The organism is Alphaproteobacteria bacterium SS10 (genome assembly GCA_019192455.1).
In the GTDB taxonomy this organism is placed as follows: domain Bacteria; phylum Pseudomonadota; class Alphaproteobacteria; order TMED2; family TMED2; genus TMED2.
The window spans coordinates 56,481-114,151 of sequence record JAHCML010000005.1 but is presented as its reverse complement, the minus strand read 5'-3'; the positions used below and the strand labels follow the sequence as shown (position 1 = coordinate 114,151).

The 57,671-nt window shown below is 57.7% G+C and carries 53 protein-coding genes and 1 tRNA gene (2 of these 54 cut by a window edge); 26 read left to right on the top strand and 28 right to left on the bottom strand.

All coding sequences use genetic code 11. The features are described from left to right. Nucleotides 1-882, bottom strand: the beginning of a protein-coding gene (locus KI792_09460; protein ID MBV6633244.1) for a mechanosensitive ion channel. Its footprint begins 1,653 nt before the window's first position; the window shows 882 of its 2,535 coding nt (coding positions 1-882); the start codon lies at nt 880-882; the stop codon falls past the left edge of the window. A 273-nt stretch (nt 883-1,155) separates the two neighbouring features. Between KI792_09460 and KI792_09455 the strand changes: the two genes are divergently transcribed. From KI792_09455 to KI792_09425, 7 genes are all read left to right on the top strand, one after another. Continuing rightward, a complete protein-coding gene (locus KI792_09455; GenBank protein ID MBV6633243.1) occupies nt 1,156-2,547 on the top strand; it encodes an EAL domain-containing response regulator in 1,392 nt (463 codons plus the stop codon). A gap of 437 nt (nt 2,548-2,984) precedes the next feature. After that, on the top strand, nt 2,985-3,737 hold the full coding sequence (locus KI792_09450; GenBank protein ID MBV6633242.1) for a calcium-binding protein: 753 nt from the start codon (nt 2,985-2,987) through the stop codon (nt 3,735-3,737). Between the two features lie 352 nt (nt 3,738-4,089). Beyond that, complete coding sequence (locus KI792_09445) at nt 4,090-5,040, top strand: ABC transporter permease (GenBank protein MBV6633241.1); 951 nt, start codon at nt 4,090-4,092, stop codon at nt 5,038-5,040. 15 nt (nt 5,041-5,055) lie between these two features. Further along, nucleotides 5,056-6,057: an ABC transporter permease gene (locus tag KI792_09440; protein ID MBV6633240.1), complete on the top strand. Its 1,002-nt coding sequence runs from the start codon at nt 5,056-5,058 to the stop codon at nt 6,055-6,057. After that, nucleotides 6,058-7,809: an ABC transporter ATP-binding protein gene (locus KI792_09435; protein MBV6633239.1), complete on the top strand. Its 1,752-nt coding sequence runs from the start codon at nt 6,058-6,060 to the stop codon at nt 7,807-7,809. A gap of 104 nt (nt 7,810-7,913) precedes the next feature. Continuing rightward, nucleotides 7,914-9,482, top strand: coding sequence for an ABC transporter substrate-binding protein (locus KI792_09430; GenBank protein MBV6633238.1), 1,569 nt, complete (start codon nt 7,914-7,916; stop codon nt 9,480-9,482). A 576-nt stretch (nt 9,483-10,058) separates the two neighbouring features. Next, nucleotides 10,059-12,608 carry a M23 family metallopeptidase gene (locus tag KI792_09425; protein ID MBV6633237.1) on the top strand — a complete coding sequence of 850 codons (2,550 nt, stop codon included), beginning with the start codon at nt 10,059-10,061 and terminating at the stop codon, nt 12,606-12,608. A gap of 135 nt (nt 12,609-12,743) precedes the next feature. Here the strand turns inward: KI792_09425 and KI792_09420 are convergent, their stop codons facing one another. Beyond that, on the bottom strand, nt 12,744-13,400 hold the full coding sequence (locus KI792_09420) for a hypothetical protein (protein ID MBV6633236.1): 657 nt from the start codon (nt 13,398-13,400) through the stop codon (nt 12,744-12,746). Between the two features lie 2 nt (nt 13,401-13,402). Then, a complete protein-coding gene (locus tag KI792_09415) occupies nt 13,403-14,032 on the bottom strand; it encodes a hypothetical protein (GenBank protein ID MBV6633235.1) in 630 nt (209 codons plus the stop codon). 306 nt (nt 14,033-14,338) lie between these two features. Between KI792_09415 and KI792_09410 the strand changes: the two genes are divergently transcribed. After that, nucleotides 14,339-15,529: a hypothetical protein gene (locus KI792_09410; GenBank protein MBV6633234.1), complete on the top strand. Its 1,191-nt coding sequence runs from the start codon at nt 14,339-14,341 to the stop codon at nt 15,527-15,529. An 8-nt stretch (nt 15,530-15,537) separates the two neighbouring features. Next, entirely contained in the window at nt 15,538-15,810 is a 273-nt protein-coding gene (locus KI792_09405) for a hypothetical protein (protein MBV6633233.1), read from the top strand. On the opposite strand, the gene KI792_09400 is transcribed toward KI792_09405, so the two are convergent. The 3 genes from KI792_09400 to KI792_09390 all read right to left on the bottom strand — a co-directional run bounded on the left by KI792_09400 (nt 15,797) and on the right by KI792_09390 (nt 18,622). Continuing rightward, nucleotides 15,797-17,686 carry a glycosyltransferase gene (locus KI792_09400; protein ID MBV6633232.1) on the bottom strand — a complete coding sequence of 630 codons (1,890 nt, stop codon included), beginning with the start codon at nt 17,684-17,686 and terminating at the stop codon, nt 15,797-15,799. The genes KI792_09405 and KI792_09400 overlap by 14 nt on opposite strands. Nucleotides 17,687-17,728: 42 nt before the next feature. After that, entirely contained in the window at nt 17,729-18,037 is a 309-nt protein-coding gene (locus KI792_09395; GenBank protein MBV6633231.1) for a hypothetical protein, read from the bottom strand. 87 nt (nt 18,038-18,124) lie between these two features. Next, on the bottom strand, nt 18,125-18,622 hold the full coding sequence (locus KI792_09390; protein MBV6633230.1) for a hypothetical protein: 498 nt from the start codon (nt 18,620-18,622) through the stop codon (nt 18,125-18,127). A 184-nt stretch (nt 18,623-18,806) separates the two neighbouring features. Between KI792_09390 and KI792_09385 the strand changes: the two genes are divergently transcribed. Continuing rightward, nucleotides 18,807-19,271 (top strand): hypothetical protein, encoded by a 465-nt coding sequence (locus KI792_09385; protein MBV6633229.1) that lies wholly within the window; start codon nt 18,807-18,809, stop codon nt 19,269-19,271. Between the two features lie 13 nt (nt 19,272-19,284). Here KI792_09385 and KI792_09380 read toward each other — a convergent pair whose 3' ends face one another. The 4 genes from KI792_09380 to KI792_09365 form a co-directional block, all read right to left on the bottom strand. Further along, on the bottom strand, nt 19,285-19,941 hold the full coding sequence (locus tag KI792_09380) for a rhodanese-like domain-containing protein (GenBank protein ID MBV6633228.1): 657 nt from the start codon (nt 19,939-19,941) through the stop codon (nt 19,285-19,287). A gap of 36 nt (nt 19,942-19,977) precedes the next feature. Continuing rightward, nucleotides 19,978-20,460 (bottom strand): phosphoribosyl-AMP cyclohydrolase, encoded by a 483-nt coding sequence (gene hisI, locus KI792_09375; protein ID MBV6633227.1) that lies wholly within the window; start codon nt 20,458-20,460, stop codon nt 19,978-19,980. 99 nt (nt 20,461-20,559) lie between these two features. After that, nucleotides 20,560-20,931 carry a hypothetical protein gene (locus KI792_09370; protein MBV6633226.1) on the bottom strand — a complete coding sequence of 124 codons (372 nt, stop codon included), beginning with the start codon at nt 20,929-20,931 and terminating at the stop codon, nt 20,560-20,562. Between the two features lie 120 nt (nt 20,932-21,051). Beyond that, a complete protein-coding gene (locus KI792_09365; protein ID MBV6633225.1) occupies nt 21,052-21,717 on the bottom strand; it encodes a LysE family translocator in 666 nt (221 codons plus the stop codon). Between the two features lie 231 nt (nt 21,718-21,948). Between KI792_09365 and KI792_09360 the strand changes: the two genes are divergently transcribed. The 3 genes from KI792_09360 to KI792_09350 all read left to right on the top strand — a co-directional run bounded on the left by KI792_09360 (nt 21,949) and on the right by KI792_09350 (nt 25,379). After that, nucleotides 21,949-22,380, top strand: coding sequence for a heme-binding protein (locus tag KI792_09360; protein ID MBV6633224.1), 432 nt, complete (start codon nt 21,949-21,951; stop codon nt 22,378-22,380). 71 nt (nt 22,381-22,451) lie between these two features. Further along, nucleotides 22,452-24,614: a malate synthase G gene (locus KI792_09355; protein MBV6633223.1), complete on the top strand. Its 2,163-nt coding sequence runs from the start codon at nt 22,452-22,454 to the stop codon at nt 24,612-24,614. Between the two features lie 54 nt (nt 24,615-24,668). Then, nucleotides 24,669-25,379 (top strand): hypothetical protein, encoded by a 711-nt coding sequence (locus KI792_09350; protein ID MBV6633222.1) that lies wholly within the window; start codon nt 24,669-24,671, stop codon nt 25,377-25,379. A gap of 20 nt (nt 25,380-25,399) precedes the next feature. Here the strand turns inward: KI792_09350 and KI792_09345 are convergent, their stop codons facing one another. The 5 genes from KI792_09345 to KI792_09325 all read right to left on the bottom strand — a co-directional run bounded on the left by KI792_09345 (nt 25,400) and on the right by KI792_09325 (nt 30,672). Further along, complete coding sequence (locus KI792_09345; protein ID MBV6633221.1) at nt 25,400-26,233, bottom strand: DUF1698 domain-containing protein; 834 nt, start codon at nt 26,231-26,233, stop codon at nt 25,400-25,402. A 16-nt stretch (nt 26,234-26,249) separates the two neighbouring features. Next, entirely contained in the window at nt 26,250-26,975 is a 726-nt protein-coding gene (locus KI792_09340; GenBank protein ID MBV6633220.1) for a hypothetical protein, read from the bottom strand. A 10-nt stretch (nt 26,976-26,985) separates the two neighbouring features. Beyond that, nucleotides 26,986-27,624 carry a hypothetical protein gene (locus tag KI792_09335; protein MBV6633219.1) on the bottom strand — a complete coding sequence of 213 codons (639 nt, stop codon included), beginning with the start codon at nt 27,622-27,624 and terminating at the stop codon, nt 26,986-26,988. Further along, nucleotides 27,621-30,545, bottom strand: a complete 2,925-nt coding sequence (locus tag KI792_09330) for a glycosyltransferase (protein MBV6633218.1) — start codon at nt 30,543-30,545, stop codon at nt 27,621-27,623. Before KI792_09330 ends, KI792_09335 begins: the two co-directional genes overlap by 4 nt. Before the next feature lie 37 nt (nt 30,546-30,582). Beyond that, nucleotides 30,583-30,672 (bottom strand) — tRNA-Ser (locus tag KI792_09325). 378 nt (nt 30,673-31,050) lie between these two features. On the opposite strand from KI792_09325, the gene KI792_09320 reads away from it, so the two are divergent. After that, nucleotides 31,051-31,434, top strand: a complete 384-nt coding sequence (locus KI792_09320) for a hypothetical protein (protein MBV6633217.1) — start codon at nt 31,051-31,053, stop codon at nt 31,432-31,434. On the opposite strand, the gene KI792_09315 is transcribed toward KI792_09320, so the two are convergent. After that, nucleotides 31,337-32,113 carry an alpha/beta hydrolase gene (locus KI792_09315; protein ID MBV6633216.1) on the bottom strand — a complete coding sequence of 259 codons (777 nt, stop codon included), beginning with the start codon at nt 32,111-32,113 and terminating at the stop codon, nt 31,337-31,339. The two genes, KI792_09320 and KI792_09315, sit on opposite strands and share 98 nt — an antisense overlap. A gap of 289 nt (nt 32,114-32,402) precedes the next feature. Here KI792_09315 and KI792_09310 point away from each other — a divergent pair, with 289 nt between their 5' ends. Then, complete coding sequence (locus KI792_09310; protein ID MBV6633215.1) at nt 32,403-33,689, top strand: glycosyltransferase family 4 protein; 1,287 nt, start codon at nt 32,403-32,405, stop codon at nt 33,687-33,689. Nucleotides 33,690-33,801: 112 nt separating this feature from the next. Further along, nucleotides 33,802-34,863, top strand: coding sequence for a glycosyltransferase family 9 protein (locus tag KI792_09305; GenBank protein ID MBV6633214.1), 1,062 nt, complete (start codon nt 33,802-33,804; stop codon nt 34,861-34,863). A gap of 21 nt (nt 34,864-34,884) precedes the next feature. On the opposite strand, the gene KI792_09300 is transcribed toward KI792_09305, so the two are convergent. Continuing rightward, entirely contained in the window at nt 34,885-35,346 is a 462-nt protein-coding gene (locus KI792_09300; GenBank protein MBV6633213.1) for a hypothetical protein, read from the bottom strand. 203 nt (nt 35,347-35,549) lie between these two features. Between KI792_09300 and thrS the strand changes: the two genes are divergently transcribed. The 4 genes from thrS to KI792_09280 all read left to right on the top strand — a co-directional run bounded on the left by thrS (nt 35,550) and on the right by KI792_09280 (nt 40,845). Continuing rightward, a complete protein-coding gene (gene thrS / locus KI792_09295; GenBank protein ID MBV6633212.1) occupies nt 35,550-37,514 on the top strand; it encodes a threonine--tRNA ligase in 1,965 nt (654 codons plus the stop codon). Nucleotides 37,515-37,760: 246 nt separating this feature from the next. Continuing rightward, nucleotides 37,761-38,300 carry a translation initiation factor IF-3 gene (gene infC / locus KI792_09290; protein MBV6633211.1) on the top strand — a complete coding sequence of 180 codons (540 nt, stop codon included), beginning with the start codon at nt 37,761-37,763 and terminating at the stop codon, nt 38,298-38,300. Nucleotides 38,301-38,419: 119 nt separating this feature from the next. After that, on the top strand, nt 38,420-39,883 hold the full coding sequence (locus tag KI792_09285; GenBank protein ID MBV6633210.1) for a class I SAM-dependent RNA methyltransferase: 1,464 nt from the start codon (nt 38,420-38,422) through the stop codon (nt 39,881-39,883). Between the two features lie 143 nt (nt 39,884-40,026). After that, nucleotides 40,027-40,845 (top strand): hypothetical protein, encoded by an 819-nt coding sequence (locus KI792_09280; GenBank protein MBV6633209.1) that lies wholly within the window; start codon nt 40,027-40,029, stop codon nt 40,843-40,845. Nucleotides 40,846-40,878: 33 nt separating this feature from the next. Here KI792_09280 and KI792_09275 read toward each other — a convergent pair whose 3' ends face one another. The 4 genes from KI792_09275 to KI792_09260 all read right to left on the bottom strand — a co-directional run bounded on the left by KI792_09275 (nt 40,879) and on the right by KI792_09260 (nt 45,463). After that, nucleotides 40,879-42,132 (bottom strand): LOG family protein, encoded by a 1,254-nt coding sequence (locus KI792_09275; GenBank protein ID MBV6633208.1) that lies wholly within the window; start codon nt 42,130-42,132, stop codon nt 40,879-40,881. A gap of 3 nt (nt 42,133-42,135) precedes the next feature. Continuing rightward, nucleotides 42,136-43,425 (bottom strand): TIGR00730 family Rossman fold protein, encoded by a 1,290-nt coding sequence (locus tag KI792_09270; protein MBV6633207.1) that lies wholly within the window; start codon nt 43,423-43,425, stop codon nt 42,136-42,138. A gap of 316 nt (nt 43,426-43,741) precedes the next feature. Further along, complete coding sequence (locus KI792_09265) at nt 43,742-44,314, bottom strand: hypothetical protein (GenBank protein ID MBV6633206.1); 573 nt, start codon at nt 44,312-44,314, stop codon at nt 43,742-43,744. A 759-nt stretch (nt 44,315-45,073) separates the two neighbouring features. Next, complete coding sequence (locus KI792_09260) at nt 45,074-45,463, bottom strand: RidA family protein (protein MBV6633205.1); 390 nt, start codon at nt 45,461-45,463, stop codon at nt 45,074-45,076. Nucleotides 45,464-45,564: 101 nt separating this feature from the next. Here KI792_09260 and KI792_09255 point away from each other — a divergent pair, with 101 nt between their 5' ends. Next, nucleotides 45,565-46,182: a hypothetical protein gene (locus KI792_09255; GenBank protein ID MBV6633204.1), complete on the top strand. Its 618-nt coding sequence runs from the start codon at nt 45,565-45,567 to the stop codon at nt 46,180-46,182. Nucleotides 46,183-46,210: 28 nt separating this feature from the next. Here KI792_09255 and KI792_09250 read toward each other — a convergent pair whose 3' ends face one another. Beyond that, nucleotides 46,211-46,648, bottom strand: coding sequence for a tellurite resistance TerB family protein (locus KI792_09250; GenBank protein ID MBV6633203.1), 438 nt, complete (start codon nt 46,646-46,648; stop codon nt 46,211-46,213). Nucleotides 46,649-46,852: 204 nt separating this feature from the next. On the opposite strand from KI792_09250, the gene KI792_09245 reads away from it, so the two are divergent. From KI792_09245 to KI792_09235, 3 genes are all read left to right on the top strand, one after another. Continuing rightward, on the top strand, nt 46,853-47,809 hold the full coding sequence (locus KI792_09245; GenBank protein MBV6633202.1) for an AEC family transporter: 957 nt from the start codon (nt 46,853-46,855) through the stop codon (nt 47,807-47,809). A 174-nt stretch (nt 47,810-47,983) separates the two neighbouring features. Continuing rightward, nucleotides 47,984-48,727 carry a hypothetical protein gene (locus tag KI792_09240; protein MBV6633201.1) on the top strand — a complete coding sequence of 248 codons (744 nt, stop codon included), beginning with the start codon at nt 47,984-47,986 and terminating at the stop codon, nt 48,725-48,727. Between the two features lie 320 nt (nt 48,728-49,047). Continuing rightward, a complete protein-coding gene (locus KI792_09235) occupies nt 49,048-49,647 on the top strand; it encodes a hypothetical protein (protein MBV6633200.1) in 600 nt (199 codons plus the stop codon). 76 nt (nt 49,648-49,723) lie between these two features. Here the strand turns inward: KI792_09235 and KI792_09230 are convergent, their stop codons facing one another. After that, nucleotides 49,724-52,615: an ATP-dependent DNA helicase gene (locus KI792_09230; protein ID MBV6633199.1), complete on the bottom strand. Its 2,892-nt coding sequence runs from the start codon at nt 52,613-52,615 to the stop codon at nt 49,724-49,726. A 122-nt stretch (nt 52,616-52,737) separates the two neighbouring features. Between KI792_09230 and KI792_09225 the strand changes: the two genes are divergently transcribed. Then, complete coding sequence (locus tag KI792_09225; GenBank protein MBV6633198.1) at nt 52,738-54,336, top strand: lysine--tRNA ligase; 1,599 nt, start codon at nt 52,738-52,740, stop codon at nt 54,334-54,336. Nucleotides 54,337-54,390: 54 nt separating this feature from the next. Here the strand turns inward: KI792_09225 and KI792_09220 are convergent, their stop codons facing one another. The 5 genes from KI792_09220 to KI792_09200 form a co-directional block, all read right to left on the bottom strand. Further along, complete coding sequence (locus KI792_09220) at nt 54,391-54,939, bottom strand: hypothetical protein (GenBank protein MBV6633197.1); 549 nt, start codon at nt 54,937-54,939, stop codon at nt 54,391-54,393. Continuing rightward, a complete protein-coding gene (locus tag KI792_09215; GenBank protein MBV6633196.1) occupies nt 54,932-55,369 on the bottom strand; it encodes a Crp/Fnr family transcriptional regulator in 438 nt (145 codons plus the stop codon). Before KI792_09215 ends, KI792_09220 begins: the two co-directional genes overlap by 8 nt. A gap of 142 nt (nt 55,370-55,511) precedes the next feature. Next, nucleotides 55,512-56,360, bottom strand: a complete 849-nt coding sequence (locus KI792_09210) for a branched-chain amino acid aminotransferase (protein ID MBV6633195.1) — start codon at nt 56,358-56,360, stop codon at nt 55,512-55,514. A 91-nt stretch (nt 56,361-56,451) separates the two neighbouring features. Then, nucleotides 56,452-56,733 carry a hypothetical protein gene (locus tag KI792_09205; protein MBV6633194.1) on the bottom strand — a complete coding sequence of 94 codons (282 nt, stop codon included), beginning with the start codon at nt 56,731-56,733 and terminating at the stop codon, nt 56,452-56,454. A gap of 77 nt (nt 56,734-56,810) precedes the next feature. Then, on the bottom strand, nt 56,811-57,437 hold the full coding sequence (locus KI792_09200) for a helix-turn-helix transcriptional regulator (GenBank protein ID MBV6633193.1): 627 nt from the start codon (nt 57,435-57,437) through the stop codon (nt 56,811-56,813). 115 nt (nt 57,438-57,552) lie between these two features. On the opposite strand from KI792_09200, the gene KI792_09195 reads away from it, so the two are divergent. After that, nucleotides 57,553-57,671, top strand: the 5' portion of a protein-coding gene (locus KI792_09195; GenBank protein MBV6633192.1) for a hypothetical protein. It continues 310 nt past the right edge of the window; only the first 119 of its 429 coding nucleotides appear in the window; it begins with the start codon at nt 57,553-57,555; its stop codon lies beyond the right edge, outside the window.

Below are 57,671 nucleotides of genomic sequence, written 5' to 3'. Positions count from 1 at the left end.
GATCCGGCGGCCCCAAATATAGAGATAGCGCGCCGTCTCCTCCGAAATCGGCAGGACCCTTAAGGTCTCCTCCTTCGGTGCCAAGACCGCCTTCAACACGGCGATGGCTGCCCGGCTCATAATCGTTGCGATGACGAGCACGAAGACGATCAGCAAGGTCCGTGGGGCAGGGTCCAAAACCTCCAGCGTGATGCGCGCCGCCGTTGCCGCCGCCGCGATCACCAGTAGGTCCATAATCAGGAAAGAGACCGAGGCAAGGCCACGGCGCAGGGCCTCACGACCCACGCGCGGCATCGCCTTGGCGCGGAGGCGCTTGGTGAACAGATTGGCCAGGTAGCCGGTGGTCAGGCCAATTGCCGCCACGGTGCCGAGCACACTTAAGAAGGTAACCAGCCGATTGAACTTCTCTTGCTCACCAACCGCCAACACATCGACAAACCACGACAGAAGCTTGGGCAGATTGGCGAAGAGGGCCGCGAAATTGGCCAGCTGATCGCCAATGGCGGCGACCGCCTTGGCCGCCGTATCAACAAGTGAGCCACCGAGGGCATCCAACCCTTCACTAATGTCGGAGGAGACAATGGCGGCGTCCTGATTGACCTCCTCGGCCAGTGTTTCCGGGCTCTCCACCGCCTCGGCCGGGGTTGCCCCACCCGCATCTTCACCACGGATGGTTTCAAGCTGCTGGATCAACTCATCACGCTGCGCCGGGTCCTGCAGGACGGTCAGCAGGCTATCGATGGCCGTGTCCGATGGTGCCTCAGCGTCTTGGGCGAGTGCATTTCCGGCCAAACCAGCAACGGCAAAAGCAAGGGTGACGACCAGCAAGAGGCCAGCAATCAACTGGGCAGGACGATGGGCGGCAAGCATGAAACGGACCATGGCATTCAGTGAGGAAATTGGATGGCGGGCACCCCTGACAGGCGCCAATCCGGTGATAACACGGGCGCCAGCGTAGCCGTAGTTGGCACGCTGTCAAACATACCGTTGCCTGCAGTTTTCGATGGCGGGCTTAAGGGGGTTTTAAGCCTCGATAAGCAAGATGGGGAAACAACAACCAAATCCAGTGGACAGGCTTGGCCATTTTCTGCGGGCAGCACCCGACACCAAACACTGAGAATTGGGCCGCAATAGCCGCCGCAATAGGTAATGAGGGTGACGGTGTTACAAGGCGATTTGCGCCATCTTACCGATGCGCCATCACAGCAGCAGTTCGAGGGGGCCGCGTCAGCACAGGCTTGGCGGGCCACCCAACCGCCGCCGCTGCCACACGCCAACAACACTGGTGTTGTCGATGGCGCGCAGAGCCAACGCCTGTGCGTCATTGAGGATGATATCGGCCTCGCCGGTGTACTGGTGAAGGCGGCATCCTCCCTCGGTTTTGAAACATCGACGATTAATGACGAGGCGCAATGGCAGGCCAACCGGCATGAGCCGAGCCCAGCGATCCTGGTCCTCGATCTAAACCTTGGCTTCACTAACGGCCTCGATTGCCTGGAGCAGCTGGTGGCCGATGGCTTCCAGGGGCCGGTCATTCTGATCAGCGGCTGCGATGATCGCGTCTTCCGGTTCAGTGAGCGGATCTGCGTCGATCTCGGTGCCAATATCATCGCCAGCCTGAACAAGCCGTTCTCGACCAAGAGCTTCCTTGAGGCGCTAAAGCCCCTGCGCCAACGGGCACCGGCGGTGTCGCAAGAGCAGTATCGAAACTCCATCGCCGCTCAAGAGTTCGTCCCCTTTGTTCAGCCGATCACCGACCTGCAATCCGGCGGCATCACGGATATTGAGCTGTTGGCAAGGTGGCAGCATCCGGAGCGGGGCCTCGTCTCCCCCGGCCAGTTCATCCCCAGTGTTGAGCGGCTGGGCCTGATGCCCAATCTAAGCCTTAGCCTGTTGCGGCAGGCGATTATCGCGCTTCGTGATCTGCCACCCATCACCCAGACCGGGGGGGCAGAAGCGCCCGCCCCTCAAAACCAACCGGTTGATAGCGCACCGTCCAAGCTGCTGACCCTCTCGCTCAACGTCTCCCCCTCCTGCCTTTTGGTGCCCGGGTTCAGCGACCAGTTGCTAGAGACCATCAGCGATGCCGGCGGCACGCCGGAGCAGATTAAGATTGAGCTGACCGAGGCGGTCGCCTTTGCGGGGATTGAACGGATACGCCATGTGCTAACCCGCCTGCGTATCGCGGGCTTACGCATCTCAATCGATGATTTCGGTACTGGCTATTCCTCGCTCAGCGCCCTGCATGAATTGCCGTTTAGCGACCTTAAGATCGACCGCAGCTTTGTGATGCGCATGCTGAACGACGCGGAGGCCGACACGATTGTCCGCTCTCTAATCAAGCTGGCCCATAATTTGGGCCTGGAGGTGGTTGGTGAGGGGATTGAGAGTGAGGCGATCTTGACCGCCCTAAAACGCCGCCACTGCGACCGGGGGCAGGGGTTCCATATTGCCAAACCCATGCCGATCGCGGCCCTCGCCGACCGGCTGAACGATACGGATAAAGCGGCTGAAACCCCCGGCGGGGATAGCGCCGAAACGGGCTGAAAGCCCCCGCCATTGCATTCTGCAAGCAATCCGCAATTTTGAAACTTTTTGCTTCGCCGACCTGGCCAAACCCGCTACAACTCTTTGCGAGGTTTAGTCACGGGGGGCGTGACGGGGCGCCAACTGCCCCACCTAATGTAATTTGGCGTTTATGAATCTGGGTCGTTGGGCGCGCATGGCGCGTGAGACATCGGGCCTGTTGTGACGCACTAAAGCGAGTGGATTAAACTATGTCAGGGACAATTCCAGGTGGTCTGTTTGACCCCGTTGATGGCGGTTTAAATTTGAGCCCCAGCGAAGCGCAGCTGGTTGACCAAATTCTAGAAGGCTTGGGCATCAGCGAGTAGCAACTAAATTCGGAAAATTTACTTGTTGTAGGCGAGGGCGAGCAGTTTGGGCTTTACACAACTCCCAATACCACTGCGAGCCTTGAGTTCGTGCTATTCGAGGTCGACGGCACTAGAGTTACGCTTAGTAATACAGGCAATACACCTGCGATCTATATTAGCGGTGATGGCGCAAACGAAGCCGTAATCTCCGGGATCGTGGATGCCTACGCAGGCGGCGGTAACGATGTCACTGTTTATGTGAACAACCAAGTAGTGAGCTCCCCCAATGCTGTTGCTCGGGTCGACGGTGATGCCGCCCTCGCTAATCTTTACGGCAACCAGGGTGATGATCAGCTCAGCGGCGGCGTTGGTGTTGAGGCGCTCTATGGCGGTCAGGGCGCCGATACGGTCATTGATGGCGGCTCCAACGCCAGCTTTGGTAATAAGGGTGACGATCTGGTCGTTGGCTCTGACAGCGATGACGTCCTGTACGGTAACCAGGACATCGATGTCCTTAGTGGTGGCGCGGGTGATGACACCCTGTTCGGTGGTCAGGGCCAAGACGCGCTCACCGGCGGTGCCGGTGACGACCTGCTGGTCGGTGGTAAAGGTGAAGACACCTATGTCTATCTCGGCGGTGGTGAAGGCAATGACGTGGTCAATGGCTTTGTTATCGGCGAAGATGTGATCCAAGTGACCTCGTCGGTGGCGGGTGATACGGCGACGCTGCAGGCCAGCGGCATCACCGATACCCCCGATGGCGCGCTCGTCAGTTTCGCCGATGGCACCACGGTGACCCTGGAAGGTGTTAGCGCCCAAGACGTGCTCGACAATTTCGATAGTGTCTTCAGCATCGTCTAGTTATTGTGATTAGCGCGGTGCTAATAACCGCAAATTAAGCCAAGTATTCTAAAGGGGGCGCGGAAAAGCAGCCCCCTTTTCTTTTGCATGATTTTTCGACAATCAAATTTACAGAAACCCAGTAATCAAGAATTTCTGTGTTCCAATTAATTGAACTGGCCACACGCATAGCGCGTGAATAATCGCAAAATATCTAAGCCCCTCAGGGGGTAAGGAAAAAATAGTAAATTGGTTTGCGCCACCCATAGGCAGGTTTTATAATCCGGCCACCGCGCTGAAAATCTTCGGTGACTTGTCCCGTTGGTGCCATTCGGTACCGACTCTCCTTTACTTGTGGAAGGCGCCCTATTTCGTGCTGCTTCGTTTGATTACACGCCGGCTTCTTTTTAGCCTTTATACCTTACTCGCCGTCGCAATATTCGTGTTTATAGTGGCGGAAACACTTCCCGGCAGTGCAGCACAAGCAATGCTTGGCCAGTCCGCCACCCCAGAGACAGTCGCCGCCCTGGAGCGGGAGCTGGGCCTCGATCAACCGGCGATCTACCGGTTCTTCTACTGGCTCACCAATATGCTGCAGGGTGATTTCGGGATCAGCTACTCAACCCGCACACCGGTGGTTGACCAGCTGGCACTCCGCTTACCGCCGACCCTGATGCTCGGTGGCCTCGTCACCATCATCGCCGTGCCTACCGCCCTATTGCTCGGCCTGATCTGCGCGATTAAGCCTGGCACCATCATCGACCGGGGCATCAACACCCTGGCGCTCTGCCTGATCTCAATCCCGGACTTCCTGCTCGCCACCTTGTTGGTGGTTGGCTTTGCCGTGACCTTGCAATGGTTACCGGCCATCTCGAGCGTCACACCGGATATGAGTACGGTAGAGGTGTTGCGAGCCCTGGCGCTGCCGGCCGCAACGCTGGCCCTGATCGTGATTGCACCGATGGTGCGGATGACCCGGAACGCGGTCATTAACGTCCTTAGCCAACCATCGATTGAGATGGCGATGCTGAAAGGTGTACCGCCACGCCGGATCATCATGCACCACGCCCTGCCAAACGCGCTGGGCCCGATCGTCAATGTGATCAGCATCAACCTCGCCTATCTGTTGAGCGGGGTGATCATCGTCGAATTCGTCTTTGCCTATCCGGGCGTGGCGAAGTTCATGGTGGATGGCGTTGCCTCCCGGAACATGCCGGTTGTACAGGCCTGCGCCATCTTCTTCTGTACCGTTTACATCGGTCTCAACTTGTTCGCGGATGTGGTGGCCATGGTGGCCAACCCACGACTGCGGCACCCGAAATAGGCTGGAGCGACCATCATGACTAAAATCGCACGGCCTGAAGATGCCCAACCGCCCGAAGAGGCAAGCCAAACCGGCGCGGTCGAAATCGATCCCGTCATGGCGGTGGAGCCAAAGCGCCCGCTGCTGCAACGCATCCCGAACTTTGGGCTGCTCGGCTGGCTAGGCATCGCCATTCTGACCTTCTGGACCTTTATCGCCATCTTCGGCCCCGCCCTCGCCCCCTACGGTGAGAGTGAGATTGTCGATGGCTCAATGGCCTTCTCAGAATTCGGTGAGATCGGTGCATTCGGTCTCGATTATCTGGGCCGGGATGTCCTGTCCCGCCTAATGTATGGCACCCGGACGACCCTTGGCTTGGCGCTTGCCGCCACCATCATCGCCTTTGTTGTGGGCGGTGGCCTCGGCATCATGGTTGCCATTATTGGCGGCCAGGTTGAGAACATCACTAGTCGCTTCATCGACGCTATCGTGTCCTTCCCGGCGATCATGCTGGCCCTGGTCATTATTTCCGCCATCCCGACCGCGGATTGGCGCCAAGACTTTGGCCTCTTCAGTGTGGACATTACGGGCAGTGTCCTGGTGTTGATTGCCCTGGTGATCACCGTAGGCCTGATTGAGGGCGCGCGGGTTTACCGGATTGCCCGGGCCCTGGCCCAGGACATCATGGCGATGGATTTCGTTGAGATTTCCCTTGCCCGTGGTGAGAGCAAGATGTGGGTCTTGTGGAATGAGATCATGCCTAATTCTCTGGTCCCACTATCGACCGAGTTTGGCCTGCGCTTCACCTATTCCATCCTGCTATTGAGCGGCCTTAGCTTCCTTGGCCTTGGGGTGCAACCACCCTTTGCCGATTGGGGCGTGATGGTGCGTGAGAACACCCTCGGCCTGACCTTTGCGCCGCATACCGTGCTGCTGCCCGCCATCGCCATTTATACGGTGACCCTGGCCGTGAACTTCCTGGTTGATTGGAACGTCGCGCGCAGCAACGAAAACATCTCTGACGAGTTGGTGAAGTAAATGGCTTCTGATACCGCTGACCTTAACACCGACACGTCGGCCAAAACTGGGCCGCTCCTCTCTATCAAGGATTTACGCCTTGGGACCGTGCCGAACCGCGGCCGGAGTAAGGCGATCCTGCACGGCATTACGATTGATGTGCAGCCCGGTGAGGTTGTTGCCCTGATCGGTGAATCTGGCGCTGGTAAGTCGACCATCGGCCTTGCCACCCTCGGCTATGTTCGCCCGGGCTGTGAGATCACCGGCGGCGAAATCATGTTCCGCGGCACCGACATCCTGCAGATGTCGATGAAGGAAAAGCGGCAGATGCGGGGTAAGGATATCGCCTATGTGGCGCAATCCGCCGCCGCCGCCTTCAACCCCGCACACACCATTGGCAGCCAGATCCTGGAGGCCGCCGAGATCCACGGTGTGATGAGCAGGTCGGAAGCGAAAGAACGGATGATCGAGCTGATCACCCAAATGCAGCTGCCGAACCCGGACACCATCGCCAACAAATTCCCACACCAGGTGAGTGGCGGTCAGCTACAGCGCCTGATGGCCGTGATGGCCATGACCTGTGGCCCAAGCCTAATCATCTTCGATGAGCCGACCACGGCGATTGATGTGACCACCCAGGTTGAGGTGCTTGGCTCCTTCAAGGACGCCATCGCCAATCAGGGTGCCTCGGCCATCTATGTTAGCCATGACCTATCCGTGGTGGCACAGATTGCGGACCGGATTGTCGTCCTTCGACATGGCAAGATTGTTGAGGAAGGCATCACCGAGCAGATCATCAACTCACCACAGCATGAATACACCAAGATGCTGATGGCGGCCGCCCGGCCCATGCCCGATGCTGATGGCAACATGCCCGACGGCACGGCTGCCGGTGCCAGCAACGAACAGCATGTCCCGGAAAAGGATGCGCCACTGCTGGGCATCAAGGACATGTTCGTCCAGTACCGTGATAAAGAGACGAATAAGCCGTTCGATGTTCTGAAGAACATCAACCTCGACATCGAGAAAGGCGAGATCGTCGGCATTATCGGTGAGAGTGGCTCCGGCAAAAGCACCATGGCCCGCGCCATTGCCGGGCTGACCAAGCGGAAGTCTGGCAGCGTCTCCTTTGAAGGCATTGAGATGTTGCCCGATGTGCGCGACCGCGATCTGATCTATCGCCAGCGCATCCAGATGGTGCACCAGATGCCCGACATCGCGTTTAACCCACGCAAGACCGTGCGCCATGCGCTTGAGCGGCCGCTTGAGTTCTTCCTCAAACTGGGCCCAGCTGAGCGGCGCCAACGGGTCGATGAGTTAATGGAGATGGTTGAGCTTGATCCAAAGCTGGCCAATCGCCTCCCCCGGGAGCTGTCCGGCGGTCAAAAGCAGCGGGTCAATTTGGCTCGTGCGCTGGCGGCTGAACCAACCTTGGTTCTTTGTGATGAGGTAACCTCATCACTGGATACGGTGGTTGGTGCCGCGATCATCAAAATGATCCAGTCCTTGCAGCGGAAACTTGGTATCACCTTTGTGTTCATCAGCCACGACATCTCAACTGTCGCCGCGCTCGCTGACCGAATTGCGGTGATGTACATGGGTGAGATCGTCGAGATTGGCCCCACCGCTGAGGTGCTGCAACCGCCCTCGCATCCCTACACGAATCTCCTCCTCAAATCCGTGCCTGAAATGCGCACCGGATGGCTGGAGGATCTCTTGGCCAGTGGTGAGCTTGAAGCCGCCGCAAGCCAAGTTCAACTGGCTGGTGCCTGACCTAATTGGGTCATGGTGACAGCTACCTAATTGTTGTTTTTTGACCGGTTGGTGCCGTTCCCGGTGCCGGCCAACGCCTTGATCTCATGGGAGAAATGAAAAACATGACAGATCAAAAGAAGAGCCTACCTACCGCACTTGGCATGGATCGCCGCCAATTCACGGCCGCTGCCGCTGCCGGTACGGTTGCCGCAACCAGCGGTGTTTCCGTCCCTGCCCTAGCTGACACGCCACGTCGTGGTGGCCGGTTCCGGATCGGCTGGACCTCCAGCAGCGCCGACGACACCATGAACCCAGAGCTGCACACCAGCGCCAATGACTACATGCGTAGCTATCTGGCCTACAACATGCTGGTCCGTTACGGCCAGGATGGTGCAGCAGAGCCTGACTTGGCGACCTCTTGGGAAGCCAATGACGACGCCTCGGAATGGACCTTCACCCTGCGTGATGGTGTTGAGTTCCACAACGGTAAGACCCTCGATGCAGAGGATGTGATCTACTCGATCAACCTGCACCGCGGTGAAGATACTGCCTCGGCGATGAAGAGCAATCTGGCGCCAATCACCGAGATGAAGGCAGACGGCAAGAACGTCGTTCGCATCACCCTCGATGGCCCAAATGCTGACTTCCCAACCCTGTTGGGTCAGCCACAGGCAGCCATCGTGCCAGCAGGTCACACCGACTTTGCCAACCCAATCGGTACCGGCCCATTCAAGGTCGTCCGCTTTGAGCCAGGCCTTGGTTTCCTCGGCGCCCGTAACGAGAACTACTTCCTCGAGGGCAAGCCTTACTTCGATGAAGTTGAGATCATCGGCATTGAAGACACCCAGGCCCGGGTTAACGCCCTGCTGACCGGTGACGTGCACTACGTTAACCGCGTTGGTGCCCAGTCTTCCCGTTTGATTGAGCGGTCACCAACCACCGAGCTGATGGTTGTCCCATCGAAGCGGGTGCTTGGTTTCCCAATGATGATCGACCGGGAGCCGACCAACAATCTCGACTTCCGCCTCGCCATCCGGAACCTCATCAAGCGTCAATCGATGCTGGATGACATCCATAAGGGCTATGGCGTTCTGGCGAATGACGTGCCAATCGCGCCGTTTGAGCAGTACTACAACAACGACCTGCCACAGCGTGAGTTCGACCTGGATAAAGCCAAGTTCCACCTGAAGAAGGCGGGCATGGAGAACGCCACGGTTGAGCTGAACACCTCACTGGCGGTTGACTCAACCGCGCCTGACATGGCCCTGCACCTGAAGGAAAGCGCGGCTGAAGCTGGTCTGACGATCAACATCAACCGTCGCCCAACTGACGGTTACTGGTCATCCGTCTGGCTGAACACGCCGTTCAACATGGTCACCTGGAACGCCCGTCCGACCCCGGATGCGATCCTGACCATCGCTTACATGTCTGATGCGAAGTGGAACGAGAATGCTCTCGACTTCAAAGATATGGATAAGCTGATCGTTGAAGCACGCGGCACGGTCGACGGTCCTAAGCGGGCTGAGCTGTACCACGAGGTCCAGCGCATCCTTTGGGAGCGTGGTGGTTCCGCACTGCCAGTGTTCACCAGCTGGCTCGACGGTGCTTCCTCCAAGCTGCGCGGCCACACCGGTAACCCAACCGGTGAAGGCGACAGCTATCGGATCGCTGAATACGGCTACTTCGCGTAAGCCAAACGCTGATCAAACAGCTTTAAAGACCCGCCGGTCATCAGCCGGCGGGTTTTTTAAAACCCAATCGGTTGCTTGGCGGTGTCGAAAAACCCATCCCCGGCAATTCATTTAAAATGTTAGAGAAATACCCTCTATCTAGGTTTTCTGCGGCTTTCCACGATCACATGAGGGTGATCTAATGGACAAAGAGCGCAGTTTTTCCTAGCCTCAGAACGCTAAGTTCGGCACACTCTAATATCTTATAGGGGGTGATGATCGGGGCTCGGCCATGACGATGGCCTTGTCTGATGTGTCCAAACAGATGGTGTTCCATCATCTTGTAACACGTCTAATCCGGTCAGCCGCAGCAGAAGCGGGTCTTTGGGGGACGGCACTATGTTGCGATCGCGTAGACGATTTGGTGGTTGGTTCGGCCGTGGTTCTGGTCGGCGTGCGCCCGGTGGTGGCAAACGCTGGCGCCGCGGCATTACCCGTTCGCCTGTAGCATCTATCAGTATTATTGCGATTTGCGCGCTTATCCTGGCGGCGGCGGTTACCTCAAGACCGCAGGCTGGCCACTGGTGCCCATGTGGCGTGGGCGCGGCCTTTGTCGCCGCAACTGGCGCCAGCATCACCGCCTTCACCGTTGGTTTAACCACCGAGCTTTACCTCGTGCTCTGGAGTGGTTTTGGCGCGATCAAAGCCCAGGTCGACGGTAACTCCGGCGGCTTCCCAGAGGTTAAGAGCTATCAAACCCAAGTTTACGCCAACACAGAGCGTGAACAGCTCGCCTATCAACAGACGATGGACTCCCTGCGCCCCGCAACCATTGGTTTCCAAACCAGTGCGGCTTCCGGTGCTGGCGCCGCTGAGCTGAATACTAATCTCGCTCGCGATGCCATCATGCAGGAGAATTACGAGCACCAAACCAATATGACGGTGGGCACGGAGAACCGAAACGCGCCAAACGCCGCCTACATGATCAACCGCCGGCTTGAGAAGTATTGTAGCCGCCGCGATGCCGCCCTCGATCGTTGTGACCTGCCCGAGGATGAGCGCCTAATTGACGCCGATGTTGATGCCTCGGTGATTGAGGCTGAAACGCTTGATGAAGCGATGATCGAGCCCGCGCTCGACCGCTGCCGGAACCTGGCGGGCCATCCAACCGCCGCATTGACTGGCGAAACCATGGCGACCCCTGCTGGTCAGGTGGATATGCTGAACCGGGCGTCTGCGGATGGCCGTGCTCTGCTCTCCTTTGCCATGTGTGATTACCTGGTGGCGCTCCGCACTGAACTGCCTGAAGATTCTCTGAAGGCCTGGGCTGATGAGGTGCTGCAGCGGATTACGGGTGGTGTTGGCCTCGCCCCGCCTGGTGGCTCCTGTGGCTCTTACGGTGCTGGCAGCTTCTTCCCGGTTCGCCCGGCCGATTGCAGCGCGTTTACTGCTGGCACGACCCACGGCACTGGCCGCCCGATGACCCCATCTGAGGCTAGCCTCGCCAACGCAGTCTACTCACACATGATCGGTGCTGGCCTGAACCACGAAGTGGCCACCGCAACCGCAATCACGGTGATGAAAGAGACCGGCAGTGGTCGCGCCTGGGTTGAGACTGCCTATACAAGCAACTGCCCGGTGAACCTTCGCGGCCCAACGGTTTGCTCCACCTCCGAAGCTTATGTCCCACCTGGCTCACGCCCGTCATGGATGCGGAATAGCGGTCGCGAGACCTATGTCCCGACCGGCGTCGGCCTCATCCAATTCTCCGGCTGGGTTGGTGATTCACCTGGTCGTGGCGGCCCGAGTGACTCAGACGGTTGGGGTGAAGGTGCCGCGCTGAATGGTGTTGTAGAGAAATGCGCCCTGGTTCCGCCGGGCATGCACCCAGATGCCTGCACCGGCAGCTATGAAGAAGCGCTACAGAATAACCTCGGCGCGCTAACCCATGTGCTGTTCAATGTGAACACCGGGGCTAAACAGCAGCTACGTCGCGACTTGGCCAACGCCAATTCCATGTCTGAAGCGGCACGGATCGTGACCCAAGACTGGATCCGTCCTGCTGACCAGGCCACCCGCTACAACGAGATTATGGCCCTGGCTGGCATGCCGAATAATGTGGCTGAGGGCACCTGTTCCTTTGGTCCGATGGCATCCACCACTGATGGTGGCACATCAAGCGGCGGTGGCGGCGTTCTAACCCGCACCTCCACCGGCCCGACCGGTGGCGGCTCACTGCCACCATCCGGTGGTATCTCTACGCCGTTGGTGAACCCGCTGCCAGGTGGCACCCGCCAGACCGATTGCTTCGGCTATCGCGGCGGTCGTCAGCCACCACGCCCACACAAAGCTGTCGACTTGGTTAGCCCATCCGGCTCAATCCATGCGGCTGGTGACGGTGTGGTGCACCGAGTGGTGAACAGCTGTACCCAAGGCGACCGCGAGTGTGGCGGCGGCTGGGGTAACTTCATCGAGATCCGTCACCCCGACGGCACCATGACACGCTATGCGCACAATGCCTTCGGCAGCGCCCAGGTTTCCCAGGGCCAGACGGTTCGCCAAGGTGACCGGATCGCGACCATGGGCAGCACCGGTTGGAGCACCGGCGCACACCTTGATTTTGGTGTGATCCTGGCAGATGGCACGACCATTAACCCGCATGCTGTTGTCGCGAACCTGCCATCAAACCGGGTCTGCGGTACCTGGAATGGTCAGCAGACCACTGAGTGGTATGCTATCAATCCAGATGGTTCCCACGTGACCATGAATGGCCAAACCATGCCGCCATTGGTTGCCGATGCGACCTATTCCGGTGGTGGTGGCCTGCCACCAACTGCCGATACCGGCAGCATTGGTGCCTGTGGCCACACGGCAGATCTAGGCCTGAACATCGAAGCTGAGCACATCTCCCACCTTCAACTGATGAAGATGGTGGCGGAGTATCGGCTTCAGGATCCAGGCTGGGTTGAGTTCGTGATGACCAAGGCGAGCCGCCCACAGCTGGTTCGTGAGCTGGCTGCGGTTCAGTCGATCCGCAACTACATGGGCTGGCAGTCAGTTGAGCGTCAGATCCAGACCGCGACCGTGGTTGCAGCCTGGGCCGCCGCTGAAGCAGAGCGGACCTATCAGCAAAGCGACAATGAGTAATCGGCGCTAGCTGACCGCCACTAAAGCAACCGAACACGGGCATTAGCCCAAAACAAAAGGCCCCGCCAAACGGGGCCTTTTCTATATCTTGGCGCTAGCAGCCTATCGACCTATCCAAGCGAGGATGGGCAGCGGTTATTGCTGTGGCAGGCGATAATCCCAGATACCGGCAATACGGGGCTGGTCTTCCTTAGTGACAAAGAAGATCTGGGTATTGGACCGATGTGACTGTTCAGGGTCAACGAACACCACCTCCACCACATAGCCATCGCTCATGCGGATATCGTCAAAGATTTCCTCATACCCCTGGCCCTGCCCGGCAGTTTCTAGCCAAACATCGACGTTGTGGAGGATCAGATGGCGGATTGCATGCTTCTGTTTCTCACGATACCCGTCGAGCGCCTCGGTCAGATACCATTGCTGGAGCGAACGGCGCAGGTCCTGGCGATCACCAACCTCCCCGCCTTCAATGTAGAAGGGGAATGACACCAGGCTCTCAGCGGCACGCATCTCGAGTGAATTCAGGCCATCAGCCCAAATCACCACATTCTCAACCAACCGCTGCTGGAACGCATCGAGCTCAAAGGCATAGCTTTGGAGCTCCTGGAAATCGGCGCGGAACAGGTGCTGCGGCAGGCCCGCTGGGAATACCAATGGCATCTGTCCAGAACCAGCAACCACGCCCTCTGGGTTTTGTGCCGGGACAACGGATGGCACCGCCATCCAGGTACCAATGGCCAACGCAAGGCAGACACTAATTGTTGGTAGAGATCGCAACGCTTTCTTGCCCATGATTAGTCATAGTCCCGCTGGAAAAAATTATGGTCTGGCGGCAGACCAAGATCAGTAAGTTCAAGCGCACCGAGCCAAAGGATCCCAGAACCCGCCATGGTTAGGGTTAGGCTAATCCCGGTGATGCGAGAGCTGCCGACAGGGTTGCCAAACTGAACCGGGAAGCTGCTCCAATCAAACCGTCCATGGCCAGAAGAGAATGCGGTGCCGAGCTCATAGCTGCGCCCGGTGTCGTAATTGATTGCCAGGCTGCTGCTAATTGGGCCAGAGACACGTTCGGCCTTAATCACGGTGGTTAACTGGAATAGGCCCAAGCCTAAGCCAGGCTCTGGCGCGGTATAGGTTACCAAAGGCAGGCTTTGTGGTGCGGTTACATCAACCCGCATCGTCGGCGAGCCGCGGAACACCTCATCATTATCGACCCGCCATGGATCCGTGCCCGGTAGGCCATTGCTTGCCATATCCCAGCGCTGCAAGGTGGCAGGGCGCATTGGGCGGATGTCGGTGGCGACATATTGTGGGTCTGGATCGCGGCTGATCAGGTCTTGGGCGCCGGCCAAACCCGGTGCCATGAGGCCGGCAGCGCCAGCGCCGATCAGGAAGTTCCGGCGTGCAAATAGTCTTGAATTCATAATCAACCGGTTATCGCTGTTTAGAGGGTCGATGTGAACCCTGGCAGGCCCCAACCACGACCGTGGATATCAGCACTGGCTAGTATACGCCAATCTGCTGATAAAGCATGCAAAATTCCCGGGACCGAAACATGGCAATCCTGCGGTTAAGCTGTGGCAAACAAAGCCAGAAATCACGTTTCGACCATTGCCAGAAAGCCATTTCGTCGGCATTCTTGACCAATAGGGAATCTTGGGCAGACGTGATGGGAATGAAACCTGACCAAGTCGTGATGGGATGAACCGTAGCTTACAGCGCTAACCTTTATGGCGATTAACCGGCATAAGCGTGCGACCGATGCACGAATGCGGGCCACCACTAAGGCCCAACGGGAGCTGGCCTTTGCGGCCGCGCCGGTACTTGCCGACTTCACCGCTCAGCTGTTCTCCGGCCTCAATGTTGAAATCAGCCCAGTAAATCTAAAAACCAGACGCGGCCTCTCAACCAAGGCTGAGAAAGACTACGGCAAGGTTATGTCGTCGGTCGGCGATGCCGTCCGTCTGAAGGTTACCTGTGATGATTGGCGGGATATTGAGCAGGCACGGCACCGGCTATGGCGTAAGCGAGAGCTGGTCATTGCCCGCTATGGCAAGCTCGCCGATTCAATGGAGCATCCGTCAGAGCCGCTACTTAAAAAAATCAGCGATGCATTCGCCGAACCAATGGAGCACGGCTACCGCGCGATCAATACCAAGCTTCGGATGCCGAATGGCGTGATCGCCGAGATCCAGGTTGTGCACCGGGCGATGGAGAATGAAAACCAGCGGACCCATGGGGCCTACGACCAGCTAAAAGAGCTGCTGCAAGAGGTGGGCGATGATCCGTTCACCATGCAACAGGCCGAGCGGTACGAGACGCTCGTCGGTCGCTTGACCCGGATGTATGACCCGGTGGCAGCCGCCAATGGTTTGAACAATCTGCTGTCGGGTGACGCCGCCCGAAAGATTGCCGAACGAGAACAGCGAATGCAGCGGATCAAAGTCGCGGCACGTGTTCTGCAAGATCCGGATTCCAGTGGTCAGGATAGAGACATTGCCAAGCGGCTGGCGCGGCCTTCCAATCGCCATGGCAGATCACCGTTAGATCGACAAATCGATAGTCTGCTCGCCCTTCGGGACAAGGTTGACCATGACGGTATTCGGGCAAACCCAGAAGAAGCATTGGCCCTGGCACGGGGTATCAACCGATTTGCCGCCCAATGGGAACGCCTGCCCGACACCATTCAGGAACGCTTGGTCGAAACCGGCCTAGCGCTCAATGGCCGAACAAGCCGCAGCTTTGGGGCGGCACAGGATGGCCTGGGCCAGAAGACGTTGGACCTGGTGATTGGCGGTGATCAGGTCGGGGCGAATGAGCTCACTAAGCCATCATCTAAGCCAATCCAACCTGACCGAGATGCAGTGGCACCAGAGGCGCCAGCGCAGAAACGGGCCGGCGGCTTAGAGCCAGGGTTCTAAAGACGCCAGTGTCTGACCAAGCCCAAAAAGCCCCAACGGATCTCACCATCACCTACCACCTGATGGAGGAGTTGCCGGTTGCTGTCGCTAGACACCCCGATGGTCGTCCCTATCACGCTGTGCGATATGACGAAGACAGCGAGAAGCTGAAGGGCGATGCCATGATCTTCATGGCGTTCCTAGACGGCACCGACATTGATGAGATTGATCGCGCCGCCTTCCTATCAGCCCTACAAGAGCTTGATTGCAGCGGCGGTCCGGACTGGCTCAACCTGTCTTAAGATCAAGCTGATTGGCAACCTGCTCTAGCCGTTCGGCGTAGGCCGCACCGGTAACCTCCAATGAAAAGCGGGCATTGGCATTACCAACATCTGGCACCGCTTCACCGGCACAGATTGCTTCATATACCTGCCGCATCTCAGCGGCGGCTGCACTGATATCTGGCTCAAACCAACGGCTCTCTGGTTCTGCCCAGGGGTATTGGTCTGGCTTGACGCTAATCTCAGCCGCCGCAATCGGATGGGCCAGCGGATGATCCATGAAATCGGCATTACCCGATGCATTGGTCGCGATAACCGGCTTGCCCAACAGCATGGCCTCAACCAGGGTTCGGCCAAACCCCTCACTGCGGTGAAGTGAGATATAGGCGTCCGCACTCGCCATGAGGTCCCAAACCTCTGCCCGATCAAACCGGGCATCGATGATCGTCACCCGATCATCATCGCCAATTGTGTTCTTCAGGGCGGTTAGCATCTCCGGTTCCTGGCGACCGCTGAGGGTCTTTAAGACCAGATGGGGTTGTCGGCCACCATCCACCGGCTCAGAAAAAGCCCGCTGGAAGGCAATAAGGGCGGCCATAGGGTTCTTACGCGCCGGATAGGATTTCGCATCAAAGACGTACAGGAAAACGACGTCGTCGCTTGGCATGCCAAAGGCGCTACGGTTCTCTTGAACCTTAGGTGGGGCGACCACCGGCAGTGGCAGCCGATGCACCGGCACCGATAGATCGGAAAAAGCATCGGCGGCAAACTGGGTGCTGGCCCAAACCTCATCCACCAGACCCTCTGCGAACTGCCAGGCTTTGGGTAGCCGTGAAAGCTCCCATGGCCAGTAGCCAATTCGATACCGAGCCGGGTTCCTAGCCAGTGGTGATGTAAGGCAGACCCGGGCCATTTCCATCGCTGTTAGGCAGTAGATGGCGATCGGCATTGTCGGCTTTGAAACAACCAAATCCTGTAAGCTTAAATCGCCAGTGGGCGTTTCCTGGCTGGGTGCGATGTCGACAATCTCAACCGGGATACCTTTGGCCATCAGGGCCCGTGCCACAGTTCGCGCATCCTCACCAATACCCAGCTCACCATAGGCAAAACCGTAAATGGTGACGCCAAATTCAGGGCCCTTTGATCGGACCGTAGATGAGTTGTCAGATGGCTGATCCGGAACCGCATAGATCCGTTTGGGCCGTTCAACATCTAGGGCCTGGTACCAAGCCCTGGGCGCCAAACTGGCCAGCCCCATCGAGGGTAGCTTTCGCACCAGCATCCAGCGGGCAAGCGCCTCCACATGCTTTGGACGCTTAATATCAATCTTGGCTTGAAGGCGTTCATCACGCTGCCAGGTCCGCAGCATTAACCGAGTTATCGGAACAAGGTGCTTATCAGAACCCTCAAGATCAGGCGCTGGCGCGTTTAAATAGGCCGCCGCCTCAGCACCGATTAGGCCTGGCATCTCAAACTGTTCAACACCATGGAAAACGGTGTTCCAGAACAAGGCGTCACGGCCTTCGGCATTGGTGATGTCAAACGCCTCCCGCCAATCCGGCAAGTATCGCCAGATCATCAGCATGCCCTCAGACAGCGGCGGCTCGTCATCCCCCTGCTCAACATCTACCGGTAAGTCAGCCGGACGGCCGAAGGTGGCAAACCGGCGGATGTCTGGCCGCACCTGGTTAAGCGGCGGATACTCTTTGTCCGATGTATGGAGGAACCAAAGTAGGAAACCAAAGGGATCAGTGCCCAGCTCACGCAGATCGGGACGCGTCAGCCAAATGGTCATAAACGCATCAACGACCTTGATAGAGCCAAGTTGGCGTTCGGCCAACGCGCCGAGCGTATCAATCAAGGCATGCCGGAAAGACAGTGGATCGGGTTCAGCCATGACCGTTGGACCCTACTAAACACCCCGTGGCGGTGTCTTGTTCTAGGTATCTGCTTGATCTAAGGCGGCCTGCTGTCGGCGTTGGGCCCGCATACTCATGAAGAGTGGGACCGGCAGGATCAGCAGAAGCAGCATCACCAAGCCCCAAAAGCCGCCGGTAACCTTGGTAACCGTTGCAATCCATCCCGGCAGCGGCTGGCCATCCTGACAAGTGCCACCACCCTCCGCGCAACCGACGAAGATTGCCACGGTTCCGATGATAGCGATGAACAGGCTGGCAATGGTCAGCCGGGTGATAATGGCGACCACGCGCTTGATGGGCAGTGTTGGTGGGTTTTGAGCGTCTGTCATGATGCATGGATATGGGGCAAAGCGCGGGCCGGGAAACCCGATCAGGCGCACAAATAGCCGCAGTATCAGATCCTGTCACCTGCACGGTTACACATCGTGGCGAAGCATGGTGGTCAGATACCGCAACAGGTCGAGCAAGGTGTCATCAACGATGAGGCGCCCATTCTCAATCTTCAAATTGAAATGCACCTCACGAAACGGCATGCCGGCGGTGCTAAGCTCGACCAAATCACGGATGGCATTGCGCTGAACCGGGGTGGTGAGTGGCTGCAGTTGCCAGTCAAAGAAACTCGCAATTGTGCGCATCCCACGGATTGCGTCGAACAGCTTACGGCTATCCATATCCAGCGAGTTACGGGTGTAGCCGTACTCATCCGCCATATGGCAATAGGCGGTCAAAACCAACTTCCAGGTCAGGCTGCGCCGCTGTTCGAAGCGGACAGGATCTGACTCAACAGAGTTGGGGTCCATGGGATGGCCATGACCATCACGCACAACCAGCCCATGCTCGAACAGCACCTTTGCCAAGGTGAAGAACTCTGTTTCGAGTGGTTGGCGTTCGGTTGGGTCGTCGACGCGTTCCATGGGCCGTCAGAATATTGAAAACCTGAAGAAATCAGCGTAGCACGGTAGCTAAGGCCCGAAGCCGTTAACGGCCTCTTAATGGTCATTTCGCCAACCACCTGTGTCCTCAAAAATGCCTTTTGATCACCCCTCGCCCAGACCGATACGACCATTGGTCGTCATCGCTGTTCTGATTGCCCTTGTTATGGCTGGAACAGGATTGCAAACGGCGGAGGCTCAACGCATCTCACCGAACCGCTCGGCAATTCAAATTGCCCTTATGATTGGTGCCGTGTCCGATGCATTTGAGGGGCGGAGCGATGAGGCAGGCAGGTACAGTAATCTACGCCCTGATTTGATTGTCCGCCTGAATGCAGCGCCGCCTAGCTTGGTTGTTGATGGCGCCCTGACCGCGCCCTGGCAGGATGGGGCGATTGAGGCAGCCCCCTTCACCGGCGACCCAAACTTCGCCCGTTTTCATATGGAGAATGTGCCGGCCATCCTCTGCCTCGACATGGCGGTAATCCTGATCAATCAGCAGGATGTCATCGGGCTCTATATTGATGGTCAGCAGGTGGCGATGGAGCAGCAGAGCCTGGGCGAATATCTGGACCAGATTGCCCCTCAATGCGGGGATCAACCGGTCAGTATCGACGTCATCGTCAGCTAAGCTGGTTAAGCCACTAAGGCAGCATCTGGAAGTCTGGCGCCGTCTCTGGATTGGCCTTGGGCATCAAGCGGGCCACGGAACGGTTATAGGGGTGGATGTAATCAACCACCTCGCCTGCTGCATTATTGAGCGGCTGATCCTCACCAAACCACCGGAAAATACCGCCAGACAGGTTGTGGATGCGAGTACCCGCTGCCGCCAATGGGCGCTCAACCCGCACGGCAAGGCGGGAGGCGCGGCGACCAACGCTGCAATAGAAAAGCACCTGCTTATCCGCAACTTCACGGCCATAGAGGCGCATGAACTCAACTGCTGAAATGTTGGGGTCGACCTGGATTGCGCCCGGTATGTGGCTGGCCTGATGCTCGACTGCCTCCCGGACATCAAAGATCACCAGCTCTGGCCCCGTGCTCTCAAGCCGGGGCACGCTGGCAATGTCGACATGGGTCAGTGATGTGTAGCGGTCGCGGACTTGCTCCTCGATCTCAGCCAGCGCGTCGCGCGGTAAATCAGGGCGAAGCCGATCAAACAGCAGATCGGGCACGATGATCGACACGACCAGCGCAATGATGATTGCCGTCGTAATCCAGGGAAAGCGGGCGAACCGGGATGACGGCCGTGTGGGCGCATCATCGCTTTTGGATGTTGGCTCTGATTGCTGTTCAGTCAAAGGCCACCGGCCAATCTCAAATAAAGACGCTCGAGATTAAACCTGGGTCGGATTTGGCGCGTCGCCATACACTTCTTTGGGATTGAAGACGAGCTCATGCTCTTCGAACTTAAGCTTCGCCGGGGCATCATCGCCCTGGCCCACCTCTAGCGAACGATAGAAGCAAGAGCGATACCCAACATGGCAGCTTGCCTCACCATAAGGGCCATCAATCTCAACCGCGATCCAGACGGCATCCTGGTCATCATCGATGCGGATCTCTTGCACCTTCTGCAGCAGGCCGGATGATGCGCCCTTACGCCAAAGCTGCTTGCGGCTGCGGCTGTAATAATGGGCCTCACCGGTTTGAACCGTCAGCTTCAGCGCCTCTTCATTCATGTAGCCAAGCATCAGCACCTCGCCGCTCTTCGCGGAGGTGGTGACGACGGGGATAAGACCGTCAGCATCGAACTTCGGGGCTAGTTCATAGCCTTCTTCGATCTGCTCAACGGTGACGCGCTGCGCGAACATGCCGGCCATGATGGGCCTCTTCCTAATGTTGGTGAACTCTGGGATTACGGGAGATATGCCCTCTCGCCAGCGGCAAGGCAACCCCAGCTGTCGTCAGGCAGAACAGCCCTACCGTTTGCGCAGTTTGCGCGCCTGGTCAATCAGCCCGATTAGGCCTGGATGCTGGGCATCATCTACACTTTGAATAGCGGCAATGCGTTGACGCCCGCCAAACCCTTCAAGCAGCCGATCTGGGTCGGAAAGCTGATCACCATAGAGGAAATGTAGCTTAATCGAGCGGGGGGTCAGCGCCAGGGTCAGGAATGGCCCGGGGATGTAGTCTGGCCCCTGCAGAATGTAGTGGATCGATTTTGCGGCCGGGATGGTTGCCTCATCGCAATCCGGCGTGTGCTCCATAATCGTTAGCCGCACCCGATTGGCCAGCTCAGCCACGGCGTCAGGCATGGCATTTAACAGGTCATCTGCCTTGTATTGGGTCACGATGTAAGCCTTCCCGATGCGTTGGCTTGTAGGTGGTCCAACGCCTTGTTTTTTATCACTCTACTCATACCAGGGCCCGCAGGCCCGGTCCAACATTCGCCAAAAAACAATAAGGGTAACTTAACCCGCCTGCCGCTCATGCCCGGCGAGCCAAAGCGCCATCCCACCCAGGGTCACGGCCAGGATACGGTTCTGCCAACGCCAGAACCCAGCATTCTCACTTAACCAACCACCAATCCTGGCGAACAGCAGCACCATCGCGGCGAGCCAAACCATGCCAATGGCGACGAAGACGATGGCCAACATGATCAGGGTCAGGGCCGTTGGCGCGCCCGCCGGCACAAATTGCGGCAAGAACGCGATGAAGAAGACGATCAGCTTCGGGTTGAATAGGTTGGTCAGAAGCGCGTTGCGGAACACCCGGGCATAACCGGTCTTGGGCGTTGGCTGGGCCTCGCCCCCCTCACCCGTGACGGATGCCAGGGGATCGACACCCTGCTGCCCATCCCGCCAAACTTGCCACGCTAACCACAGCAGATAGGCAACGCCCAACCAACGAACCGCTTCATAGGCCATTGGCGCGTGAACGAAGAGTTGGGACAGACCAAAAACCGCCGCCAGACTATGGATGACCAGCCCCAAACCAATACCCGCCATGGCGACGAAACCGATACGCCGACCGCGGGTGATGGTGTGACCCACAACAAAGACAGTATCTGGGCCAGGGGTGACCGCGATCAGAACTGAAGCGATGACAAAAGCACCGAAAAGTGCGGGATCCAGCATTCCAAAACCTGAAAACTAACGGGCGTAACCACAGGCCAGCACGCTAACCCATTCCTGCGTTTTGCGCATAAAGCTTTTGATGCCGGGCTGATCGCCGTAAATCACTTGCCGATCATGGGTTTGCCACCTACCTCTGAATTCGTCCTAAACGACCATCCCATGGTCCCAAGCTGCGGGGCGCCACCGACATGCGCGCGCCACCCAGCCCCGAACGATTTTTGAGGAACGCCCATGTCCACCCTGACACTCGACCAGGCCAAAACCATCATTGAAGCCGCCCGCGCAAAGGGGCGTGAGCTGAACCTCAAGCCACTCACCGTGACCGTACTGGACGCCCATGGCGTCACCCTGGCCACGGAACGTGAGGATGGCTCCAGCCTGCTTCGCCCCAAGGTTGCCCATGGTAAGGCCTATGGTGCGATCTCCCTCGGCATTGGTAGCCGCGCAATTTTCACTCGCGCGCAAGAGCAGCCCTATTTCATCCAATCGGTAAACGCCCTCGCCGATGGCGCCTTGGTCCCGGTTCCGGGCGGCGTGCTGGTCAAGGATGGCGCCGGTACCCTGCTGGGTGCTGTCGGTATTACTGGCGACACCTCAGACAATGACGAGATCGCCGCCGTCGCCGGTGTTGAGGCGGCTGGCCTAACCGCCGTTACCGGCTGATCCGACCCCGCCACAAACCGATATCCGAAACATTCTTTGCCGATAGGCGACACCCGATAGGAAACAAACCCATGACCCAACGCAGCACCATTGGCGGCTATCAGATCGCCCAAGAACTGGTCGACTTTATTGATCAAGAGGCCCTGCCCGGCTCCGGTATTGACCGCGATGCCTATTGGAATGGCTTCACCGCTACGCTGGATGAGTTGGCGCCTAAGAACCGATCCCTGCTCGCCATCCGTGACGATATGCAGGCCAAGATCGATACCTTCCATCGGGAGAACCCGGGCCCGGTCAGCGACATGGCTGGCTATAAGGAGTTCCTGACCAGCATTGGTTATCTGGTGCCTGAGGGTCCTGTTTTCAGCATCGAAACCGCCAATACTGACCCTGAGATTTCAGAGGTTGCTGGCCCACAGCTGGTGGTGCCGATCCTGAACGCCCGCTATGCCCTGAATGCTGCCAATGCCCGCTGGGGCAGCCTCTATGACGCGCTTTACGGTACCGATGCCATCTCCGAGGATGGCGGCGCTGAGCGTGCGGGCGGCTATAACCCGGCACGTGGTGCCAAGGTGATCGCCTGGGCCCGTAAGTTCCTTGATGATCACGCGCCACTATCCGGCGCCAGCTGGGCCGATATCACCGGCCTAAGCGTTGAGGGTGGCAAGCTTGTGGTGGCTGGTAGCGATGGCCTGGCCGACACCGCACAGTTCGTCGGTTACCAGGGTGATGCCGCATCACCAAACTCAGTTCTGCTGGCCCATAACGGCCTGCACATCGATATCCAAATCGACCCCAACCACCCGATCGGCAAAGAAGACAAGGCCGGCATCGCCGACCTCATCCTTGAATCCGCCATGTCGACCATCCTGGACCTCGAGGACAGTGTCGCGGCGGTCGATGCGGCCGATAAAGTGCTCGCCTATCGTAACTGGCTGGGCCTGGTGACCGGTAAGCTTGAAGACACCTTCCAGAAAGGTGGGAAAAGCGTCACCCGGGCGATGAATGCCGACCGCGCCTACACCGCACCCGATGGCGGCAGCGTCCGCCTTCATGGCCGCTCACTTCTGCTGTTGCGGAATGTGGGCCACCTGATGACCAACCCAACCATTCTGGATGCCAACGGCAATGAAATGCCAGAGGGCCTAATGGATGCGTTCGTAACCCCACTGATCGCGCTTCATGACCTGAAGGGCAATACCACCCGTAAGAACAGCCGAGCCGGCTCCGTCTATGTCGTGAAGCCGAAGATGCATGGCCCGGATGAGGTTGCATTCACCGATGAGATCTTCAGCAAGGTTGAGGCTCTGCTCGGCATGGCACCGAACACCATTAAGGTCGGTGTGATGGATGAAGAGCGCCGCACCTCTGCCAATCTGAAAGAGTGCATCCGCGCGGTGAAGGACCGGATCTTCTTCATCAACACTGGCTTCCTCGACCGCACGGGCGATGAGATCCATACCTCCATGGAGGCAGGTCCGTTCATCCGTAAGGATGACATTAAGGGTGCAGACTGGATCCAGGCCTATGAGGATCAGAACGTTGATATCGGCCTCGCCTGCGGTTTCCGTGGCAAGGCACAAATCGGCAAGGGCATGTGGGCCATGCCCGACCGTATGGCCGAGATGCTGGAGCAAAAGACCGGTCATCCAAAAGCAGGCGCAAATACCGCCTGGGTGCCATCGCCCACCGCCGCCACGCTGCATGCCACCCACTATCACGCAATCAGCGTGAAGGCCGAGCAGGAGCGCCTGGCGAGCCGGGAGCGTGCCTCCATCGACAAGCTGCTGACCATCCCGGTTATTGAGCGGCCAAACTGGCAACCCGCCGATATCGAGCAGGAGCTTGAGAACAATGCCCAGGGTATCCTCGGCTATGTGGTGCGTTGGGTTGATGATGGCGTCGGCTGTTCCAAGGTGCCGGACATCAATGATGTGGGCCTGATGGAAGATCGCGCGACCCTGCGAATTTCCAGCCAACACATTGCTAACTGGCTGCGCCACGGCATCTGCACCGAAGATCAGGTGATGACCGTGATGAAGCGTATGGCCGCCAAGGTAGATGGCCAGAATGCTGGTGACCCGACCTACACGCCGATGGATGGCAACTTCGACACATCAATCGCGTTCAAAGCCGCTTGCGATCTGGTCTTTGAAGGTACGAGCCAACCCAACGGCTATACTGAGCCAACCCTTCACAAACGCCGGTTAGAGGTCAAAGCTGCGCATGGCTGACCTATCGGTCGGGATTACTGCGCGAAGTTCATGGCGTCAAATAAGCTGGTTTTCATGACTCATTTTGGCCGGAGCGGTTCAACCGTTCTGGCCATTATGCTGAGTCAGCACCCAGGTATCGACTGGCGACAGGAAATCTTCACCGCCGCGCTTCAGGATAAAAAGAACCTGACGCCGCCGGACTACCACAAGCTTGTGGCCTCACAGACCAGCAAAAAGACGGATATCACCGGCCTAGAAGTCAAGCCGATCAACTTTTTCAAACGGTCAAACACAACCATTCGACCGTTTTTAAGCGGATACTTCAGGGATGATTGCCAGCACATCTTCTTGGAACGCAAAAACGTCCTGAAGCGGATGATCAGCGCGCATCGTGCAAGTAAGAACCAAGTTTATCACGTGCTTAAGGGCCAGCAGCCGCCCGACGACAAGGTGTTAATCGACCTAGATAACTTCACCGATTTCGACACGATGAGCAGTGGCACGCTGAAACACACAGTCACTGGGGCTGTGGAGTACAATCGCGGCCTGATTGAGTTCCTCGAAGAGAAGCAGCCTGGCTTCCTGCATCTGACCTATGAAGACGATGTCGAGCAGGACCCCAATATTGCCTATGAGAAGATTTTAAACTTCCTGGGACTTGAACAGGTTCCAGCAAAAATCCAGCTGCAGAAAACCGGCAAGTCGCTAGCAGAGGACATCGGGAATTACGATGAGGTCCGTGCGCATCTGGAAACAACAGAGCATGCCTGGATGCTGGACTGATACGTGCCCAGCTTTAGCGGTCATATATCACTGACATAGCCGCCCTGCTCACCAATCAGCTGATGCTCCATGCTAACCGAGCCAGAGACTTTGCGGCCTAGTGCATTGATGTACTGGCAACCATTGGGCGCTTGCTTACCGGTCATTGAGCCAACATCAAAGCCCGCCGCTGACATCCAGCCGGTGAGTGCCGTCCGGTTTGGGAAAAACCAATTGTCACCATTCATAAAATTACCGGGGTAGCTCAAGCAAAGCGGGATATTGAAATCATCGGCCTGGCCAAGGGCATCGAGGACGACCTGCGCGCCTTCGTCAACCGCAGCACCGCTCAACTGCTCAGCATAGGTGCCCATACCGGAGCCGATGGCAATGACATGGCCACCCGGCTTGAGCACATCCCGGATCTTCTCAAACGCCAGGATTGGGTGTTTCAGGTGATAGAAAATACCCATGAACAAGACGACATCGAATTCTTGTTCATAATGGTCCGGCAGCTCATAGACGCTGCACCGAACATACGGCACGTCCAGCCCGGTGATCTTGCCAATCGTGTTAAAACCGGTCTTCTGCGGGTTCTGGATATCGCAAGCGGAGACGTCATGACCGCGGGCTGCGAGAGCATAGGCAACCGGGCCATCCCAAGTGCCAATCTCAAGGATCCGCTTACCCTCAATTGAGGTCAGCCCCTCAATCGCCCGAACCTGCTTTTCTTCAGGATAGCGATCACCCTTGGGCACAATCCCCGGGGCCACGACACCGGGCAGGATTTCAACTGAGTGATACCAAAATTTTACCTTTGATATCAGGTTGCTAACTTCTTCGTCCGAGAGGTCTGACTGCTCAACAATTGCCATTGTTCACTCTCCAAGCTTACTCAGACATCCAGTCTTCTTGACCGATATCGCGCATATGGGTCTGCACAACAGCGGGGTTGGAAAACCGCTCGAGCATGTCCTTTGAGTTTTGTCGCAACAAATCGGCTTCCGGGCTAGCTGGTTCAGCGAGGTTTAGGAAACGAAACAGGGCCTGTGCCTGCTCTGGATCACGCAGCTTAGAGTAACTGAGCTTCAGGAACTCTTGCCCTTCGCTGGACAACTGGTGCTCAACCCGTTGGTAGAACTGGGACGTAACATTGCGATAGTGATCAAACTTCTCAGGGATGAACTCAACCTTAGTCTCTCGCAGATCACTCTTCTCCTTCGCCCGCCAGACACCATTCGCCATCGCAATGGTCATGGATGAGTAGGAGGCGAGGAGGTTATCGCGCCTTAAGACGATCTTTTTGATGTCCTTAGACTTCAGGGCGAACTGAACAATCTCCGGCACATCACCACCGAAGATCTTGAACCCAACCGCCGCAAACGGCTTCTTGGTATCGAAGGCCGCATTGGTAAAACCAACTGGATCTTCGTCACGAAACTCCCGGGTAAGGGGGCGATTGGTCGTAACCGGACCACCTTCGGCGCCGACGACCTGACTAGGGTTGGCAATCTCGAAATGGCAGTGGCAGTCGGGGTGCTTATTCAGCATCCCGACAATGTAGTTAGACCCAGTCCGTGCGACCGATATCAGAACAAATTTGGTCTTATCTTCCATTTAGAGAGAGCTAGCCTTGTTGACTGATTTCGGCGGCAATCTTGGCGAGGGCCGGATACTCACGGGCTAAACCATCGCCCAGCCAGGCTTGATATTCCTTGGTGCCCTTAGCCGTAGATAGATCAAACGCATCGCGTAAATCCTCACGAACTATCCAAACCCCACGCCATATCGAGGCCAGTTTCTTACCATCCGCCCTAAAATGCCGGTCAATGACCGGGCCGACGTAATCCCGCAAGTGATACTCCGAGATACCGTTATTAAAGAACCAAAAGACGAGGCGCAGAAACGGCTCGTCATTGGCTTTGGTGTGCCGCTCCGCAACGAACTTTTCAACGTCCGGGCGGAGATCAAGAATGCTTGCCCATAGTTGCGGCATCTGCAGATTGGCGGTAGGCCGAATAACGCGCTTCTGCACAATGCTGCGTATGGTCTGTGTGGGCCCAGGCCTGCGGCGCAGATCAGACTGCTCGGTAAGCAGGACACTGACCAACCACTGTTCCAAATCATTCGTCGATTTGAAATCCCACTGTCGGCAGTGCAGCAGACACATAACGTGTCCGATCGATTTTAGGATCTCCAGCTGGGTATCGTTGCCCTCATCAAGCAACGGATCCAAGAGCCCCGTTTCACGGATCACATACTTCATTTCTGACCCGCCCCTTTGTCTGTCGAACGGCTCAGATCTTCGACGACACCATCAACCCAGTTATCAATGCGGTGATCTTTCACGGCCCCGGTCAAACGCTTCAGGACCGGGTTGCGCCGCTGTAACCGGCGTAGTCGATTGGGGGGTAGCCGCTTGAGTAACTCTTGGTTTAACAGCGGAATTCTCTGCTCAAGGTTCACCTCGGCATGACCGGTGCCCTGGTAGAAGTCTTCATCAAAGCCCTTCGGCATAGCCTTACGATGCCCAAGCACCTTGGCCCAGCTATTGCGATAGTTTGCCGGTGAGAAATGCTTCGAAGCAAAGCGCCGACCATCCTTGCCCCGGATTGATCGCGCGGGTCTTAACAGCAGCTGCTCTAAGATATCGTCTGCCCAATCATCGATGGCATCTAGCACCGGGAAGTATTTGGCCGCCTGATCTGCCAACTCATAAAAGCCATAAGCTGACGCGGAGAATGCCTGACCCAAGGATAAGGTCTCAATCACCTTGGTCGGGAAGCCGGTTCCGTTTTCCACCGCCAAAACATTGACGCGGGCTGCCAGCTGAAGTGGCTCCGCATCCCGGACGCGCCCTAACCGCCAGAGCTGATCACCATAATCGCCCAGATCAGCGCATATCGAACCGGCCACTGAGAAATTAACGCCTAGGGGCCGAAGGATGGGTAGATAAACGCTGTCGATAAACCATCTGAGCGAGGCAACGTTGGAGAAGTGGGAACTGCCGATAAAGGCAAGGTCCAGGCCACTCGCACCGCTATTGGTCATCCACTCTGGAAGGGCGTGACCGGCCTCCGGGGACTCAATCGTCAGGTAGGAAGTCAGCTGACCAACATCTGAAATGCGATGGGCGGCTTGGCTTAGCTCACGGCATTTCTCGATCTGCGCCTTGGGCACGCAGGGCCTGATTGTGGTCTGCTTAACGCTGTCTGGAACGCCCGCGTAGTTTGACTGCAGCTGCTCACTGATATGGACCAGCGCATCAGCCTGTCCGGAGGCCGCCAGCTCATCCCGGTAGTCTTTTTCAATGTACTTGTCGGTATCTTCAGGCCGCCCGGCGCTTAACCGTCGGAAATACATCTGTTTTGCCTGCAGATCGTGGGTCTCAACGATCAGCTTCTTATACTTGGCGCCCAGTAAATCTAGCGCGCCAATATAGAAGGGATAGTTGACGATCGCCCAATCGTACTCTTGGTCCCGAATAAACTCGGCATAGTAATCAGGGTCGATCAACGTGGTTCGGTACTCAAAGGATTCGAAGCTGTTGACGTTAACCCGGTCGTTGAGCGTCATGATGATCCGCTCGGCATCCACACTCGTCTTCGACAGAACGTAAGGGGTGTAAGCGATGATCCCGGCGCCCTCGGGAATATCAAACTCATCCCGTCGGTTATCGATGCTGTTGTAAAACTCAGCTTCTTCGAATGACGACTGAATGGTCGAGAGCGACCAGGGCAAGAATACGCAGTCGACATCAATACCCAAATCACAGAGTGCGCTTAACTGCGCCTTCTGCACCATGCCGACACCGCCATCGAGTGTGCCACAACAAAGCAGCAGCGCACGTTTCTTAGGCGCACTGCGTTTCGCCTCGGCCTTCTTGGCGGCGGCGCTGCGTGTTTTCGCACCATCGACAAGGCGGCTGATAAAACCGGGCCCATTGAATTGCTCGATATAGGCGATCGCCTCTTTGGATGCTTCCAGCCATTGCGACTGGGGCATTTTCACAGCGTCGTAAATCCGTTCAGCGAAGGTCTCAGGGCAGTAATTGTCAGCGGCAATGACGTTCGGGAAATCGAAGCTGACATCAATATCGGTGTCAGCCGGAACAATAAGGCTCTGGCCATAAGCGAGGGCCTCATAGGCAACGCCGGAGCCACGGCATTCATAAGCCTCCAAATCATAGGGCAGCAGAATGATGTCGCTCTCGGCAATCAGTGCCTCATACTCCGATTTCTCAACAGAGGAGATAAGCGAGATGTTGTCGTGAAGCTTGGCGATCCTCTTCAGCCGATCGATGGATTCCTGAACCCACGGATGGGCTTGGTTATCGCCATTGGCCTCACACTGGATGACAAACTTGGTCTTCTTCAGCATGCCGGGATAGCGATGCGCGAAGATATTGATGATCTCCGCCAGGATCCAGAAACCTTTCTCCGCCCGGGCCTCGCCTAAGAACGCAACCTGGCGCTGCTTCGCTTCCTTCTTGCGGCTTTTGGCATCAGTCACCGCAGCTGGGGTTGAGATAGGACCAAAAAGAACCGGGAAGTCGAAGCCAAGCTCTGCATAGGCCTGCTGCAACCGCTTGGTCTCAACATGGAAGAAGATTTTGGTGTCGAGGAACCCTTCAGCCGCAAAGCGGTCCAGGATGCCGGGAAACTTCGATTGTTTTACCTCCGACAACTGCAGGAGGTGCGGCTTCATATAGACAAGGGCATGAATGGTCGGGGTCTGTGCCGGCGCCCGATTGCGCAAAAGGCGCAGCACCGCCTCTGCTGTCGCCAAAGAAAAGGTGTGGAAGTAGAGCAGATCCTGGCTCGTCGCCTCGACCTGATCCAAAAATCCACTCAACTCAGCATAGAGTGCCTTTGCGTTATAGACGCCGTAATGAATGCTGTTGGCATTCAGCGAGGGGCTGAAGGATTGGTCGGTGAAGAGGTCATAAGCCTGGGATGAAAAGCCAGGCACCACATCAATGTTGGTGCCCTCGACATCCAGAGCCGCAGCTGGGGCAGCGGAGAAATGACGGTTGCACCCGATGACAACCTGGTCAAAGCCGAAATCGATCGCAGCCCTAGCAACCCGGCTGGTGGCATTGAAATTGTGGCCAATCTTGGTCTGTAGTTCGGTATCAACGACTAGAAATCGGCCATGTGGCTTAGATTTGCGGCGCTTACCGGCCATATCTGATTGCCTAGCTAGATACAGGATAGACGCGCAATGGCGGTGAGGGTGGGATTCGAACCCACGATAGAGTTTCCCCTATACACGCGTTCCAGGCGTGCGCCTTAAACCACTCGGCCACCTCACCAACGCATCGCCGCACCGGGTTTGTCGGAACCTCGGCAGCGAGCGGCGGGACATTAGGCCAATGGCCTCATTCATGGCAAGGGAGGTTTCACTGGTTTTGTGGGCAAAACCCAAACTAATTGGCCAAAAGTCGGCTTTGTGACCCATACCGCGCCACTTCACCCGCTCGAGATGGCTATGGCGCAAACCAAGCGGCGGCCAATAAAAGCGATGATGCAAACGATCAGCGCTTGCAACCGTTACCACGGGCCGCCTACCCTCTTACTCGTGGGTATGGGCCGCATGACGCTCTTCAGCGTTCATCGACGGCGAGGCAAACACAAACGCGCACCGGTCAGATTAAGAAAACCGGGAGTAGAGAGCGTTATCGGGGTTCACCATGGGCATCCTGTTCTTCCTTATCGGCTTTATCTTTCTGCTCGGCACCGGCGGTGCGCTTGCGTTTGATGCGCTTTACTACCTTGAGACCAATCAGATCGATTTCGCATCGGTGTCACAGCTCTTGCTGATCATGTTTGGCGCAGACAGCCAACAGGCCATGATTGCCCAGATGCAGAACCTGGTCGGTGGTCGCAATTGGCTTGAATATGGCGAGCCCTATCTGGCCAGCCCCGCCTTCGCGACGCCGCTTGGCCTAAGCGTCTTTTTCTTCCTGCTGGCCTATCTCAGCCGGAAGCCGAAAATTCCGCAAGAAGAGGTCCAATCACTTGCGACAGCCGGCTCAAGCAGTATGGGTCGGAGAGGCGGTGGTCGCCGTTCTTAAGCAGTAGCAATTCGGCATCTTCGCTACTCACCAGATCCATAATCTTTGAGCTTAGGCACCACGGCACGTCGGTATCGCGCATGCCGTGGACTAGGCGTATCGGCACATCAATCGGCATAGGCTCGCGAAGCCGCAGATGGTTACGCCCCTCCTCAATCAGGTGGTTGGTGATCAGATACGGCTCATCGCTGTAATCGTTCGGCTGTTCAATCCGGCCATCGCGTTTCAGCGCTTCCTTCTCCTCCGCGGTCATGGAGGCGAACATCAAATCCTCGGTGAAGTCCGGCGCGGAGGCCAAGCCCATGATTGCCGCCAGCCGATCCAGCCGGGCTAAGGCGACGTTCAGCATGATCCAACCGCCCATGGAGGATCCAATTAGGATCAGCTTGCCCTCGGTCAGGTGATCAACGGCATCGATGGCATCTTGGGTCCAATCACCGATACACCCTTCAGCGAAATCACCGGATGACTCACCGTGGCCCGTATAGTCGAATCGAAGGAAGGAAACCCCGGCCCTACGGCACTCATCTTCAAAAAACGTCGCCTTGGTCCCGGTCATGTCGGAGCGGAAGCCACCTAGAAAAACGGCCCAGGGCCCAGCCTCGGCACCCGGCGCCACCGTGCGGTGATAGGCGATCTTCCGACCATCTGGCAGGCTCAAAAATTCAGGCGATGACATGGCGTTACCTCATTTGAGTCCCGCGCCTTGAGGTGACGTCGAGGCCTCAATAAATCTGATCGAACCCCTGTGTAGCAGCTAAGCCAGATCGGTCAATTGGGATGCCCGTGAGATAGCTGGAAATGGCTGGTGGTTGCAGGTGACAACCGCGCCGGTCCAATATATCTGACAGAGATCACCACCGGCCTTCCCCTGATTGTCGGCTTGAAACCGCCAGCGACGCGAAACCATGCGCCACGCACGACATCTAGATAAGGGCAAACGCACCGCCAAGCCCGGCAAACCGCCAATGCGGCGGCGCAGGCGGCGGCGCCAGCCTGAGATACCTGAACCCTCAGGCAGCGGCCGGCCGGTCGTGCTTCAGGTTCTGCCCTCACTGGTATCAGGCGGCGTTGAGCGTGGGACCGTAGAGATTGCCCGCGCCCTACTCTCGGCTGGCGGCACGGCTATTGTCGCGTCCAGTGGCGGGCCGATGGTTAAGCAGTTGCGCCGGGCCGGTATTAAGCACGTAACCCTGCCGCTGAAATCTAAGAACCCGCTGACGATCTGGCGCAATATCAAGCGCCTGGAAGCGGTGATTGAGGCGCATCAGGTCGATATCGTCCATGCCCGCAGCCGGGCACCGGCCTGGTCGGCCATGCGGGCCGCCAGGAATATGGGTGCCCATTTCATCACCACCTTCCATGCCGCCTACGGCCATAGTTCGGGCTGGAAGCGTGCCTATAACTCGGTCATGGCGATGGGTGATGTGGTGATTGCCGTCTCCGACTTCATCGCCCGCCATGTGGCCGATACCTATGAGATGAACCCACACCGACTACGGACTATCCCCCGCGGTGTCGACACCACCACCTTCCACCCAGAGCGGGTAGGGGCAAAACGGATCAAGTCTGTGGTCCAGGACTGGGCCATCGCCACCGATATGCCGGTGATTGTCCTGCCGGGTCGTGTTAGCCGCATTAAGGGTCATAAGGTTCTGGTTGAGGCGCTAAGCCAGCTGGGCCGGGAAGACCTCACCGTACTGATGGTCGGGTCCAGCGACGATAAACCCGCTTTCGCGAAAGAGCTGCAGAAGCAGATCGAACAGGCGGGCCTTGGTCTGACCATTCGCCTGGTTGGTCCAAGTGACGATATGGCCGCCGTCTACGCCATTGCCGATTTGGTAGTGTGCCCCTCCCTCGTGCCAGAGGGCTTTGGCCGGACAGTGGCTGAGGCCATGGCCATGGGCAAACCGGTTATTGTTAGCGATGAAGGTGCACCGCCAGAGCTTGTGGCCCATGGCGAGACCGGCTGGGTTGTCCCAGCAGGCGATGCAGATGCCCTAGCGGACGCAATCTCGCGCACCCTGTCTTTGCCCGATCACCTGCTTGAGGAGATGGGGCGCCGGGGCATGCAGACGATCCAAAGCCGGTTCACTAAAGATCATATGTGCAACGCCACCTTAGCGCTCTATGACGAACTTCTGGTCGCCAGCCTTTACGATGCTGAGATGGTAATTGATCAGGGCCCATTATCGTCAGCCGATCTACCTGCCTCACTGACCGATGTGGGAACGGACCCACCGCCAGAAAGGTAAATGGCACAAAACTATTAGATTAGTTGGCGGCCAAGGCGTAATCAGACGGCTTAGTTTTTGTAAGCGCCCACCAAGTCGGCCCGCCCATTCGTAAGATTTAGCAGCTTCATCAATGGCAACGATTGATATTCCCCAACGCAGTGATGGCAGCACCAACAGCCAGGCCGAGAACGGCACAGATACCGGCAACGGGGCTCCGGCTGCAGATTTAAGCCAGATCGATCAGGCGCGCCGCGTCTTGGTCATTAAGCTGGGCGCCCTGGGTGACATGATCATCGCGCTTGGCCCCTTTCAAGCGATCCGCGAGCGCCATCAAGATGCCCATCTCACACTCCTAACCACTGGCGCCTACGCCGAGATTGGCCGCCGATGTGGCCTGTTTGATGAGGTTCTGGTTGATAAGCGTCCTGGCTGGCATGAGATCGGCCGTTGGATGGGCCTCCGCAAACAGCTGCGCCAGGGTCAGTTCGACATGGTCTATGACCTACAGAACAACGACCGGACGGCGATCTATCACAAGCTGTTCTGGCCGCAGCCAGCACCAGCTTGGTCGGGCTCCGCGGCGAGCGCCACCTTCCCTTTTGAAGACCCGCGCCCGCCAACCCGCCATGCCTTTGACCGCCACCAGGATCAGCTTGCGGCGCTTGGCTTCAAGGATATCCCACTACCCGATGTGGGTTGGATGGAAACCGACGTAAGCCCCTTCGGCTTACCGGAGAAGTCAGCCCTGATCGTGCCGGGCAGTGCACCGCATCGACCAGAAAAACGCTGGCCTCAGCAACACTACATCAGCCTCTGTGATCGCCTGATCAATGATGGTTTCCGGCCGGTTCTACTGGGCACACCATCAGAGGGTGTGGTGACGCGCGAGATTGGCGCCGCTTGTCCCGAAGCACTGAACCTTACGGGTAAGACCAGCCTGTTTGATTTGGCATCATTGGGCCGCGCGGCGGTGCTCGCCGTTGGCAATGATACAGGACCTATGCACCTGATTGGTGCGGCCGGTTGCCCCTCAGTGGTGCTGTTCTCCGGCGCATCCTCACCCTATCTCAGCGCACCAATCGGCCCTGCGGTCACGACACTGCAAGAGGCTAGCCTCGACCGGCTGCCCATTGAGAAGGTTTGGAAAGCCGCGCAAAAGGCGATGGGTCAGGATGAGGAAGAGCCGGTCTAAAATCCGGCCCCTCAAAACCCCTTAACGAGAATACCGCCGGTCACAGGTCTGGCTGTGGGCCACCGGTAGGTTCACCGTTTCACCACCACAATCATAGATGCAGATTTTATCGGTGCGGGTTTGACGTAACCGACGCAAGCGACATTGGGTTGGCTCAATATTCTGGATCTCGTTCAGCAATGACCGTTGGGTCGTTTGGAAGGAAGTCTCGCAGAACCTTGTGCGTGAAATCTGACGACTGATCGAGCTGCCGTTATCGCAGCTATAGATACAGGTACGGCTGCCGGTACGCTGGATCTCGCGGTCACGAACACACATCACCGCCTGCTCTCCGCCAAACGGCACCGCGCGGGGCTGAACCCGCTGGAACTGCTGGAAAGCGCCTGCCTCACCGCCCTGGAACTGCTGGGCCTTAGCCTCGGAAATCGGGGTGGACAGCAACAGAGCCATCGCCATCAAACCAAACAAAAATGCGCGTGCCACGGCTCCGATATCCTCCTGAAGCATGATCATGTAACGCTAATAAAGGGCATTTTGGGGCCCAGGCCCACCAAAACCACGCGTTCACCGCATAACAAGCTTGAAACGTTGCGGCCTTGATGCCCCTAGCCAAGGCCGCGTGGGCGCGGTATTCCTCGGGATTGTGATGATCCATCATCGTAACGACCGTGTTGAAAGGCACCTCCATGTCCGACCTCGCTGAAGCCAAAGTTGCTGAAATCACCATGACCCTGCCGGATGGCGCGACCCGCACCTATCCGACTGGCACCACTGGTGGCGACATGGCGAAGTCGATTGCGACCAGCCTGGGTAAGGCTGCGCTCGCGGTAAAGGTGGATGGTGAGCTGGTTGATCTGAATCTGCCGATCAACGAAGACGCTAAACTCGAGATTATCACCAAGAAGTCTGAAGAAGCGCTGGAGATGATCCGCCACGACGCGGCCCATGTGATGGCTGAAGCGGTGCAGGAGCTGTATCCCGGCACCCAGGTCACCATCGGCCCGGCGATTGAGAACGGCTTCTATTACGACTTTGCTCGTGAAGAGCCGTTTACGACGGAAGATCTGCCGAAGATCGAAGCCAAGATGCGTGAGATCATCAAGCGCAACGCCCCATTTGAGCGTGAAGCTTGGGACCGCGACGACGCGATCAAGTTCTTCGAAGATAAGGGCGAAAGCTATAAGGCTGAGCTGATCCGCGACCTACCGGCCAGCGAGACGATCACCGTCTATAAACAAGGTGAGTGGCTCGACCTCTGCCGTGGCCCGCATATGCGCTCAACCGGCGATATCGGCGATGCCTTCAAGCTAACCAAAGTGGCAGGCGCTTATTGGCGTGGTGATAGCAACCGCGCGATGCTGACCCGCATCTACGGTACCGCCTGGCGCGATAAGAAAGAACTCGACGCCCATCTAACCATGCTGGAGGAGGCCGCGAAGCGCGACCACCGTAAGCTGGGCAAAGAGATGAACCTTTTCCACTTCCAGGAAGAGGCGCCCGGTGCTGTCTTCTGGCACCCGAAAGGCTGGACGGTGTTCCAGGCCCTGATCGACTACATGCGTGAGCGCCAAAACCGCGCCGACTATGTTGAGATTAACACGCCAGACATCATGGATCGCAGCCTGTGGGAACGCTCAGGCCACTGGGAGAAATTCGGTGAGAACATGTTCACCACCCAGGCCAAAGAAGACCGGGTCTTCGCGCTGAAGCCAATGAACTGCCCGGGCGGTGTCGAGGTCTTCAAACAAGGCCTGCGCAGCTATCGTGAACTGCCGCTGCGCATTGGTGAGTTCGGTAAGGTCCACCGCTTTGAGCCGTCAGGTGCCCTGCATGGCCTGATGCGTGTGCGCGCCTTCACTCAGGATGATGCGCATATCTTCTGTACCGAAGATCAGATCACCGAAGAGTGTCAGATCGTCTGTCAGCTAGTCCTCGATATCTATCGTGACTTTGGCTTCGAGGAAGTGCGGATCAAGTTCTCTGACCGCCCAGAAAAGCGGATTGGGTCGGATGAGATCTGGGACAAATCAGAAGCAGCATTGAAAACAGCGGTTGATTCAAGCGGCCTGCCCTACACCACCAACCCTGGTGAGGGCGCATTCTACGGTCCGAAGCTTGAGTTCGTGCTGCGGGATGCCATCGGTCGTGACTGGCAATGCGGCACGGTCCAGGTTGATTTGAACCTGCCTGGCCGTTTGGGCGCGTTCTATATCGGTGCCGATGGTGAGAAGCATGTGCCGGTGATGTTGCACCGTGCGCTGTTCGGCTCACTGGAGCGGTTTACCGGCATCTTGATCGAGCACTATGCCGGCAAGCTGCCGCTATGGCTCGCACCGACCCAGGCAATGGTGACCACCATCACCTCTGAGGGCGATGATTACGCCATGGAGATCGCCGCCATGATGCGGGCGAAGGGCCTGCGAGTTGAAACCGATCTGCGTAATGAGAAGATTGGCTACAAGGTGCGCGAGCACTCGCTGCAGAAGATCCCATATATCTTGGCAGTTGGTGGCCGTGAGGTTGAGCAACGCACCGTTGCGATCCGTACCTTGGGTGAGCAGGGCCAGACCGTCGAGTCACTCGATGATACGATTGAGATGCTGCTTGAGGCCTCAAAATCTCCACTAGAGCGAGCTGACGCGGCGAGTTAATCGCCGGTTGGCTTGTGACCCCTCGCCTTTGCGCGATATAGTTGAGAAATCGTCATATTTCGACGGCTAGGACTCGCGTTGCGCGAGCAGCCGTCGTATATGGCATGCGCACCTGTTCGATAATGCACCAGTAAACGCGTCAGGCGCATCGCCCCATTGGGGGGCAAGACGGTAAGTTGGTTTCCCACGGCTCAGACACAGCCGGGCCGACCCGTCATAAACAAGGTCGATAGAGGAGATACATCCATCCGCAGACCACGTTTTCAAGAAGCCCCGGTCCGCAATGACGGCCCGCGGGTTAATGATTTGATTGATGTCCCTAAGGTCCGCCTGGTTGATGCCGATGGCGAGATGGTGGGCGTCGTCGATATCGAGGAAGCCCTACGCCGCGCCGATGAGGCTGGCCTAGATTTGGTGGAGGTCGCCGGACAGGCTGACCCGCCCGTGTGCAAGGTCCTCGATTACGGTAAATACCGTTACGAACAACAGAAGCGCCAAAACGAAGCGCGGAAGAAGCAAAAAGTCATCGACGTCAAAGAGATCAAGGTTCGTCCAAACATCGACGACCATGATTATGAGGTGAAGATGCGCAATGCCCGCCGCTTTATTGATGACGGCGATAAGGTGAAGGTCACGCTCCGCTTCCGCGGCCGCGAAATGGCCCACCAGGATCTCGGCATTAATGTGCTGAACCGCATCCGCGGCGATTTGGACGAGATTGCCAAAGTGGAACAGATGCCCAAGATGGAAGGGCGTCAGGCGATCATGGTGCTTGCGCCGCGCTAAGCACCTCGCTACGTCACGAATAGCTGCCTTAACGGGCAGGAAAGCGACCGGCTGGATCAATGCGATCAGGCCGGTCGTCTTACATCAACCGGCGCCGCAATTAAGAAGAAGAATAAGCAATGCCCCGCCGCCACAACCAACATGGCAATAACGCCGGTCGGCGCAATGCCCGAACCGACCGCGCACGGACCAAGGGCCGCGATAAGCTTGGCCGTCCGAAACAGAAATACCGTCCCCGCTATGGTGATGCCATGGATGGTGTGGTTGAACGCCTGGGCGATTTCGGCGATGGCATCGTTCAGCCGCTGAAAGATGGCGAGGCGGCCAATGGCAACACCGTGTTTGTGCCAGGCTGCCTGCCCGGTGAGACAATCCGCTTTAACCCTTTAATCGACCCCCGCAACCCGGATCAGCCCACCGATGGGCGGATCATGGAGGTGTTGGAACCGTCGAGTGATCGGGTCGATGCGGCCTGCCAGCATTTTGGTGATTGCGGCGGTTGCCGCCTTCAGCATGTAGCGCCACAAGCCATTGGCGATTTCAAAGCCCAGCGCCTTCGCCAGGCCCTAAGCCAGAAAGGGCTCGACCCTGAGCTGGTAAAGCCGACAGAGGCTGCCTGGGGCGCAGCTGCAGCAGATGCAGGTGCCAGGCGGCGGATGGAGTTTACCCTGCGCAATGATGGAAGCCATGTGCGCCTAGGCCTCCATCGCCATCGCAGCAAGGTGATCGTTGATCTGGCCGAATGCCCGGTGGCCGATCCGGCCATCAGCGGGCAGCTGGAGGACATTCGCGCCTTTGCCAAGGCAACGCTTTGGTCGGGTGAGGCCGCCGATCTTCACATCACCAGCTGTGATAACGGGCTGGATCTAGTGCTGACCCGCAGCCGCAGCCCGTCACTGGATGAGCGGCAGGACTGGCCGAGCATCATCGAGGCGCATGACTGGGCCCGTCTCTCCTGGCGACCAGATCACCAGACACCGCCCGAAACGGTTATCGCCCGGCGCGAGCCGATCATCTCAGTTGAAGGCATTCCGGTCCCGCTACCGCCAGGTGGATTCATTCAGGCAACGACAGCAGGGCAAGCAGCGCTGATTAGGCATCTTCTAGGCGCACTTGATCAGTATGGCGTGAAGACTGATGCCCCCGTCATCGACCTGTTTTCCGGTATGGGCACCTTCACCATTCCCATGGCGGTTCGCGGGCACCGGGTACATGCGGTTGATGGTAATGGCGATGCGCTGCAGGCCCTACAAGCCGCCGCTGGCCAACGCTTTGCCAGCCGGGTGAAGGTTGAACAGCGCGACCTGTTCCAACACCCACTCGAAGATGATCTGCCGAAAGACACGGCAGCCGTGATCCTCGACCCACCACGTGCCGGATGCCAAATGCAGGCGACGGCCCTCGCCGAACGGGAGGTGCCACTGATCATCATGATCAGCTGCAACCCGGTAACCTTTGCCCGCGATGCCGGCATCCTGGTCGAGGGCGGCTATCATATCGGTCAGGTTCAGCCTATTGACCAATTCCAATGGTCCCCAGAGACTGAGCTGATTGCCACTTTCTCTCGCAACCCCCACCAATAGTAGGGCCAGATGTTTCGAAGCGTCGGTATTTGGCTACCGACATGATTTTGAAACATTTTTAGGCTATTATGGGTTGTCCCAGGGGCGGTTTGCGCCCTCGAGAGAAGGACTTGAGCATCGCAGTGCCGATGCCGACATTAGAGATGAGCACGCCACTTGATGATCGCCCAGACGGCGATCCACCAAAACCAGACGATGCGACGCCAGCCATTGGCGCGAACCTGGCCCGTTGGCGCGCCCAGGGCGGTGGCGATACCGACCCAATCCCAAACATGGAAGCGATTATCGCGGCGGCACAAGAGATGCAGCCCTACAGCTCGCAGCGGACCACCAAGGTTGCCGCTGTACTGTTCGATATCCGCACCGGTGAAATCCTAGGCAAGGCCGCCAACAGTTTCGCCTCCGGCATCCATATGACCGATGACGAGATGCGCGCGGACCGGGACCGCAAAGATAAGAACATCGCCCATGCTGAGGAGACGGTGCTCGACGACTTTATGCGCCGGGTGAACAATGGCGAAACGCCCCCGGTTCCAACCAAATATCTGGGCGTTTACGCGACCCACTCCAGCTGTCCACGATGTGCCCGTAAAATTTCACGCACTGGGATCAGCACTTTTGTCTCCACCACCAGCTCACTGGATGTGGATGATCGCTTTGCCCGCAATTGGGCGGTGGACATCATGGATGGCAAAGAAATCCTCGATAAGCGCGAGGAAGATTTGGGCGGACCGGTTGATGTTCGCCTGGTCACGGTCGATCCGGATCCAGAGCTAGCCGCCAAGGGTAAGTTCAAATGGGCCGACCCCAGAACCGACCACTTCAAGCCGGTTGAGGAACAGGCAGCACGGCTGAAAGCTGGTGACGCAGAGTACCAGCCGCCGAAGCCACAGATTGGCCCACCAGCCAACTCCGATGACCCGGGCGGCCCGGATCAGGCGCCACGGCGGAAAATACCCTAATCACGTGTAAGTTGGTTATGTGAAGGTAAGGCGCTAAGGCGCCGGCTGCCCACCATCGCGCGGCCCCTTCGGACCGCTACCATCATCGATATCGGGACCCTGGCCAGGGCGCTTGTCTGAACGCCAACCACCGAGGCGTTTGGCAACCTGATCGATATCGCCAGCCGCTGGCGGATAAGGCCAGTCGGGGCGGGCATCAAGCTTGGCCACTTCACGATCCAGGAACGGCATCGCCTCCCGCTCATCATCAAAGACGTGGAAGTCTGCACCGGCTTTAAGGCCGTATTCTTCCGCTGATTTGATCAGCTCGTTCCAAGCTCCGTTGTGATTAACGATCACCAACGGCACATCCTTGAACAGCGGCTCTGCCTTACGAAGCTGTAGCATCGCAAACATTTCTTGGCTGGACCCGGCACCACCCGGCAGGACCATCACACCTTTCACCGGCTTGTCCGGCTCCGGCATGAACATCTGATACATGCGCTCATAGATGTCCTGGGTAAGGCTCAGGCTGGTCATCGGTAGGTTCTTGTCGTCAGTCGCCAACTCACCGTTGTTGCGCCAGACCTGTTCGGTGGTAACCCCGTGGACGCAGGTGCCATGGGCAATCGCCCCACGCGCAACAGCCCCCATCATTGAGACGTTGCCCGCGCCATAGGTCATGCCCCAGCCGCGTTTGCCAATCTCATCGCCGGTACGGGTTGCGAGCGCGATATCCGCCTCATCCTTAGTTGAGGCCGAGCAATAAACCGCGATCGTTACATCGGGCAGAGTCGCTTCGGGTTTACAGCCACTATTGGGCAGATGAAGGGCGCCGCCCGGTGCCGATGTTGGTGGCTTGAAGTCGGGCTCACCAGCAGGTTTTGGTTGAGGTGGCGGCTTCCGCTTTGCCTCATTAATGACGCCGATAACGTCGCGCACTTGGCCGATACCATTGGCGAGTTGGAACACCTCATCCGGTTTCTCTTTCGCCAAGCCACGGGCCGACATGTCTTCAAACAGGCGAGCCAGCGGATGCCGCTTGCCATTCTCTTCAACAAAGACGACCGGCTTGTCCCAATAGAGATCGGGCTCAATCCGCTTTGCCACCAAGACTGACATGGCCAGCATAGGGTCAGCATCGGGCATGAAGACATAGGCGTCCGCCGTCTCCATGCGTGTCTCTAGCTCTTTATGGAATTCGTAGTCGTCTGCCAGATCGCCTAGCAGTCGGTGACGGCGGTCACCGGTCAATTGGTTTGCTGTAATACCAGCGGGCGCGCTGCCCGAAACCAGAACCTTCGCCATCAATTAGCCACCAGGCCTCGGGTCACGGCGATCGTTACCCCGGCGGCGATCGGTCAGTCGGCGATCCACATCGGATTGGTCTGGGCCATTTACCTGCTGGCGCGGTTGATCCGGCCCGCTGGTAAGGCGCTGACTTCCGGTGTTCCGGGTGTCCCCGCCATTTCGGCGGCGCCAGCTAGACAGGCGCCGTTCCGTATCAGCATCACCAGTGATCAGCGGCTGCTGACCCGTAGCGTCGATGGCAGGGCCATTATCACGGCCGATAGTACGCTCCAGGGTCTTGTCGAGATCGCGCTGATTATCCACCACATGGAAGTGGTTGCCAGGCTCATAGCCATAGTCCTTCAGCACATCCTGAAGATCGTCCCAAAAGCCCTCTTCATTATAGAGAATGACCGGGCGGCCATGCAGGCTGGGATCATTTTCCCGCATATGCATGACGGCGAGCATTTCCTGAACGGTTCCAATGCCGCCGGGCAGAACGACAAGGGCGTCTGACTGCCGGATCATGTCGTCCATACGGTCATAGATGTCATCCGCGATGCGGATGTTGTCGATGTTGATCTCGTCTTTCTGGGCAACCTTCAGCTCTTTGCCGAAGAATAGGCCGGTGGTGACGCCGGTGACGTAACCATCGCGATCATGAACCCCAGCGGCGACCTGCCCCATCATGGAGACGTTAGAGCCACCAAACACCATGCCGTAGCCATTCTCAGCCAATAGCTGCCCGGTCTTACGGGCCAGCTGCAGCATGGATGGATCTTTGGTTGAGGCAGAGGTAAAGACCGCCACGTTCAGGTTGGGGCGAACCTTATCCGCACCCTTGGCATTCAACTCATCGACCAGATCCATGTATTCCGGATCATGCTCGTGATCATCAGCCGGGTTAAGCTCCGGCATCCAAATGCCCTCATCCAGCTTGGCTGGGATTTCATCGAGGGTCTTGGCAACGGTGAAAAACTGTTTTTCCGGCTGATGGACAAAGCCGCGGTCACGCAGAGTTCGGATCAAACCGATATAGGGGCTCGGCGCATCATCTGGTGAATAAATGACCAGAGGCTTGCCGCGAACGGCCGGTGCTTGGAACTGGTAATCGATGAAAAGCGAGGTGGTGAGCAGCGGATCAGCACCAGGCAGGATGACATAGCCATTAGCCTTGGCGATATGCGGGGCCAGTTCCGTCTTGAGGTCGTAATCACCGTCGAGATCAAAAAGTGGCTTAAAATCTGTGCCGCCAGCAGCGCTGACAGGTTTTAGAAATTCGGGCTTACCCGAGATTGCAATTGAACGCATAAACCTAGCCGGGGGCTTTCAACATCATCATTACCGACAACCAGGAGACCCCTAAAAGCTGGGTCGCAGATGCGGTTGCCAATATCCGCTAAACCGCACAGGACAGTGCGATTGACGGTCAAAATTGACCGATGAATGAACCGTAGCACCAGATGATGAAAGATTTACGATCAGGCCCGCCGGGGATCATTAAAGAACAATGAAATTTCAACAGGCTAATAATGGCCTGGAGAGGCAGGGATACAGCTGAGCTTTAGTGAGCGAGCTGATTTGCCTGGCTAACACGGTTAGCGGGCAATCCAGATCCATGGGATCGCTACAAAAAGATATCGATCGTCGCATCTTCAAATGCGAGCCCCTGCAGAATCACGCCGCCGCCCTTGTAAAAGACAAAGGTGTCGCCATCCAAAGTGGGGCGCAGCAGGTTAAACTTCTCCGGCAGGCCAATATCATCAAGGACATCGACACGGTCTAACGCGGGATTGAAGTCGGGGATCAGATCGATGTCAGGGCCGATGAAGAACACATCGGCGCCGCCCTGGCCAAACATCGTGTCGGGCCCCTGGTTACCGTAGAAGACATCGTTTTGAACGCCACCAACCAGGATATCGCCATCCTGGCCGCCATACAGCGTATCATTACCCCGGCCACCAAACAGGATGTCATAATCCTGATTGCCATAGATCACGTCGTCATCTTGGTTACCGTAGAGCACGTCTTCGCCAGCCAGGCCAAAGATCGTGTCATTACCCTCACCGGCACGAATTTCATCGCTACCGCCGCCGCCAGTGAATTGATCGCTCGGATCAACAACCTCACCGTCACGGAAGTCAAACTGCCATAGTCCAGCGACGCCAGTGTTGCCCTGTGATTGCTCAAGCAGCAGCATCTGAGATTGATCACCAGACGCGGGGAGTTCGAAGAAATTTTCGCCATCACCTGCGGTATAGCCAGCCCGCGCAATTGTGCCGCCCAGGCCATCAACACCACCTGACGCATCACCGGTGGTCCAATTGATGTCCTCATATCGGAATTCAATATTGAAATCCTGGTCACCAACCTTGGTCACCACGAGCTGAAACGCGTTCAGTAGTGAGATATCAGAGCTAAAGAAGCCAACGTCATCCCAGGTGACAACAATCCGGTCACTATTGGTGTCTAGCTCGTACCAGACTAGGTTGGTTCCTTGGGAGTTACCGCCTGGTGTCGGCGTAACCGTACCCGGGCCAACATCCCCAACACCCGTCGGCAAACGGGTGTCCACATCCGCAAAGAATGGCGTGAACTCTGGGTTGTTGCTAACCGCAGTGATGGCATCCGGCGTAAAGGTTGAACGCGGCGCGTCAAAGGTGATCGAGCCGTTATTGTTAACGTAGATCTCATTATAAACTTGGCCAAAGAGATCTAGGCCATTCTCAAACACCGGCGTGATGTCGATGGCCTGGGTAGACCCGTCATCATTTCGTTCCAGGAAGTTAGTCCCGAAACCAATTTGACCGCCCAAATCATTAAGTAAGAACGCCACGACATACCTGCACTTTGTCGAACTGTTGCGCCAGGATAACACGGCGCTTCGCGGCCACCGCAAGCGGCCACCCGAAAGCGATACTCACGTAAGCAGCGTTGACCAGCGATAAAAACGAGGTGTTCAAGTGCCCTGACGGCGGGCAGTAACCTCAATTTCTATTTTCATTCTAGGGTCTTGCAGGCCAGCAACGATCATTGTGGCGGCGGGCCTTGCGGTACCAAAGTACCGCCGGAGGACTGGCCAACAGGGCTCAAACAATTCCGCATCGGTCAAGATATAGCGAACTCTGACCGCATCGTCGGTGCTGCAACCCGCTTGTTTCAGGGCCGATTCGATATTTTTACAGGTCTGTTCGCACTGGTCGACCACGTCATCGGAGATGGTCATGGCCGCATAATCAAAGCCGGTGGTGCCAGCGACAAAAACCCAATCACCATCGACCACCGCCCGCGAGTAGCCAATGGCTGCCTCAAACTCTGAGCCTGATGAAATGTGTCGTCTCTCGGTCATGTGATCTTCTCCATTACGGCATGCGGTGAGCCGCATATTGCCAGATTGGCCTGGCCGCGCCAGCCTACCGATAGCGCCAAACCATTCAACCGGGACAGACCTTGCCGAGCCATATCCTCCTCCTTACCGGTGAACGGGAAGCCCCCCACTTTCGGACCTTCCTGACCACCCGCAACCCAACGCTGACCGTCTCGGATGCGCAGGATCGGGCGGGCATGGAACGGGCGCTAGAAGGCCGGATGGATAGCACTAGAATTATCGCCTTCCTGACCGGCGTTATCGTGCCAGCGGCGATCTTGGATGCCCTGCCCAGCGCTGCTTACAACATTCACCCAGGGCCACCAGAATACCCGGGCAGCTATCCAGAGAGCTTTGCGATCTGGGATGGTGCAACGGCTTATGGGATCACCGCGCATGAAATGGCGCCAAAGGTTGATACCGGCGCCATTTTGCGGGTGAGCCGCTTTGACCTGCCAGTGCAACCAGACCTCAACAACATGGGCGATCTGGTCTTTGGTGCGGCGGTTGAGATGTTCGCCGCCATCGCCGAACATTGCGCGATCAGTGATGACGACATCCCGCCCAGCGGTGATCACTGGGCGGCCAAACGCTACACGAAGCAAGACTTCGCAGCGCTTTGCCGCTCGGGCGGCAGCTACGCGGGGGCTGATCTCGACCGCTTACGGCGTGCCTGTGGCAAAGACTTTATCGAGAACTGAATTGAGAAGTGGCAGCGAGACCCGGCGATTAGGCGCCGGCATTCTCTGGCGTGGTGTGCCGGGCACGAACGCAACGCTCAATCGCGGCGGCCGATAGGCGACCCAGCTCAAGCTCAATACGAATGATCTCAAGCAGGCGCGTCTCTTCATCGGTGAGCGGGCCATCCATCGCTGAAATCTCGCAAGCCAGGGCGTAGGCCGTCTCACGCAGGCGCCATGGGTTAAGGGCATCGCGTGCCAGGCCAAGCACGGTATCCAAACCACCCTCTTCCTGCAGGATGTCCACGCACTCATTGGCGATCTGGCCAATTTGCGAGGTATCGAAATCAGCGAAGACGGGAAGCAGGCGAATGCTCTCACCGATGGCAGAGATCTCACGGTCGCTCATATCGCCATCAGCGGCCGAGGTGACCACCATCAGAAACAGCAGCGCGCGGTGAATACCGATATTGGACAAATCAGACATGGTGAGATCGGACCTATGTTGGGGGTCTGCCCTAAAGACCAGAACAGTTGGCAAGAACAGTCGGGCGAGAGCGGGGGTATCAGTCACCGCTTAAATGCCCGGTCGGTAGGGGCAGGGTCAATTGCCAATAGTGTCACCAGATGTGATTGATCCAACCACGGGTCGCTTGACCCCGGCACGGTAGCCACGTAACGCCATGGCCCCATGGATATCGTCATCACCGTTACATTGCCGGTTTTCGCCATCATCTTTGCTGGCTGGTTTGCAGGCCGTTCCGGGCTGTTGGGCAGTGACGGTAGCGTGGCGCTAAACCAATTCGTCTACGCCTTCGCCCTTCCCGCATTGCTGATCGTCAGCCTGACGGAAGCGCCCTTAGCACAAATCCTCCACTTGCCATTTATTGCGGTGTTCTGCGGTGGCATGGCCCTCACCTATATAGTGGGCGCCATCGTCGCCATTGTTCGGCGTCAGCCGGGGGAGGCTATCGCCATGCAGGCGCTCAAAGCCAGCTTCCCCAATACCGGCTATATGGGCATCCCGCTTTTCATCGCTTTGGTGGGTGAGGCTGGCCTGCCGCCGGTGATTATCGCCACGGTTATTATGAGTTCGGTGATGGTCGCGGTTGGGGTTGTGACCCTTGAGGCATTTGCCGGCGGCGGAAAGCCACCACTGACCATCGCCCGGGACATCACAATCGCCTTGCTTAAAAACCCGCTGGTGATCGGATCGGCAATTGGCATTGCGCTCGCCCTCCTGCAAGTGGGGCTAGCAGAGCCGATTGAGCGGTTCTGTCGATTGCTGGGGGCCGCCGCTGGGCCTTGCGCCCTCTTCGCGATTGGCCTGTTCCTGGCCGGTCAAAAGCTGACCGAGGGCATCTGGGAAGCGCTTTGGCTTTCCTTCCTAAAACTGGTGGTCCAGCCCCTGGCGACCTGGTGGCTGATTGTCCAGTTTGTGCCGTTAGATCCCTATTGGGAGGCAGCGGCGCTGGTTTTAGCCGCTTTGCCCACCGGCGCCCTGACCTTTGTCGTGGCGCAACGTTACAATGCGCATGTTGGTGCAACATCTGCCGCAATATTTGTATCAACTTTGATCTCAATCATTTCGTTATCCGTCCTTCTCATTTATTTGGCTCCTGTCTTTCAAAAAGGGATGACAGGTTGACGATCACAGCGAGAGACCTGGGGCTGAAACCCTAGGAAAACCGCTGAAAAACGATAACGACGAAAACTAATAATAAGGCGGGTAAAACCCGTGATCTGGCCCCGGCAGCACCGTCGCCAAACTGGTAACGCCAAGGCCCAAAGATAAAAGAGAACGACGTTAAGGAGCCATCCAATGGCAGCACTGCCAGCACAAGCAGCACCGGTTACCGGTCCTGCAAACCAAGACGCCAAGCTCTCCCCGCTTGACGCTGGTCAACAGGTTCAAGAGACCGTCAACGACAACGCCCACCTGCTTGAGCAGGTCGAGGCTCGCATCGCCGATCTCGGCTATCTCTGCGATAGCCGCACGCTCTATGGCCATGGCGGTCGTGACGTTTACTACCTGGTTGGTGACACCAACCGTCGCCTCACCGTCTCACAATGGGAAGTAACCCCGTTTATGACGTTTGAGCGCTTCGACGGTGATGAGTGGCGGGTGCTTTGGCAGGGTTCAATCAACAGCTTTGTCACCCATGGCCCACATCTCGACAGTGTGAGCCCTGTTGGTCCCCGTCTACGTCGTCTCGGCGCCACGCTGGCATCTCTCCGCGCGCATCAGAACCAAACTTTCTGCCGCTGGATTGAGAACCGCCATGGTGCCCTCGAACTTCGCGTAACCTCGCTCGACCCCTCCCTTGATGGTCGGCGGCTGATGCTTGGTAAGGCTGGTTTAAACGCCTGCCTACGTGAAGCTGATGGGATTCTAATTAAGCAGAAACCAGTGTCTAAACTGGTCTGCGAATGCACCAAAGATTGTGCGATGACTCAGCTGCAGGAGTTCCTATCCACACCTGCACGGGCGTTATCCACGACACAGTTTGGCTCCGGGCTAAAAACTTTTGGCCGGACCCTCGCTTCTTTCTTGACCCATCGTTAGGAAAACGGCTGATAGCTTCGGCTGTCACCAAAACTTAATAAAAAGCCAATTTGGCGACAAACAGAGCCCCCACGCTCAAGCGGAAACACAATCGGTCTCCCCCCAAGTGGCTCGCCGGAAAACGGCGGTACACAAAAGGCCGTGCAACAAAAAAGAAGAGAACAATGCAATCGTTGCCACGTTACTTCCACGCTCCCCAACGGCGCGCGCTTCAACCGGCACGCCCGTACAACCGTCGCCAGGACCGCAACACACAACCGCGACAGACAATGAATCTTGCCCGCCCCCTAGAACAAAATAACGACGAAATGGGTCAGTTCATGGCCGCCCTGGTTGGCTTCCTACGCCGCCAAGGATACCTGCCTGGCACTGAAAATGGTTACCAGCCTGACAGCATCAGTGCGGTCACCTTCTACCGCATTGGCGGTATGGAAGAGCGCCTGATCCTCACCCGCGACACCAGCCCTTGGACCCTTGAGGCCCAGAGCGCTGATGAGAACGGCAACTGGATCAGCCACGGTGAAGCGATGCCAGTCCGCGATTTCGTTGTGGAACTGCAAACCGCAGCCAATGACGGCGTGATGGCCGGTGAAGTTGGTGGTGCTGAGGATAAAGTGTGGCCCGTCTTTGGTGCTGCCCTCAACGACGCCCTGCGCCAGTCTCACGGTTGGGTTGCCCGCTTGGACAATACCAGCAACGACAACGGCAATCAAACCATTCTGATCGGCAGTGAAGCAACCGGCGTTCAGCGCCGCCTGACCTTCGCCATCAACGGTCCTGATCGTGGTGCCGCGACCCTGGAAATGCTGAGCCATGGTGAGCCATCTGAGTGGCTGCCACTGGATGAAGGTCGTCTGACCTCAATGCTTCGCACCAAAGACGCTGCCCTGGCCATTGCCCGGTTCCTGCGCCTCGCGTAAGTCAGCGATAGACAAACAAAAACAGCCCCGGCATCGCCCGGGGCTTTTTTGTTGCCCGCTTACGCCCATTGCCAAATCACTGGCTACTGACGAAATCCCGAACGCCGGCAATCGCCGCTGACAGGCCAACCCGCTGGACCTCAACCCCCTCTGGGAAGGCAGGCAGCAGGCGGGATGGCACGGCGCTGTCCAACATCACAAACACCCCTCGATCATCACCGCGCCGGATCAAACGTCCAAAGGCCTGACGCAGGCGGAGGCGTATCTGCTCATCATCATAGGCCTGGCCGCCAAATCGTTGACGCCTAGCCTTATGGATCAGGCTGGGCCGTGGCCATGGCACCCTGTCAAAGACCACCAGCCTTAAGGCATCACCGGGCACATCCACACCATCTCGAATCGCATCGGTGCCAAGCAGGCAAGCATCCCGCTCACCCCGGAAGATATCAACGAGGGTGGAGGGGTCGATACCATCGGCGTGCTGGGCATAAAGTGGTAGCCCCGCTGCCTCCATTGCTGGTGCTAAACGCCCATGCACCGCCCGCAAACGTTGGATGGCGGTGAACAGCCCCAGCGCCCCACCGCCCGACGCCTCAAACAGCGCGCGATAGGCGGTCGCCAGTTGATCCATATCGTGCTTGTTCACATCGGTGACGATGTAGGCACGGGTCTGCGATGGGTAATCAAAGGGGGAGCGAACGCGCGCACGCACAGGTGTAATGGGCAGGTGATTGGCACCGCTAACCCGCTCCGCCGCCACCCAGCGCTGCGCGTCCTGATCCTCTTCACCGGCAATGGGCTTAGCCCCGCCATCGGTAAGGGTGGCGGAGGTGACGACCGCGCCCTGGGCGTGGGTCAGTACCGTCTCAACCATTGGCTCGGTTGGATCAACCCAATGTCGGTGATAGCCGATATCGATATCCCGTCCTTCAATCCGCGATACCGCAAACCAATCGACAAACTTCTCATCAATCACAGCACCGCTGAGGCCGGGGTCAGCGCTGGCTGGGTTATCGTTGCTGATACCCGCTGACGCTTCTGCAAAGTCAGCCAGGGTAACTAGGCCCATACGCCAGCCGCGATAGGTCTGCTCAACCCGCCGTTCAATCCCACGCGCCAGGGAATCAGCCCGCTGCCTGGTATCAGTATCCCAATCCTCCGCCCGCTCATCCATCAGGCGGATCAGGCGGCGCTTGATCGTGGAGAGTGGATCGATCAACCGACCCAGCCCATCGGCAAAGCCACGCGCCTGTTCAATCAGCGCTGGGGTCATGGGTAGCGGCGGGGCCTCAAGATCGTACGGGCTCTCCTTACCACCGGCATGGGTGTAGACATGGTCACGCACGGCGGCGAAGAAACGCTCCCCCGCCCCTTTGGCGCCATCCTCACCCAACCGCTTTTGCCAGCCCTGGCTGGGCAGGGTGCGCGCTGCTTCCTGCGCGGCATCCATGGCGGCCAGGCCTTCCTCATCCCCGGCCAGCAAATCCTCAACCCGGCGGGCAAGGCCACGGGCCCGGCTGCTGCGACCGGTTTCAGCGCCTAACAGCCAACGCCGCTGTTCGGCGGCTTCCTGCGCTGTCAGCGCGATGCCAAATGCGCTGTCGGCGGCATCGAATAGGTGGTGCCCCTCATCAAACACATAATGGGTGGGCATCGCCTCGATCGCCTCTTGGGCGGCCGTGGCGGCGTGGTAGAGCACCAGCGCGTGGTTCGCGACAACGACACGGGCGTGTTTCGCCGCCCTGGTATTGCGTTCGATATAACAGCGGCGATAGTGCGGGCAGGCGGCATAGATACATTCGCCCCGCTTATCGGCGAGCGCCGCCGTCCGGGACCGGCCAGCCAGATCCGTAAGCCAGCCCGGCAGATCCCCGGCGACCAGTGCGCCATCCCGGCTGGCACTCGCCCAACGGGTTAGCAAACCAAGCGGTACTGCGTTCTGAGGCGTGGTGGCGATGCGCTGGATCGCCTCCTCAAAATTCAGCAGGCATAAAAAGTTCTCCCGCCCCTTGCGCACGACCACCTGCTCGGGCGGCACCATCTCCGACAAGCGCTGCAGCTCATCATCAATCTGGCGCTGCAGGTTCCTTGTGTAGGTGGCAACCCACACCGGCCCTTCATTCATCTGCGACCACAGGGTGGCAGGCGCCAAGTAACCGAGCGTTTTCCCCACACCGGTGCCTGCCTCGGCAAGTATAACGTTCGGTTCACCCTCTGCCGCGCGGGGGCGGAAAGCTGCGGCCGTCGCGCTGGCATAGTCTGCCTGTTGGGGCCGTGCCTCACGTTGACCGCCCCTCGCTGCCAGCAATCGATCCAGCTGGGTTCGGGCGGCGGGCGGGTCCACCGCATCATTGCCCGGCGGCGGTGGCGGTGCCCGGTCTTCCCATTCCGGGGCCCGGCGCCAAACGGCAAAGGCGTTAAACAAATCCTGGCCGGTGGGTGGCCCGTTCATGCCCAACCGGTCCAGCACCAGCTTGCCCCAAGGCCAGCCCCCCTCCGCCATGGCAAAGGCAATGGGGCCAGCGATGTCCCGGTCACCGCGCATCGGCGCGGCCAACTCCTCAAGCAAGGCATGACCGATCAGCGGCATCGCCTCGAACTGTGCGTCCATATCACCGGGCGCGGGCTTGGTAAGGTCAAGCAACTCCGCCAAACCACCAACCGTCGGCAGGCAGAACTGCGCCGGGCGGCAGAAGGCAAAGAGCTCCAGCAGATCAAAGCCAGGGGCAACGCCCTTCATTTCCAGCCGTCGACCGATGGCACGGCCATGGCAGATCAGATGTGGCTCGGCGGTCAGCTTATCCCGCGCCTCGGCGATTGAGAGCTTGGCAATCTCGCCCGTCACCGCGCGGCGCAACGGACCCGCGGCACCCATCACCATGACGGGCAGTTGGGTCAGTGGATTGGGCGTCGAGGCCGGCAGGTTGTTCGACTGATCAGACAAGAGAGCGGACTGATTGATGGTCACGGGATTGGGGTCGCCCCACATCATCACTAGCCTTAAGCCGCAGCGATGGTTTAAGCAATGCGCCGGTCTGGCACTAATCAGGCCAGACCATTCTTGAAACCCGAAATCCACGAGATTGAACGATGACCGCACAAACCGAGAGAGAGCTCGCCCAAAACGCCCGCGCCTGGCCGTTTGAGGAAGCACGAAAACTCGTGCAGCGGTTTGAGAAGACGCCGCCGAAGAGTGGCAAGGTCATCTTCGAAACCGGCTATGGCCCATCCGGCCTACCGCATATCGGCACCTTTGGTGAGGTGGTCCGCACCACCATGGTGCGCCAGGCCTTCCAACGTTTGTCGGACTTACCGACACAGCTCATCTGTTTCTCTGATGACATGGATGGCCTGCGTAAGGTCCCGGACAACGTGCCGAACCAGGAACTGCTGCAGCAGCACCTGAATAAGCCGCTCACCGTCGTGCCAGATCCCTTCGGCACCCATGACAGCTTTGGTCGCCATAACAACGATCGGCTGAAGGCGTTCTTGGACCAGTTTGGCTTTGAGTATGATTTCTACTCATCCACCGATTGCTACAAGGCGGGCATGTTCGATGAGGCACTGCAAACGGCCCTAGAACGCTATGACGAGATCATGGGCGTGATGCTGCCAACCCTGGGGCCAGAGCGGCGCGCGACCTACTCCATCTTCCTGCCGATCTCGCCCTCCACCGGTGAGGTATTGCAGTTGCCAATCCTTGAGACCAAGCCGGATGCCGGGACCATCGTCTTTGAAGACGTCGACGGTCAGAAAGTTGAGCTGTCGGTCACCGGCGGCAATGTGAAGATGCAGTGGAAGCCCGATTGGGCCATGCGCTGGCATGCCCTCGGCGTTGATTATGAGATGTCGGGCAAAGACCTGATCGAGAGTGTGAAGGTCTCCTCCAAGATCACCCGGATCATGGGGTCAAAGCCGCCAGAGGGCTTCAACTATGAGCTGTTCCTAGATTCGGAAGGTCAGAAGATCTCCAAATCCAAAGGCAACGGCCTGTCGGTTGAAGAATGGCTCCGCTATGCCCCGGATGAGAGCCTGGCGCTCTATATGTGGCAGAAGCCACGCCAAGCAAAGCGGCTGCATTTCGATGTCATCCCGAAGGCTGTCGATGAGTATCTGACCTTCACCGAGAAGTTCCCAGGTGAAGAAACAGCCAAGCAGATGGAGAACCCGGCCTGGCACATCCACAATGGCAACCCACCGGCAGAACCAAACCATCTAAGCTTTGCCATCCTGCTGAACCTCGCATCAGTGGTGAACGCGGATGATAAGGCCGTGCTTTGGGGCTTCATCAAGCGCTACGCGCCTGAGGCCACGCCAGAAAACGCGCCATTCTTGGATAAGCTGACCGAATATGCGGTCACCTATTACCAGGACTTCGTGAAGCCGGAGAAAGCCTACCGCGCACCAACAGATCAGGAGCGCGCCGCGTTTGAGGATCTGTTAAAAGCACTGGGTGAGCTGACCCAGGAGATGGAGACCGAGGAAATCCAAACCGCGATCTTCTCCATCGGTAAAACCCATGGGTTTGAGCCACTACGCGATTGGTTTAAGGCGCTCTATCAGGTCCTGCTTGGCCAGGATCAGGGGCCACGCTTTGGGTCCTTCGTGAAGCTCTACGGTATTGAAGAGACCAAAGAGCTGATCCAGCAAGCGCTGGACGGTGCCCTGGTTAGCGAGACCGCCGCATAAACAGGTGAATGCCTCCCTGAACCGTGACGATACGCGGTTCAGGGGGGATCACACCTAACGGCCGCGCTGTTGGCGGGATCGGAAGTGCCGCTGGCTTAGGAAGCGGTTCGACGCTGCCTCACGCTGAATGCGGGTGCTGCGACTACGCTGGGATTGCAGGCGATCAACCTGGTTGCGCTGATTACGCTGGGTGGCCCGGCTGCCAGATGTGCGGGCGCGCCGTTGATCATCAGATTGTTCCAAGCGCCGGATGCGGTCGCTATCGCGCAGCACATTGCGCTGCTGCCGTGCAGTGCCGAGGCGCTGGTTCTGTTGGTCACGAACAGATTCTTGAATGCTATCCAGCCGTTGCCGCAGCTGCTCCTGCCGGGCTTCACCGAGGCGGCGGAGGTTGTCTTGCCGCTGGCGCAGTTGTTGGCGGCGTTCCCGCGCCTGGTCCAGCGCGTCCTGTTGCTGGCGCTGCTGACGTTCTAAACGCTGGCGCTGCGGGTCGCGGCCATCCTGGGTTGGGATACGGGATTGAGCCTGGGCAAGCGATGGCGCGCCGAGCGTGAACGCAGCGGCGAGGCCAAATAGCAGTTTCCGTCGGGTTTGATCAGCCATCTTCCGTTGTTATGGCATCGAGGATTAAGGGCTCATCCTCATCTTTAACAATTCGCTGGTTATGCCAACGATCCACACTGCGGAGGTTCTTAACCAGAATGCCCATCACCGCCCGGATGAAGGGGGTTGTCTCACTAAGGTGATCACGGAAGCTAGCGCCGGAGACGAGCATCAACTCGCAATCCTGGATGGTACGGGCCGACGCCATGCGCGGCTCACCATCAACCAGGGCCATCTCGCCAAACAGCTCACCCGCACCGACGGTGCCGATGATGATTTTGCCCTCTGGCCGATGCTGGAAGATCTCCACCCGGCCAGATTTGACCACGTAGAGGTAATCCCCCTGATCACCCTCTTCAAAAATTAGGGTACCGGCGGGATAGAACTGACGGTTCATAACCCCCGCGCTTGCTTGCATGGTTGACGACATCTGAGCCACCCTTCTGGTTCTCTAGCGACCCTGCCATTTCACTGCCCTGCATGGAACAATATGCGGGTTGGGCAGCTTAGCTTCAATCGTATTCAAGCAAACGATGTTCCAAATCAGGGTTTGGTAAGTGGTCAGAAGCCGCTCAAGCCGCCAGTTTTCCGCGGCTATAGGCGAAATCCCAGTACAGGCTGCGGGCCCGGCGTGCCACGGGCCCAACCGGCAGGGCACGGGTTTCGTACCGGGTTAGCGGCAGAACCTTTGGGTAGTTGCCGGTACAGAAAATCTCATCCGCCCGCTCAAGCTCATCGGTGGTGATGCGGCCCTCAATCACCTCAAACCCATCATCGCGGAGCAGGCCAATCACCCGTTGCCGGGTGATGCCGTTGAGGAACGTGCCATTGGCCGCCGCCGTATGCACCACGCCATCTGTCACCATGAAGAGGTTGGCTGAGGCGAACTCCGCCACATTACCCATGGGGTCGCACATTACCGCGTTGGTGAATCCGCGATCGGTGGCGGCCTTAATGGCGAGGGCTGCATTGGGATAAAGGCACGAGGCCTTCGCATTGGTTGGCGCGGCCATCGGTGTTGGCTTTGTCCGATCAGACAGGCAAGCGGAGAAGCCAGCCTCAAAATCCGGCAACGGGGATTCATACATAGTCAGGATGAACTTGGTGGAGCCCATCTCCGGTACGACGAAACCAGACTCAGCGTAGAAGCTGGGGCGGATATAGACCGCCTCTTCAGTATCCAGCTCCTGCAACCCGACAGCAGCCAAGGCTTCAATCTCCTCAGCGCTGATGGCGGGTTCCAGGCCCATGGCCTCGGCAGAGTGGATGACGCGCTGACAATGCAGGTCAAGATCAGGGGCGACGCCCTCAAACCAGCGGGCCCCATCAAACACCACCGATGACATCCAAAACCCATGGGTTGCGGGCCCGATAACTGAGGGATTCCCGCTATGCCATTCGCCATCAATGTAATGGACCATTCGACCTTTCACCGCCGTCTCCCCTTATTGCTTTTTGTTGAGCAGATCATCGTTGCCGCAACCTACCGCGAAGAACAGAGAGCGGCAAAGCCTAGACGACGGCTTCGACCAACTCTGCGGTACCGCTGCGGTGTCGCCGATCTTCCAATGCGTAATGTTGAAGGCCACCAGATAGGGATCGCAGCTTGTCGTCCTTGCCGGCCCGGGCTGCCGTCATCTTCCGACGGCGCTGGCAGATCGCATAGTGGATTTGCCGGATCATTCGATCCCCGATCTGTTGGATCAGGGGCTCCGCCTGATCACCAGAACCATGGCGACGCAGCAGGCTGGTTGTCGGGTGCGGGTCCAGGCCGTTATCGGGCATCTCGAACATAAAACCTCGCTTTTGCTGGAAGAACATCAGCAAAATAGGTTTATATTCTTATATTGTCAATTTAGGTGCCGAGATAGCTATTGGCTAGCCCACAGAATGCGCGCCATCCACTCAACATCACTCAAGGCCAAAACCGGGTTTTCGTGATCCGGGTTGATGCTCTTCAGCTCGATCTTCGTGGCCGTCTGGCGGACTAGCTCCTTGGCCATTACCTCGCCACCTTGCGTCTTCACTACCACCCGGTCACCCCGTCGGATCGTAGCACCAGGTGAGACGATCAGGATGTCACCAGGGCCAAAGGCGGGCTCCATACTATGGCCGCTAACCTCCAGCGCATAGGCGTGCTCATCATCGATACTGGGGGCCTCAACCAGGTCCCAGCCAGCACCCGCCGGGAAGCCGCCATCGTCGAAAAACCCTTGCTGTCCGGCCTCTGCAAAGCCGATCAGCGGGATTTGGCTGCGTGCCGGTTGCCGCTCTTCGATGAGGCCAACAAGCTCCGCTAGCGAGGCACCGGTCGCCTCCAAAATCTTCGACAGGCTCTCCGTTGATGGCCAACGGCTTTTGCCTGATCCCGTGGTCCGCTTGCTCTTATTAAACGTGGTTGGGTCGAGCCCAGCCTTTTTAGCCAGGCCAGATGGGCTCATGCCCCGGCTTTGTGCCAGGCGATCGATCCCGCGCCAAATATCTCCATGGGTAAACATAGGTTTAATTTCCCATACGCCTACGGAATTTCATATAGGCATATTTTCCTTTTTTGTTGACTTGTTGCAGAGGCGCTGCAATAAGGCATTTATTCCTATTTGGAGACTTACTCGTATGTCATCAGCACTTTCTACCCCTAAGACCCCTTCTAAACCGTCAATACACGACAATACAACTTATAAGAATAAGTTCTTATCAAAATCTTCTTATACGGGTGCCGAGACCCTGGAATT

Bases quoted from the DNA above. Each gene is read 5' to 3' on its own strand.
- KI792_09440 (MBV6633240.1), top strand. From the start codon at position 5,056: ATGACTAAAATCGCACGGCCTGAAGATGCCCAACCGCCCGAAGAGGCA.
- KI792_09435 (MBV6633239.1), top strand. From the start codon at position 6,058: ATGGCTTCTGATACCGCTGACCTTAACACCGACACGTCGGCCAAAACT.
- KI792_09430 (MBV6633238.1), top strand. From the start codon at position 7,914: ATGACAGATCAAAAGAAGAGCCTACCTACCGCACTTGGCATGGATCGC.
- KI792_09420 (MBV6633236.1), bottom strand. From the start codon at position 13,400: ATGGGCAAGAAAGCGTTGCGATCTCTACCAACAATTAGTGTCTGCCTT.
- KI792_09415 (MBV6633235.1), bottom strand. From the start codon at position 14,032: ATGAATTCAAGACTATTTGCACGCCGGAACTTCCTGATCGGCGCTGGC.
- KI792_09410 (MBV6633234.1), top strand. From the start codon at position 14,339: ATGGCGATTAACCGGCATAAGCGTGCGACCGATGCACGAATGCGGGCC.
- KI792_09400 (MBV6633232.1), bottom strand. From the start codon at position 17,686: ATGGCTGAACCCGATCCACTGTCTTTCCGGCATGCCTTGATTGATACG.
- KI792_09395 (MBV6633231.1), bottom strand. From the start codon at position 18,037: ATGACAGACGCTCAAAACCCACCAACACTGCCCATCAAGCGCGTGGTC.
- KI792_09390 (MBV6633230.1), bottom strand. From the start codon at position 18,622: ATGGAACGCGTCGACGACCCAACCGAACGCCAACCACTCGAAACAGAG.
- KI792_09385 (MBV6633229.1), top strand. From the start codon at position 18,807: ATGGCTGGAACAGGATTGCAAACGGCGGAGGCTCAACGCATCTCACCG.
- hisI (MBV6633227.1), bottom strand. From the start codon at position 20,460: ATGGCCGGCATGTTCGCGCAGCGCGTCACCGTTGAGCAGATCGAAGAA.
- KI792_09365 (MBV6633225.1), bottom strand. From the start codon at position 21,717: ATGCTGGATCCCGCACTTTTCGGTGCTTTTGTCATCGCTTCAGTTCTG.
- KI792_09360 (MBV6633224.1), top strand. From the start codon at position 21,949: ATGTCCACCCTGACACTCGACCAGGCCAAAACCATCATTGAAGCCGCC.
- KI792_09355 (MBV6633223.1), top strand. From the start codon at position 22,452: ATGACCCAACGCAGCACCATTGGCGGCTATCAGATCGCCCAAGAACTG.
- KI792_09350 (MBV6633222.1), top strand. From the start codon at position 24,669: ATGACTCATTTTGGCCGGAGCGGTTCAACCGTTCTGGCCATTATGCTG.
- KI792_09345 (MBV6633221.1), bottom strand. From the start codon at position 26,233: ATGGCAATTGTTGAGCAGTCAGACCTCTCGGACGAAGAAGTTAGCAAC.
- KI792_09340 (MBV6633220.1), bottom strand. From the start codon at position 26,975: ATGGAAGATAAGACCAAATTTGTTCTGATATCGGTCGCACGGACTGGG.
- KI792_09335 (MBV6633219.1), bottom strand. From the start codon at position 27,624: ATGAAGTATGTGATCCGTGAAACGGGGCTCTTGGATCCGTTGCTTGAT.
- KI792_09330 (MBV6633218.1), bottom strand. From the start codon at position 30,545: ATGGCCGGTAAGCGCCGCAAATCTAAGCCACATGGCCGATTTCTAGTC.
- KI792_09320 (MBV6633217.1), top strand. From the start codon at position 31,051: ATGGGCATCCTGTTCTTCCTTATCGGCTTTATCTTTCTGCTCGGCACC.
- KI792_09315 (MBV6633216.1), bottom strand. From the start codon at position 32,113: ATGTCATCGCCTGAATTTTTGAGCCTGCCAGATGGTCGGAAGATCGCC.
- KI792_09310 (MBV6633215.1), top strand. From the start codon at position 32,403: ATGCGGCGGCGCAGGCGGCGGCGCCAGCCTGAGATACCTGAACCCTCA.
- KI792_09305 (MBV6633214.1), top strand. From the start codon at position 33,802: ATGGCAACGATTGATATTCCCCAACGCAGTGATGGCAGCACCAACAGC.
- thrS (MBV6633212.1), top strand. From the start codon at position 35,550: ATGTCCGACCTCGCTGAAGCCAAAGTTGCTGAAATCACCATGACCCTG.
- KI792_09285 (MBV6633210.1), top strand. From the start codon at position 38,420: ATGCCCCGCCGCCACAACCAACATGGCAATAACGCCGGTCGGCGCAAT.
- KI792_09280 (MBV6633209.1), top strand. From the start codon at position 40,027: ATGAGCACGCCACTTGATGATCGCCCAGACGGCGATCCACCAAAACCA.
- KI792_09275 (MBV6633208.1), bottom strand. From the start codon at position 42,132: ATGGCGAAGGTTCTGGTTTCGGGCAGCGCGCCCGCTGGTATTACAGCA.
- KI792_09270 (MBV6633207.1), bottom strand. From the start codon at position 43,425: ATGCGTTCAATTGCAATCTCGGGTAAGCCCGAATTTCTAAAACCTGTC.
- KI792_09265 (MBV6633206.1), bottom strand. From the start codon at position 44,314: ATGCTGCTGCTTGAGCAATCACAGGGCAACACTGGCGTCGCTGGACTA.
- KI792_09260 (MBV6633205.1), bottom strand. From the start codon at position 45,463: ATGACCGAGAGACGACACATTTCATCAGGCTCAGAGTTTGAGGCAGCC.
- KI792_09250 (MBV6633203.1), bottom strand. From the start codon at position 46,648: ATGTCTGATTTGTCCAATATCGGTATTCACCGCGCGCTGCTGTTTCTG.
- KI792_09245 (MBV6633202.1), top strand. From the start codon at position 46,853: ATGGATATCGTCATCACCGTTACATTGCCGGTTTTCGCCATCATCTTT.
- KI792_09240 (MBV6633201.1), top strand. From the start codon at position 47,984: ATGGCAGCACTGCCAGCACAAGCAGCACCGGTTACCGGTCCTGCAAAC.
- KI792_09235 (MBV6633200.1), top strand. From the start codon at position 49,048: ATGGCCGCCCTGGTTGGCTTCCTACGCCGCCAAGGATACCTGCCTGGC.
- KI792_09225 (MBV6633198.1), top strand. From the start codon at position 52,738: ATGACCGCACAAACCGAGAGAGAGCTCGCCCAAAACGCCCGCGCCTGG.
- KI792_09220 (MBV6633197.1), bottom strand. From the start codon at position 54,939: ATGGCTGATCAAACCCGACGGAAACTGCTATTTGGCCTCGCCGCTGCG.
- KI792_09215 (MBV6633196.1), bottom strand. From the start codon at position 55,369: ATGTCGTCAACCATGCAAGCAAGCGCGGGGGTTATGAACCGTCAGTTC.
- KI792_09210 (MBV6633195.1), bottom strand. From the start codon at position 56,360: ATGGTCCATTACATTGATGGCGAATGGCATAGCGGGAATCCCTCAGTT.
- KI792_09205 (MBV6633194.1), bottom strand. From the start codon at position 56,733: ATGTTCGAGATGCCCGATAACGGCCTGGACCCGCACCCGACAACCAGC.
- KI792_09200 (MBV6633193.1), bottom strand. From the start codon at position 57,437: ATGTTTACCCATGGAGATATTTGGCGCGGGATCGATCGCCTGGCACAA.